Origin of the sequence: Brevundimonas sp. TSRC1-1 (assembly GCF_049898245.1) — a bacterium.
Classification (GTDB): Bacteria; Pseudomonadota; Alphaproteobacteria; order Caulobacterales; family Caulobacteraceae; genus Brevundimonas; species Brevundimonas mediterranea_A.
On record NZ_JAFCXI010000003.1, the window covers coordinates 166,529 to 221,406 of the forward strand.

The window sequence follows — 54,878 nt, forward strand, 5'->3', positions numbered from 1 at the left end:
CGCCCCCCCGTCTTGGTCTCGCCCGGCGACAGCCGCAGCGCAGCGCCGACGCCCAGGGCCTCGCCCACGCGCGCGCAGGCGGTCTTGTCGACCAGGGCGTGCAGGCTGGACGAGAGCTGACCCTCATTGGCGGTGGGATAGTCCCGCGACAGCTTCTCGGCCACCAGCAGACCCAGCACCCGGTCCCCCAGAAACTCCAGCCGCTCGTTGTCGCGCGGACCGTGCACGCCGACCGGCGCGCCCTCCCCCACGCTGGCGTGGGTCAGGGCGCGTTCCAGCAAGGCCGCATCCCTAAAGGCATGACCAATGCGTGTCTGAAGCGCCGCGACCGCCTCGGCCCGTAAATTGGCCATCAGTGCAGGACGTTGAAGAACCGGTCGAGCCGCACGTTGAACCAGCTGACGGGGTTCCACAGCGACGATCCGGGCTTCCACGAGAACAGGATGATCTGCGCCTTGCCGACCAGGTTCTCGGCCGGGACCATGCCCACGCCGCTGGACTGTTCGACACGGCTGTCGATCGAGTTGTCGCGGTTGTCGCCCATCATGAAGTAGTGGCCGACCGGCACCTCATAGACCGGGGTGTCGTCCAGGTCGTTGCCGGGGCCGAAGTCCTGGGTCATGAAGCTCTTGCCTTCCGGCAGGGTCTCGCGGACCTCGGCGATCGGGTGCGCGCCGAAGATGTCGTCGATCTCACCCTGGCTGACGACGACGTCCTGAACCGGCTTGTCGTTGATATACAGCTTGTTGGCGATCATCTGGATGCGGTCGCCCGGCAGGCCGATCACTCGCTTGATGAAGTCGGTCTTGTCGTCACGCGGCAGCTTGAACACCACGATATCGCCGCGCTTGGGCGCCGAACCCATGATGCGGCCGTCGAACAGCGGCGGGCTGAACGGGATCGAGTGTTTCGAATAGCCGTAGGACCATTTCGACACGACGATATAGTCGCCTTCGTACAGGTTCGGCTCCATCGAGGCCGACGGGATGGTGAAGGGCTGGAACAGGAAGATCCGCAGCACCATGGCGATCAGCAGGGCGAAGAAGATCGTCTTGACGATCTCGACCGTTTCGTCGCCGGCGCTCTGTTCGCCCTTGGCCTTCTTGGCAGGCTTGCGCGCATAGACCGGAGTCGTCGGCTCGTCCTCGAACGGCGCATCCCCCTTGTCGCTCCAGACCGGGCGCTTTTCGGCGGCGGGATCCTTCACCGCCTCCACAGGCGCATCGGCCTCGGACGCGGCGAAGACTTCCTCCGGCGTGGCGTCAGTCGCGTTGGTCTGGGCAGCATCGGCGTCGTGCGGCTTCTGGTCTTCGCTCATGCGATCAAGCATCCCCTTGCCGCGTCTGCGCGGTCGTCTCGTGACGGGTATATCGCGATTACGACAGCGGCAAGGCTTCGATCACCACGAAGGCGAGTGCATAGGGGTGTTCATCGCTGAGGGTCAGGTGAATCCTCGCCTCATGACCCGCCGGCGTCAGTCGCGCCAGATGGTCGGCGGCGTGGCCCGTCAGGGCCAGGGTCGGCTGGCCGGAGCGCAGATTCACCACCCCCATGTCGCGCCAGTAGACATCGGCTCTCATCCCGGTGCCCAGGGCCTTGGCGCAGGCCTCCTTGGCGGCGAACCGCTTGGCGTAACTCCAGGCGGGATCAGGCTTGCGGTCCGATCGCGTCCGCTCCAGATCGGTGAAACAGCGCTGTTTGAACCGCTCGCCGAACCGATCCAGCGAGGCCTGGATTCTCCGAATATCGGACAGGTCCGCCCCGACGCCCAGGATCACAGGGCGGCGTCCATCGCCGCCCGCATGCGGCGGATGGCGGAATCCAGGCCGACGAAGATGGATTCGCCGATCAGGAAATGGCCGATGTTCAGCTCGCGAACTTCGGGGATCGCCAGCATGCGCGGCGCCGTGTCGTAGTCCAGCCCATGGCCGGCATGGACCTCAAGCCCCAGGATGTCGGCCTGGGCGGCGGCGGCGGCGATCCGTTCGAACTCGACCTCCCGCTCGCCGGGATCGGTCAGCAGGCAGTAGCGGCCCGTGTGGAACTCCACCACTTGGGCGCCGACGGCGGCGGCGGCCTCGACCTGGTCTTCCGACGGCTCAATGAACAGGGACACCCGGATGCCCGCCTCGGCCAGGGCCTGGGCCACCGGCGCGATCCGCGCCTCGTGCCCCGCGACGGCCAGACCGCCCTCGGTCGTGACCTCCTCGCGCCGTTCGGGCACCAGACAGGCGGCGTGGGGCCGATGGCGCAGGGCGATGGCCAGCATCTCCTCCGTCACCGCCATCTCGAAATTCAGCGGCTTGCCCGCCCGGGCGCACAGGGCGCTCAGAACATCGATGTCGGCGTCGGTGATATGGCGACGGTCCTCGCGCAGATGGGCGGTGATTCCGTCGGCGCCGGCGGCCAGCGCCGCCTCAGCGGCACGGGCCGGATCAGGATGCGTCCCGCCCCGCGCGTTCCGCACGGTGGCGACATGATCGATGTTGACGCCCAGCCTGACCCGTTCGCGCATCTCAGCTCCTCGCCAAACCGAACATCACTTCGAAAGTCTGCGGCTGCCCGGATCTTCGACCGGCAAAGCCGCCAGTTCCGGCGGCAGGGCGTCGGCCGGATAGGCCGGCACTTCCAGCGAGGCCAGGGCGATCAGGGGCACGCCCACATCCGCCTTGCCGCCCGACCGATCCACGATACAGGCGGCCGCGACCACTTCGCCCCCCGCAGCCTGGATGGCGGCGATGCATTCGCGCGACGACAGGCCCGTGGTGACGATGTCCTCGACCATCACCACCTTCTGCCCCGGCTCGACCGAGAACCCGCGCCGCAGCTTGAACTGCCCGCCTTCCCGCTCGACATACATCGACGGCACGCCCAGGTGACGCGCGGTCTCATATCCGGGGATAATCCCGCCCACGGCCGGCGAAATGGCGACATCCACGGGCCCCACGGTCGCGACGATCTTGTCGGCCAGCGCCTTGCACAGGCGTTCGCAGCGGTCGGTCTGCATGAAGACCAGGTTCTTCTGCAGGAAGACCGGGCTGTGCAGGCCGGACGACAGGACGAAATGGCCTTCGCGCAGGGCGCCGGCGTCACGGAATTCGTTGAGGACGTCTTGGGTGTTCATGGCGCGGTCTTAGCGCCTGGAAGCGTCGTGTCAAAGGCTCAGCCTCGACCGCGATCGACGTTGTCGACGGATGGATTGGCCCGCAGCGCCGCCATGAGCATGGTCGCGTGTTTGGCGTCCTCGACCTCGACGTCGATGGTCACATCGAAGAAGTCCTGTTGGCGGTAGGCCATCGACAGGTTGATGATATTGCCGCCCGCCTCGCCGATCAGGGTCGTCACCTGCCCCAGCACCCCCGGCGCGTTGCGAATGGTCGCGTTCAGACGAACCGCCGCAACGGCGTCTGTCTCGGCCTGGGGCGTCCATTGCAGGTCGTGCCAGACCGAGTCGTCATCGGCGAAGGCCGCCAGGGACTGGCAGTCGATCGTATGGACCGTCAGGCCGATCTCCGGCTCCAGGATGCCGACGATCCGATCACCCGGCACCGGGGTGCAGCACTGACCGAAATGGACGCTGACGCCCGGCGTCAGTCCGCCACCGCGCACGAACAGACGGGCGGTGTCGCTTTCGATCCGTTGTTTCTCGGGTCCGGCCTTCAGCCGCCCCTTCATGGCGGGGAACAGGGTCTCCGCCACCGTCGTCGGCGACAGTCGGCCGCGACCCAGGCTTTCGAACACATCATCATCGCCGGCGACCGCCAGGGTCTCCAGAATCGGCTTCAGCGACACCTCGGCCAGAGTCTTGTCTATTCGGGCCAGGGTCTGCTGCAGGGCGATCCGGCCCAGTTTGACGAACTCCTCGCGTTCCGAAGTCCGGATGTGGCGGCGGATGGCTGAACGGGCCCGGCCCGTGACCGTCAGGCTGCGCCAGTCGGCGGGCACTTCGCGTTTGGCCCCGCGGATGATCTCGATCACGTCGCCGTTCTGAAGCGGCGTCCGCATCGGCTTCAGTTCGCCATTGACCTTGACCCCCACGGCCGTGTCCCCGACCTCGGTGTGGACGGCGTAGGCGAAGTCCAGCGGCATGCCGCCGCGCGGCAGGGTCACCAGCCGCCCCTTGGGCGTGAAGACGAACACCTGGTCCAGGTACATTTCGAGCTTGGCGTGCTCGACCCAATCTTCGCCGCCCTCGCCGTGCTCGATCACCTGAACGAGATGGCGCAGGTTCTGCAGCGGATCGCGTCCGCCGCCCTTGGCCATGGCCTCGCGGTCGAATCCATAGGACTGGTTCTTGTAGCGCCAATGGGCCGCCACGCCGTCTTCCGCCACGCGATCCATCGCCTCTGTGCGGATTTGCATCTCGATCCGGAGGCCGCGCGGCCCGACCACAGTGGTGTGAAGCGAGCGATAGTTGTTCGACTTGGGCGTCGAGATGAAATCCTTGAACCGCTCCGGCACCATCGGCCATTCGCGATGGATGACGCCCAGGGCGCGGTAGCAGTCGTCTTCCGCTTCAACGATCACGCGGAACCCATAGATGTCCGACAGGGACGAAAACCCGACCGACTTGCGCTGCAGCTTGCGCCAGATCGAATAGGGGGTCTTCTGCCGCCCGAACACATGGGCGCCCACGCCCGCCTCGGACAGAACCCGCTCGACCTCGCCGGACACGCCTTCGATGGCGCGGCCATGCTCCAGCTTCAGCGCCTCCAGCCGCCGTTCGATGGCCGTCTTCGCCGTCGGATTCAGATAGGTGAAGGCCAGTTCTTCCAACTCGGACGCAATCGAGTGGATGCCGATCGACCGTCCCAGCGGGGCATAGACTTCCAGCGTCTCGCGGCTGATCCGTTCGCGCTTCTCCGGCTTGACGTATTGGAGCGTGCGCATGTTGTGCAGACGATCCGCCAGCTTGACCAGCAGCACCCGGACGTCCCGGCTGATGGCCAGGATGAATTTCCGCAGGTTCTCCGCCTGGCGGGTGTGCTCCGCCTGGAGCTCCAGCCGGCTCAGCTTGGTCACGCCCTCGACCAGAACGGCGACCTCTTCGCCGAACATCTGGGCGATGTCGTCGCGCGTCGCCGAGGTGTCCTCGACCACGTCGTGCAGCAGGGCCGTGACGATGGTGGCTGTGTCGAGCTTGTAGTCGGTCAGTATGCCCGCGACCTGGATCGGGTGGGCGAAATAGGGATCGCCCGAGGCCCGCATCTGCGAGCCGTGCATCTTCATCGCATAGACATAGGCGCGGTTCAGCAGCGCTTCGTCGGCGGTAGGGTCATAGGCCTTGACGGCCTCGATCAGTTCGAACTGACGCAGAACGGGCGCACGCTTGGGGGCGGGCTCAGGTTCGGATGCTGTCGAAACAGGTTCGTTTTTGTTTGCAGTTTGGGGCGCCGGCGGAACCGTCTCGGTCCGCGCCGGCAGGATAGTGACGCCAGGGGCTCCCTCGGGCGTCAGTACCGCTCCTCCTGACCGCCGTCGCGGTCGCTTTGCAGCGCGCGGATCAGCTCGGCCTCGGCCATGTTCATGTGTTGCGGTTCGGCCAGCAGGGCGACGGTTTCGGCTTCGTCCTCGGCTTCGGTGCGCTCATCGACGCGTTGCAGCGTGGTGATGATGGTTTCGCGCAGTTCGTCCGGCACGACGGTGTCGTCGGCGATCTCGCGCAGGGCGACGACCGGGTTCTTGTCGTTGTCGCGGTCGATCGTCAGGGCGGCGCCGTTGGCGATGCTGCGGGCGCGGTGGCCGGCCATCAGCACCAGACCAAAGCGGTTCGGTACCTTTTCGATGCAGTCTTCGACGGTGACGCGGGCCATGAAATTCCTCGAACGCGGGGGAGAACCGCGTGAAATACAGATAGGGACTGACTTTTGCAACGCCAGAGCGGCGAAAGTGCGGCCTCAGACCGGATGGGCGTCGCGCCCCACCGTCGCCGAAGCCGCCAGGGCCTGGGCGACCCCGCCGTGGGGATGGACCCAGTCCGGCGCGATCTCCGCAATCGGCCCCATAACGAAGCGGCGCTCGGCCGCGCGGGGGTGCGGCAGGATCAGCCCGTCCAGGTCTCCGCTCAGTCGACCATAGGCGATCAGGTCCAGATCCAGCGTGCGCGGGGCGTTGCGGACCGACCGCTGACGGCCGAAGACATCCTCGATCCGCCCCAGGGCCGCCATCAGCGCGTGGGGATCGTGGCGCGTGGCGACGATGACCACCCCGTTCAGGAACGGCGGGTCCTGCGGATCGGGCCAGGCCATGGACGACCACCAGGATGATCGCGCCACCACATCGACGCCCTCGCTGCGAAAACGCGCCAAGGCGGCCTCCAGCGCCTCGCGGCAGGAGGCCCAGACCCCCTTGTCATTGCAGCCCAGCGCCACGATGACTGCAGCGTCCAGATCGGGCGCGCCGTCGATTCCCACATCGACTGCAGCGTCCGGCAGGGCGCCATTTTCTTCATTTCTTTTGACGGCCTCGACCATGTTTCATTCCACCGACCGCCTGGCGATCTTCATCGACGGCTCGAACCTGTATTCCGCCGCCCGCGCCTTGCAGCACGATATGGACTTCAAGCGGATGCTGGACTGGTTCCGCGAGAAATCCATCCTGACGCGAGCCTATTATTACACGGCGGTGGTCGAGGGCGAAGAGTTCTCGCCGGTGAAGCCCCTGGTGGACTGGCTGGACTACAACGGCTTTTCGGTCGTGACCAAGCCGGTGAAGCGCTTCACCGACGGCCAGGGCCACAGCCGGATCAAGGGAAATATGGATATCGAGATCGCGGTGGACATGCTGGAACTGGCCCCCCGCCTGGATCACGCCGTGCTGTTTTCCGGCGACGGGGACTTTCGGCGACTGGTGCAAGCGGTGCAGGCGCAAGGCGTGCGCGTCACTGTCGTCTCGACCCAGAAGACCCAGCCGCCGCATATCGCCGACGAACTGCGTCGCCAGGCCGACGCCTTCCTTGATCTGAACGACCTGATGGCCGAGTTCGGCCGCCCCAAGACCGGCGCCGGTCAATGAGCCTGAGACCCGAGCCCCCCCGCGACTGCCCCCTGTGTCCGCGCCTGGTCGAGTATCGCCAGGAGAACGCCCGCCAGAACCCCGACTGGTGGAACGGCCCCGCCCCGTCCTTCGGCGATCCCAACGCCCGGCTGCTGGTCGCGGGTCTCGCGCCGGGCCGCACCGGCGCCAATCGCACGGGGCGGCCTTTCACCGGCGATCACGCCGGCTGGCTGCTGTACGACACCCTGAAAAAGGCCGGCTTCGCCCAGGGCCACTATGATCCGGACGGCGACGACGACCTGACGCTGGTGGACTGCATGATCACCAACGCGGTCCGCTGCGCCCCGCCCGGCAACAAGCCGCTGCCGATCGAAGAGACGACCTGCCGCCCCTTCCTGATCGACCGCCTGGCCTTGCTGCCCAATCTGAAGGTCATCGTGACCCTGGGCGACGTCTCTCGCCGCAACATCCTCAAGGCGTTCGGCCGGCCGGCCTCGGCCATGCCGGCCGGCCATGGCGCAGAGGGCGAGGCCGGCGGATACGTCATCCTGAACTCGTATCACTGCTCCCGATTGAACACGAACACCGGCCGGCTGACCCCGGCCATGTTCGAGGCGGTGTTTGATCGGGCGCGCGAGATCATCGCCCGCTAACCCTCTACTGTTGCGTGCGTGTCGCACGACTCTGCCATGCTGAAATAAGGCGGAACAGAGGCGAGCGTTCGGCGTTCGTCTCCCAGCGGGAGGCTGGACGATGCGACGCACTGACGGATTATTCACGCGACGCGAGCGCAGGATCGCGATCCTGGCCGCGATCCTCGTGATTGTGATCACGGGCCTGGCCCTGATCACAGGCGGCCTTTTCCATCCGTCCACAGGGACCGGAGGCGCGGGCGGCTATGGTTTCGCTGATCTGCCGGGCGTCACGGACGCCCGGCCGCTGGGGTAGTGTTCGGACCTCAGCCCTTGTCGCGCATCAGACGGGCCTTGTCGCGCTGCCAGTCCCGTTCGGCCGAGGCCTCGCGCTTGTCGTGCAGCTTCTTGCCCTTGGCCAGGGCGATCTCCAGCTTCGCCTTGCCCGCGTCGTTCAGATACAGCTTCAGCGGAATGATCGTCTGACCGTCGCGCTGCACCGCCCCTATCAACCGGTCGATCTGCTTCCTGTGCAGCAGCAGTTTACGTGGTCGGCGCGGCTCGTGATTGAAGCGGTTGGCCTGCTTGTACGGCGGGATGTCGGCGTTGATCAGGACGATCTCGCGCCCCTCCACCGCCGCATAGCTTTCGGCGATATTGGCCCGTCCGTCCCGCAGCGCCTTGATCTCTGTGCCGAGCAGTTGAATACCCGCCTCGATATTGTCCTCAAGGAAATAGTCGAACCGCGCGCGGCGGTTCTCGGCGATGACCTTGGACTTCGACTGCGGCTGCGGCGCCATCAGACGACGCCCGCATCCGCCATGGCGCGGTCGATCAGCGGCTTGACCCCTTCCGAAGTCGGCGACAACGGCAGCCGCGCCTCCTCGCTGCACAGGCCCAACCGGGCCAGGGCGTATTTGGTCGGAGCCGGAGAATTGTCGAGGAACAGCGCCTTGCACAGGCCGATCAGTCGATTCTGCCAGTCGCGGGCGGTGGCGTAGTCGCCGGCCGCCGCCGCATTGTGCAGGGCGACCATGGCCTCGGGCGCGACATTGGACGCCACCGAGATCAGTCCGACCCCGCCACAGGCGTGATAACCCAGATAGCTGGAATCATCGCCCGAGATCAGGTCGAATTGGCCGTCGATATTGGCGCGCATCCAGCTGACCCGGCTCATGTCGCCGGTGGCGTCCTTGACGCCGACGATGTTCGGATGGGCCGCCAGCCGCGCTACCGTCTCATTGGCCAGATCGACTCCCGTACGCGACGGGACGTTGTAGAGCAGGATCGGCAGCTGAACGGCGTCAGCGATAGCCTCGAAATGCGCCGCCATGCCCGCCTGCGAGGGGCGGATATAATAGGGGGTGACGATCAACGCCCCATCCGCACCCACCGCCTTGGCGTGCCGGGTCAGGTCGATGGCTTCCTTGGTGTAGGGCGATCCGGTTCCAGCGATGACGCTGACGCGCCCCGCCACCAGCCGCACGCATAGGTCGATCACATGCTTGTGCTCGTCCAGGTCCATGCTGGCGCCCTCGCCCGTCGTGCCGACGGGCACCAGGCCGTCGACGCCTGCGGCGATCTGTCTTTCGATGAGCGTGGCGAATGCGGCTTCGTCCACGTTTCCGTCATGAAGTGGTGTGATCAGGGCGGTGATCACGCCCTTGAACAAGGGGGCGGTCATGGGACTAGCTAGCCTGCGTGGGGAGGGGCGATGGACGGATGTCCAGAACCTCTGTCTTGAGAGCGCGGGACGTTAGGTCGCCAGCGGCCTCGCCGCAACCGGGATGAATGAGAACAGGAAATATCATGATCGCGACCAGTCTGGCTGCGGCCCTCGCCGTCATCGCCCCGACCCCGCAGGACGCCCTTCCCGGCCAACCTGTTCCCTATTCCGCCGTTTCACAATCCGTGCCGGGTTACAGCCCCACCTATCAGGGCCGCGTGCTCGATGACCAGGACACGGCCCTGTTCCGTCAGGGCCTGGCGGCGGCGCGGGCGCGCGACATCCCCGGCGCCCAGGCTGCGATCTCGCAGATGCGCGACCCCACGGCGCGCAAGCTGATCGAGTGGGCCCTGATCGACACTTCGGGCGAACAACTCTCCTACGCCGAACTCGCCCAGGCCCAGACGGCCTTGAAGGGCTGGCCGCGCGCCGAATCACGTCGCGCCGCCGCAGAATCGGTTCTGGACCGCGTCGGCGCCACGCCGGACGCCGTCATGGCCCTCTTCTCCGACCACCCGCCCGAAACCGTACAAGGCGCCATCGCCAACGCCTCGGCGCTCGAACAGCGCGGGCGTCACCGCGAGGCCCGCGCCCTGATTCGCGACTGGTGGCGGACCCGATCCTTCGACGCCGAGCCGCAATCGCGCATCCTCGCGCGCTGGGGCGGCGAACTGACCCCGGCCGATCACGAGGCGCGGCTGAACATGCTGTTGCTCGGTCCGCACGGCCCGGCGACGCGCGCCATGCTCGATCTTGTCTCGCAGGAACAGGCGGCCGTCGCCAATGCGGTCATGAGCCTGCGCACCGCCTACAGCCCGGACGCCGTGGTCGCCGCCCTGACGCCCGCCCAGGCCGCCGATCCGGCGGTGACGCTGGAACGGGTGCGCATCCTGCGCTCTCAGAACCGCCAGTCGGAAGCCTTCCCCCTGCTGGCCAACCTGCCGCCCGCCCCGGCTCATACCGCAGGCGACAACACCCTGTGGACCGAGCGCCGCAACTATTACCTCGACGCCCTGCAACAGGGGAATTGGCGCGCCGCCTATGACGCCATGAACGGCCACGGCTTCACCTCCGGCGACCGGATGGTGGACGCGGAGTTCTTCGCCGGCTGGGTCGCCCTGACCAAGCTGAACCAGCCTGAGATCGCCGCGCGGCATTTCGAGGCCCTGCGCACCGCCTCCTCCACCCCGATCACCCAGGGTCGGGCCTATTACTGGCTGGGCCGGGCCGCCGAGGCGCGGGGCGAGCGCGACGCCGCACTCGGCTATTACCGCAACGGCGCCCAGCATTGGCAGACCTTCTACGGCCAACTGGCGGCCGAGAAAGCCGGGATGACCACCCTGACCCTGCCCGGCGAACCGGCCCCGACCCAGGCCGACATCGCCCGGTTCGAATCCAACGAGCTCGTCCGCGCCACGCGAATCCTGGGCGAGACCGGCGAGACCAGCCTGCTGCGGGTCTTCGCCTATCAGCTCGACAACGACCTGCCGACCATCGAGGATCTGGCCCTGCTGATGGACCTGACCCGCAGCTATGGCGAAGGCTTCACCGCCATGATGGTCGGCCGCGCCGCCAGCCAGCGCGGCTTCGTCCTGCCCGAACGCATGTACCCCGTGCGCGTCCCGCCCCAGGTCGCCGGCGCCGCGCCGCTGGAATTCACCCAGGCCATCACCCGCCAGGAATCCAGCTTCGACCCGCGCGCCCGCTCCGGCGCCGATGCGCGCGGCATGATGCAGTTCCTGCCCGCCACGGGTTCGGGCGTCGCCCGTCGCCTGGGCATGGGCTTCTCGGCCGAGCAGCTGTGGGATCCGGACTACAACATGACCCTGGGCAGCTATCACCTGGGCGAGCTGATGGCGGCCAACAACGGCTCCATGCTGCTGGCGACGGTCGGCTACAACGCCGGCCCGGCGCGGCCGAACCAGTGGATCGCCCGCTGTGGCGACCCGCGCGGCGATTCCAATGCGGCCATCGACTTCATCGAATGCGCGCCCTTCACCGAGACGCGCAACTATATGATGCGGGTGATGGAGAATATGGCCGTCTACAAGGCCCGGCTGAACGGGGGATCGGCCCCGCTGACGACCTCGGCCGACATTGCGCGCGGCGCGGCCGCCGGTCCCCGTCCCTACGCCGCCTACTGAGCCCGGCGGGCCGCCAGCAGCGGCCCGTCCGGCCCCTCGATCCAGGTCCCGTCCAGGCCGAAGACCTGGCGCAACACGGGTTGCGCCAGGGCGTCCAGGGGCGCGGCGTCGGCGACGATGCGTCCGCCGTCCAGCACGACCACCCGGTCCGCAAAAGCGGCGGCCAGGGTCAGATCGTGCAGGCTGACCAGCACCCCGGCGGCGGCTCTAGACCGCGCCCGCAGTTGTTCCAGCACCAGCCGCTGAGCGTCCGGGTCCAGACCCGCCGTCGGCTCGTCGGCCAGCAGAAGCGGCGCATCGACCACCAGAGCCCGCGCCAGCAGAACCCGCGCCCGCTCGCCGCCCGACATTTCGGCCACCCCTCGATCCGCCAGATGGCCCGCCCCGACGGCCAGCAGCGCTTCCTTGGCCCGATCCAGAGCCGCCTCTCCCGCCAGGAAGGGCGCGCCCAGGGCGGCCACCTCAACCGCAGGCAGATTCCAGGCGATCCGCCGCTCCTGCGGCAGATAGGACAGGCGTTCGGCTCTCTGGCGCGGCGATAGACGACCGATGTCGTCGTCGCCCAGTCGCACCTCGCCGCTCTCTGCCGCCAGCAGTCCCGCCGCCGCCCGGATCACGCTGCTCTTGCCCGCCCCGTTCGGGCCGCACAGGGCCACGACCTCGCCGGCCGAGACGGTCAGGCTGACCCCATCCAGCACCTGCTCACGCCCGATCCTGGCCCGGACGGCGTTCAACGACAACAGGCTCACAGCCGCCACTCCCGCGCCGCCCGCCAGGCGATCAGGGCGAACAAGGGTGCGCCGATCAGGGCGGTGAACACCCCCAGCTTCAGTTCCTGATCCGTGGGCGTCAGCCGGGCCAGAAGATCGGCCGCCACCAGCATCAGCCCCCCCGCCAGGGCCGAGGGCGCCAGGATCCGCCCCGGATCGCCCCGCACCGCAGCCCGCACCAGATGGGGCGCCGCCAGACCGACGAAGCCGATCACGCCCGCCACGGCCACCGCCGCCCCCGTCGCCACCGCCGCCGCGACCAGAGCCAAGGCGCGAACCCACCCCATGGACAGACCCGACGCGGCCGCCGCCTCGTCGCCCAGGGTCAGCATCCGCAGCCCTCCCGCCGACAGGCCGGCGAAGACCGCCGCGACGACCACCGCGGGCGTGACCCAGGCTACATCGACCCAGCTCCGGTTCTGCACCGACCCCAGCAGCCAGGACATGACCTCGGCCTGGGCGATGGGCGACGGCGACAGGTTGAAGATCAGCGCGGTGGCCGCCCCGGCGAAACTGGACAGGGCCACGCCGAACAGGATCAGAGCCTCCGGCGCCCGCATCAGGCCCGAGGCGACGATCAGCAGACCGCCCGCCGCCGCCGCCCCCAACAGGGCGGACATCTCGACCACGCCCGCCACCCCGGCGCCGCCCAGGACAATGGCCAGGGCCGCCCCCAGGGCCGCTGTCGCCGACACGCCCAGAACGCCGGGATCCGCCAGCGGATTGCGCAACAATCCCTGCATTACAGCCCCGGCCAGACCGAGTGCGGCGCCGACCGCCAGGGCGCAGGCCGCGCGCGGCGCGCGCACCTGCCACAGGACCACCCATGGGCCGGACGACGGATCGCTGAAGGCCGCCGCATACTGGGCGGCGTCAAAGGGCGTCTCGCCGATCAGCACGGCGGCCGCCAGGGCCGCGAGGATGACCAGTCCCAGGATCAGGCAAAGCCTCAACATCCGGCTCATGGCCGCCCTCTCGCCATCATCTCGACCCCGTCGGCCGCGAACCAGGCCGGACAGGTCAGCACCGCCGCCGGCAGTTTCGCCGCCGTCCGTCCCTGGGCCGCGCGCCGCACCACCGGATGCCGCCCCGCCCCGCGCCAGTCGGCCCGCAACTGATCGAAGAAGCCCAGCACGAACCGGATCGGCGGCTCCATCGCGATCCGCTCGACGCTGATGGCGCCGAACCCCGGCGCGGCCGTCAGATTGCGAAACCCGGCGGCCCGGATCATCGCATCCATCAGGGTGCCGGGTCCGGAGGTGAACCCGCCCGAGGTCAGATAGACCGCGCCCGGCCGGGGGCGGTCCGGCGCCGCCGCCCGGTCAAGTTTGGCCTGCATGGCCCGTTCCAGCCGTGCGCCGCGTTCCACCTGGCCCAATTCCCGGGCCGCCGTGCGGATATTGGCCCGGACCCCGTCCATATCGGTCGCGTCCGCGATGGTGACCACCGTGACGCCCCGTGTTTGCAGAAAGTTCAGCAGCCTGGGCTCCCCGCCCCAGTAGCGCACGACCACATCCGGCCTGAACCCCACGGCCGCCTCCAGCGTCGGCCGCAGACGCCTGTGGCCCGCCGCTTCGCGCCTCAACCAGGCGTCGGGATCGTCGGCGCGCGGCGACAGGGCCAGATCGGCGTCCGGCGCCAGGGCCAGCACGTACTGGTCGGCGCACTGGTCCAGGGCCATGACCCGCAACGGACGCGCCTGCGCGCCCTGGGCGACGGCCATGGCCGCGACCGCCGCCGCCAGCCCCCAAGCACGGTTCACGATTTCAGCAGGCCGGAAAAGACGGCGTCCAGGGTGGTCTTCACCAACACCTCGCGCTCCGCCCAAGGGAAATAGGGTTTGGTGATCATCAGGGAGACGACGCCATGGGCCGAGGCCCAGATCGATTGGGCGATCGTGCGGGGATCCCCTTCCATCCGCCCTGCGGCCACGGTTTCACCGACCAGGGTCTCGAAGGCCGCGAAGACCCCCGCACCCAGTTCCTGCGACAGGCTCTGGGCGCCGTCCCGCGCCTCGACGGGGCGGGTCAGATAGATCAGGCGATAGGCGTTCGGATTGGCGAATCCGAAATCGACGTAGACCTCGATCATGCGCCGAAGGCGAACCTCGGGCGGCCCATCGAGGGCGGACAGGGACTCAGCCGCCGAGATCAGCTCACCGAACGCGTGGCGGCAGATTTCCTGCAGGATCGCGCCCTTGTCGGAGAAATGCATATAGAGGGCGGTCGACGACAGGCCGACCTCGTCGGCGATCTTGCGGATCGTCGCCCCTTCATAGCCGTACTCGACGAAGATGCGTTCGGCCGCAGCGAGGATCTCGCCACGCCGTGAATGGCCCTCGCCCTTGGGTTTGCGACTGGAACGCGAGGATGGCGAAACGACGGGCAACGGCGACTCCGGATCTGTCCCGCCCTGAATAGCGACAATCTGTCATCGACGCCAATCGCCGCCTCGAAGAACACGGTTGCGCGAAATGCGTATTTCTAGTTGTGTTACGCCGGGCGCGGGGGCGAACGGACATGACGACGAGGGATGCGGCGCAAACCGGCGCGGCGCGGCGAATGCCGACCTTGGGGCAGGCGATCATGGTCGCGAGCCTGGCGACGGCGCTTGTGGCCGCAGGGATCGTCTGGCCCCGCTCGACGCTTTCGGCGTCGTTCATCGGGATTCAGATGGGCTTCGTCGCCTCGGCCCTGTGGCGCGCGGCCCTGGTCATCGCCAGTCTTCGTCCTACCCCGTCGTCGCCCAAACCCTCCCGGTGGCCGCGGTACACAATTCTGGCCGCCCTTCATGACGAGGCGGCCGTCGTGCCCCAGCTTATCCAGCGCCTGTCGAAAATCGACTATCCGCGGCGTCAGCTCGAAGGTTTTCTCGTGCTGGAAGCCCATGATCAGGCCACCATAAATGCGGCCAAGGCCGCGCGCCGGCCGAGCTGGCTTCGGATCCTCGTGGTCCCGCCGGGCGCTCCGCAGACCAAACCCCGCGCGCTGAACCACGCCCTGGCTTTCGCGACAGGCGAGCTCCTGACCATCTATGACGCCGAGGACGAACCGGATCCCGGCCAGTTGCGCGAGGCGGCCTCACGTTTCGCCGATCAGCCGCAATTGGGTTGCCTTCAGGCCCCCCTGCGGATTCGCCGGCGCAACGCCGAACTCTCGACCTTCCTCGACCGCCAGTTCGCCTTCGAATACGCCGCCCTGTTCGAAGTCAATCTTCCCGGCATGGCGAAGCTGAACCTGCCTTTTCCTCTGGGGGGCACCAGCAATCACCTGCGAACCGCCGCCCTTCGTCGGGTCGGGGGCTGGGACGCCTACAACGTCACGGAAGACGCCGATCTGGGCTTCAAGCTCTGGTCCGCGGGATGGCGGCTGGGGGTGCTCGAAAGCCCGACCTGGGAAGCCCCGCCGGGAGCGCTGGAACGCTGGCTGCCGCAACGCACCCGTTGGCTGAAAGGCTATATGCAGACCTGGGGCGTCCACACGCGTGCGCCTCGGGCCCTGGGCCAGCGCGGCCAGCTGTCGCTGGCCATGACGCTGGGCGCCGCCATCGTCTCGGCGGCTTCCCACGCGCCCACCCTGGCCTGGCTCATTGCGGCCCTCATGGTCGCCCTCAACATCGGCATGGCTCCAGTCGTGCCTTTGGCCTCCTTCGCCGTCCTGGCCGTGGGCGTCATCGCCGCCTGGATGGGCTGTGCGGTGGGCGCAAAACGGGCCGGGCAGGACTACAGGCTGACCGACATGTTGGCCGCGCCTGCCTACTGGTCCCTGCTCAGCCTGGCCTTCATCCATGCCCTTTGGCGGCTGATCGTCGCCCCCTATGCATGGGACAAGACGGCCCACGACGCCGAGATCGACGCCGAATGCACGTCCGTGATGACGGTGGACGCTGGACGCGAGGCCGCCTGACCGCCTATCAGCCGCACAATGGCGCCCCTGCTCTCCCCCACCCCCGAAACCCTCGTGACCCGCGGCTGGTCCGACTACGCCCTGTTGGACAGCGGCGACGGCAAGAAGCTGGAGCGCTACGGCCGCTACACCGTGGTCCGCCCCGAGCCCCAGTGTTTCTGGTCCCCGCGCGATCCGACCGCCTTTGACAAGGCCACGGCCACCTTCGATCCTCAGCAGGAGGAGGAAGACTCCGGCCGCTGGAAGTTCGACCAGCACGGCCCCGTCGACGCCTTCCCCCTGAAATGGCGCGACGTGAAATTCACCGGCCGCTTCACCCCCTTCCGCCACCTCGCCTTCTTCCCGGAGCAGGCCGCGAACTGGGAATGGCTGGACAACCGCGTGCGCAGCTTCTCGCGCGAAGCCGGCAGAGCGCCCAAAATCCTGAACCTCTTCGGCTACACCGGTGTCGCCAGCCTTGCGGCCGCCGCCGCTGGGGCCGAGGTCACCCACGTCGACGCCTCGAAGAAATCGGTCGCCTACGCCCGCGAAAACGCCGAACAGTCCGGCCTGTCCCAGCACCCGATCCGCTGGATCGTCGAAGACGCCCGCAAATATGTCGCCCGCGAGGTCCGTCGCGGCTCCAAGTACGACGGCATAATTCTCGACCCTCCGAAATACGGGCGCGGCCCGACCGGCGAGGTCTGGCGCCTGTTCGAGGACATGCCGCTACTGCTGAAGGACTGCGCCGCCCTGCTGGCCGACGACGCCGACTTTCTGCTGCTGAACGCCTATGCCGCCCGCGTCTCGGGCCTGTCCCTGGCCCATCTGATGGCCGAGGCGACCCATGATCGCGGCGGCCGCATCGACTGGGGCGAACTGGCCCTGTCAGAAGACGGCCCGGGCGCCCGCGCCATCGGCCTGTCCTTCTTCGCGCGGTGGAGCCGATGAGCGCCCGAGACGAATATCGCGTCATCACCTCCCTGACGAACGACACGATCAAGAGCGTCCGCGCCCTCCACATGCGCAAGGAACGCGACCAGACCGGCGCCTTCCTGGCCGAAGGTCTGAAGTTCATCGGCGAGGCCCTGGACCTGGGTCGCGCGCCGCGCATGCTGCTGGTCGGCGAGGAGGCCCGCCCCCACCCCCTGCTGGACCGGGCCAAGGCCGAGACGCGCAAGGCCGGCGGCGACATCATCATCGTCACCCACGCCATCCTCGAAAAGATCAGCCGCCGCGACAATCCCCAGACCGTGCTGGGCGTGTTCGACCAGGCCTATGCCCCGCTGGACAGCCTGGATCCGGCCTCGGCGCCCTGCTGGGTGGCCCTGGAGCAGGTGCGCGATCCCGGCAATCTGGGCACCATCATCCGCACCGCCGACGCGGCCGGATGCGGCGGCGTCATCCTGATCGGCGACTGCGTCGATCCCTATTCGGTCGAGGCCGTGCGCGCGACCATGGGCTCGGTCTTCGCCGTCTCGATCACCAGGACCGACCCCGAGGCCTTCCTGGCCTGGCGCAAGACCTGGCCCGGCAGCGTCGTCGGCACCCGCCTGGACGCGACCGTCAGCCACCGCTCTGCGGTGATGCAGAAACCGTCGCTGATCCTGATGGGCAATGAACAGGCGGGCCTGACCGACCAACTGGCCGCCGCCTGCGACGTCAACGTCAAGATCCCGATGCGCGGCCGGGCCGACAGCCTGAACCTGGCCATCGCCACCGGCATCATGGTCTACGCCGCCACGGACGAGGCTTAAAGCTCGGTCTCCGGCCTGACCCGTCCCATGCCCCACAGGGCCAGGATGGTCACCACCGCCGACAGGGCCAGATAACCGCCCACCGCCGCCAGCCCATAGGTCTGCGCCAGCCAGGTCGCCAGATAGGGCGCCAGCGACGCCCCGACGATGCCCGCCAGATTGAAGGCCATGGACGCCCCCGTATAGCGGACCGTCGTCGGGAAGGGCCGCGCCATCGCTGCGCCGATGGGGCCATAGGTGCAGCCCATCAGCCCGAACCCCAGGGCGAAGAAGATCAGCAGTCCGGTCAGACCGGCGCCGAACAGGGGCGCGAACAGGGCGCCGAACAGGCCGATGCCCACCGAAGACGCGATCAACACCCGGACCTGCCCGTATTTGTCCGCCAGCAGGGCCGTCACCGGTATGAACGCCGCAAAGAACAGCACCCCGATCAACTGGATCGGCAGGATGTCCGCCCGCTCATATCCCATGCCCGTCGTGGCCCAGCCCAGGGCGAAGACGGTCATCAGATAGAAGAGCGAGAAGGTCGTGACCCCGCTGAACGTCCCCAGAAACAGCGCCCTCTTGTGATGAGCGAACAGGGTGACGGCCGGCGCCTTGACCCGCTCGTTGCGATCCACCGCCTTCTGGAACTCGGGCGTCTCGGTGATCTTCAACCGCACCCAGAGACCGACGAACACCAGGATGGCGCTGGCCAGGAAGGGGATGCGCCACCCCCAGGCCTCGAACTGGGTCTCGCTCATGGTCGAGGTCAGGACGATGAATGAGGCGGTCGACAGGATGAATCCGATCGGCGCGCCCAACTGCGGGAACATGCCGAACCAGGCCTTCTTGCCTGGCGGGGCGTTCTCGGTGGCCAACAGCACCGCCCCGCCCCATTCGCCGCCCAGACCCAGTCCCTGTCCGAACCGGCACAGGGCCAGCAACAGGGGCGCGATGATCCCGACCGCCGCATGGGTCGGCAGCAGGCCGATGGCCACGGTCGACAGGCCCATGGTCATCAGGGCCGCCACCAGCGTCGCCTTGCGCCCGACCCGGTCCCCGAAATGCCCGAAGGCCAGGGCGCCGACCGGCCGCGCGAAGAAGGCGATGGAGAAGGTGGCGAAGGACGACAGCATGGCCGTCGTCGGATCGGCGCCGGGGAAGAACAGGCGTGGAAACACCAGCACCGCCGCCGTGGCGTAGATGTAGAAGTCATAGAATTCGATCGTGGTGCCGATCAGGCTGGCGAAAAGAACCCGCCCCTTCCGGGCGGTCGGCGAAACAATCTTTGCGTCAGACACGGTGAAATCCTGCTTGGGAGCAAAGCCAATGCTTTGCCCGTCCCGCGCGGTCAAGTCCGGCGCTCAGGTCCCGCGCGGCTTGACCCGGTTGGTGGGCTGGGCCTCGGCCGGGTTCTCGGGCCAGGGATGGCGCGGATAACGGCCCCGCATGTCCGACCGCACCGCCGCCCAGGACCCGGCCCAGAACCCCGGCAGGTCCTTCGTCACCTGAACGGGTCGCCGCGCCGGGGACAGCAGCGACAGGGTCAGGGGAACCCGTCCGCCGCCGACGGTCGGATGGGTGACGACGCCGAACAGCTCCTGCACGCGGATCTCCACGCGCGGCCCGCCTTCGGCGCCATAGTCGATCGCCGCCGACCCCAGGGGCGTATCCAGCCGACTGGGCGCCAGCTCATCCAGCTTGCGCTGCAGATCCCAGGGAACCAGCCCCCGCAGCGCCTCGGCCAATCGACCGTCGCTGATCGTCTCCAGCGACTTCGCCCCCTCCAACACCGGCCACAGCCAGTCCGCCCGCGCCTCCAGCAGAGCGGCGTCCGAAACATCCGGCCAGCCAGCATCCAACCCGTGCAAAAAGGCCAGCCGCGCCCGCAAACCCGTGGCCTGTTCGCCCCAACGCAGGGCGCCCAGCCCCTCGGCCTCGATCTCGGCGCGCAGGGCCGCCGTCATGGTCTTGGCGTCGGGCGCCCCGATCACCTTTTCATCCAGCATCAGGGCGCCGATGCGGCGCGCGCGTCGGATCACCATCCGGCCGGACGGCGCCTTGACCAGCCGATCCTCAATCTCGATCAACCGACCCAGGTCGGCCTCGATCCGCGTCCCGTCCAGCGCCGCCGCCAGCCGCACCCGGTCACGCGCCTCGCCGCCGCCCCCACCCGCTGACAGCTCCGCCACCGCCAGCCAGGATTCGCGCGCCAGATGATCGGTCGCGTCCAGCGCCGCCCCGCGCCCGCTGGCCAGCAACAGTTCGCCCGTCTTGCCGCGCGCCTTGGCGATGCGTTCGGGAAAGGCCTCGGCCAGCAACAGGCCCGGCTCGACCGTCTCGCCCTTGCCGCCGCCCGCCGCCTTCGCCCACCGGTCGGCCAGTTTCAGCGCATCCCGCGCCCGGGGCGACCGATCCCGTTCCAGCCCGACCAGACGATCCGCCAGGTCCACGCCCGAGCCGCCCAGCCCCGGCTCGCTCAGCACCGCCGCGATCCGCGCCCCGGTCATGGCGTCCCCGGCGTCCGAGGCCACGGCGACCATATGGGCCAGCCGCGGCGACAGCGGGATGCGCGTCAGACGTCGTCCATGATCCGACAGGCCGCCTTCGGCGTCCAGCGCCCCCAGACGGCTCAACACCTTGCGCGCCTCCGCCATGGCCCCGGCCGGGGGCGGATCCAGCAGGGCCAGCCCCTCGACCGACCGCGCACCCCACCGCGCCAGATCCAGCGCCAGACCGGTCAGGTCCGCCTCCTGGATCTCCGGCCGTTGGTGCGGGACCAGGCCCCGCGTCTGTTCCTCGTCCCACAGGCGATAGCAGACGCCCGGTTCGGTCCGCCCGGCCCGGCCCCGCCTCTGTTCGGCCGACGACCGGCTGACCCGCACCGTGGCCAAACGCGTCAGGCCGCTGGACGGCTCGAACCGGGGCACGCGCGACAGACCGCCGTCCAGCACCACCCGCACCCCGTCGATGGTCAGACTGGTCTCCGCCACCGAGGTCGCCAGCACCAGCTTGCGCCGCCCCGCCGCCGCCGGCTCAATGGCCCGATCCTGCTCCGCCCGGTCCAGCCCGCCGTACAGCGGAACCACATCGACGTTCGGCAGTCGCAGCCGCTCGCTGACGAGCCGCGCGACCCGGTGAATCTCGCCCTGCCCCGGCAGGAAGGCCAGCACCGAGCCGGTCTCTTCGCCCAGCGCCGTCAGACACCCCCGCGCCATCGCCTCTTCGAACCGTTCGGCCGGATTGCGCCCCAGATAGCGGGTCTCGACCGGATAGGCCCGCCCCTCCGCCTCGATCACCGGCGCGCCGTCCAGCAGTCTCGACACCCCCGCCACGTCCAGCGTCGCCGACATGACCAGCAGCCGCAGGTCCTCCCGCAGCACCCCTTGCGTCTCCCGCGCCAGGGCCAGCCCCAGGTCGGCGTCCAGGCTGCGCTCGTGGAATTCGTCGAACAGGACGGCGCCCACCCCCTCCAGACCGGGGTCGTCCAGGATCATCCGGGTGAAGACGCCCTCGGTGATCACCTCGATCCGCGTCTTCGGTCCGATCCGGCTTTGCAGCCGGGTGCGATAGCCGACGGTCCCGCCCGCCGTCTCCCCAAGGGTGCTGGCCATCCGGTCCGCCGCCGCCCGTGCGGCGATACGGCGCGGCTCCAGCACCAGGATTCTCCCGCCGCCCAGCCAGGCCTGATCCAGCAGCGCCAGGGGCACGACCGTCGTCTTGCCGGCGCCCGGCGGCGCGGCCAGCACCGCCGTATTTCCGGCCGCAAGGACGGCTTTCAGGGGTTCGAGAACAGCGTGGATCGGCAACATCACCCGCCTCTAACCCGATGCGCCCCCGATGCGCCACCGATGCGCCGTGATCACGAAAGCGTCGTGAGGGCTTTACCGCCTCGTCATGCGCGTTGCGCGCCATTCGATCCGCCGCTAGCGTCCGCCCAACGCGGCCGAGGGGCCGCTGTAAACGTGGGGGTATTCTATGTGGCGCGTTAAGTCGCTCGACGCGATTCTGGCCACGGCCGAGAAGAAATCGCTTCATCGGTCGCTCGGACCTGTTCAACTGACCTTGCTGGGCATCGGCGCCATCATCGGCACCGGCATCTTCGTCCTGACGGCCGCGGCCTCGCAGAAGGCCGGCCCGGGCATGATGGTCAGCTTCGTCATCGCCGGCGCCGTCTGCGCCGTCGCGGCGCTCTGCTATTCGGAACTGGCCGCCATGGCCCCGGTGTCCGGCTCGGCCTATACCTATACCTACGCCGTCATGGGCGAGCTTCTGGCCTGGTGCGTGGGCTGGGCCCTGATCCTGGAATACGCCGTGGCGGCTGCGGCCGTCTCGGTCGGCTGGTCGGGCTATGTCCTCGGACTGATAGAACAGGGGCTCGGGTTCGATTTCCCTGACCTCCTATCCGCCGGACCGACCTGGGCCATGAACGGCTTCATTCCGATGCCCGACTTTTCGGCGGGGATCGTCAACATCCCGGCCATCGTCGTGGCCCTGCTGGTCACCGGCCTGCTGATGCTGGGCACGACGGAATCAGCCCGGGTCAACGCGGTCCTGGTCCTGATCAAGGTCGCCGCCCTGACCGTCTTCATCGTCATCACCCTGCCGGTGATCAAGACGGCCAACCTGTCGCCCTTCGCCCCCAACGGGCTGTTCGGCGCGTCTTCCGGCATGGGAATCGTCGGCGCCGCCGCCTCGATCTTCTTCGCCTATGTCGGCTTCGACGCCGTCTCGACGGCGGCTGAAGAGACCAAGAACCCGCAACGCAACGTACCGATCGGTCTGATCGGCTCGCTGGCCATCTGCACGGTCTTCTATCTTCTGGTCGCGCTTGGTGCGGCAGGCGCCATCGGCGCACAGCCGGTGCTCGGCGCCGCCGGCGAGGCCGTCCAACCCGGTTCGCCCGCCTTCGTCGCCGCCTGCGCCCTGCCGGCCAACGCCGAAGCCCTGGTCTGCTCCAACGAGGCCCTGGCCCACGTCCTGCGCGTGATCGGTCATCCCCAGATCGGCAACGCCCTCGGCACCGCCGCCCTGCTGGCCCTCCCCTCGGTCATCCTGATGATGATCTACGGCCAGACCCGTATCTTCTTCGTCATGGCGCGCGACGGCCTGCTTCCAGAAGGCCTGACCAAGATGCACCCCAAGTGGAAGACGCCCTATATCGTCACCGCCTTCACAGGCATCGCCGTGGCCATCGGCGCCGCCCTGTTCCCGGTCGGCAAACTGGCGGACATCTCGAACTCCGGCACCCTGTTCGCCTTCTTCATGGTGTCGATCGCGGTGCTGATCTTGCGGGTCAAGGAACCGAACCGCAAACGTCCGTTCCGGACGCCGCTGATCTGGCTCTTCGCGCCCCTGTCCGCCTTCGGTTGCGCCTTCCTGTTCTGGAACCTGCCGCACGACGCCAAGATGGTGCTGCCGATCTGGGGCGGCTTCGGCCTGTTGATCTATTTCCTGTATGGCTATCGCAAGAGCCACCTGGGCCGTGGCCTGATCGAGGTCCACGAGACCGACAGCGACCTGCCGCCGCCGCCTGTCCCGCCGATCAGCTGAGACACGCGCTGATGTCCTCAGGCAGGCCAACCAAAACGGCCATAAGTCCTGAGGGCGACCAGCCCAAAACCGGCCTCAAGTAGGCCCGCGAGGGCGATAGGCCAAAACAAGAAAAGGCCCCGGAGCGATCCGGGGCCTTTTTGCTTTGGTGCGGATGAGAGGACTCGAACCTCCACGCCTTGCGGCGCTGGAACCTAAATCCAGTGCGTCTACCAGTTCCGCCACATCCGCCTGGGCAGGTCGTGGGCTCTAGAGGGCCGGACGTCGCCTGACAAGAGCCTCCAGCGGCCTTCAGCGGCGGCCGGCGACCAGTTCGTTGCGGATCGTCCGGCCTAGGGGATCGCGGGCCTGCCAGCTTTGACCGATGTCGGCCTCGACCATGCGGCTACAGAAGCGTGGCAGGATCTGGCGTGGCCTGAACCCGGTCAAACAGATCTTGTCGCCCTCCCGGCTCCAGCGCGCGCTCAACTGACGCCCGTCCGAGAACTGGGACACATAGCGGCCGTCCGGCTCGAAAAAATGTTTCACCCACTGGCCGTTGGGATAGTGAGACACGATGGTGTTGCCAAAGGCCTCCGCCATATCGGCCCGCGCCGGGGCCGTAGAGGCGACGACGACGCCCAGCGCCAGGCCGCAACCGATCAGGACCGTCCGCATCATCCCCTCCGCGTCTTTCCGACCAGATATTACCGATCGTTAAGACTTTGCAAGCCGGAGGGTTCCGGACGGTCCGTCCGTCGGATCAGACGTTGCCGCGGCGGCTCGATTCAAACAGGAACCAGACGCGCTTCTCGCTCTCGTCGATCCAGTTCTCCAGCAGGCTGGCGGTCGCCACGTCGTTGTGCTCGTCGCAAAGATCGTGGACCTCGCGCATACGCCCGACCAGGTCGTTGTTGTCGTCCCGCAGTTCGGCCAGCATGTCGAGCGCATCCACGAACTCGGCGTCATTGTCGAGAACGCGCGATTCGCGGGCGATCTGACCGACGGAGCGCAGAGTGGTCCCGCCGATCTTGCGCGCCCGTTCGGCGATCAGATCGGTCATGGCCAGGATCTCGGCCGATTGTTCGTCCAGCATCAGGTGATAGTCGCGGAAATGCGGGCCGGACACGTGCCAGTGGAAATTCTTGGTCTTGATATAGAGAGCGAAGACATCCGCCAGCAGGGTCGTCAGAGCGGCGGAAATATCCCGCGTCGCGGCCTCCGACAGGCTGGTGGGGGTTTTCAACGGCGCCAGACGTTTCTCGTGGGCGGTGGCCATGGTCATTCTCCTCAGCTGAAGCACCGCTTAGCTAGGGAGCGTGAGGTCCCAGCGAAAGTCCCGGCGCCCTTCATTTTTACCGTTGCGTACATTGTCCGTATACCACTGTTCGCTACAGTCGAAATCTTGCGACTTCAGACACGACCCCGGACTGGGTCCAGATCCCGGCTCAGATCGTCATGAGATACAATATTTGCAGTCGCACCTGGGACCAGGGCGAGCGGCCCGTCCACCTTACCTCCATATCGCAGGGCCAATACAGCATCAACAACGACCCGGACGCGGTGATCACGACGGTCCTCGGCTCGTGTGTCGCAGCCTGTATTCGCGATCCCAAGCGAGGCGTGGGCGGCATGAACCATTTCGTTCTCCCCGAATCTCCGACGCCGCTTTCGGAACAGGACGACCCGTCGCGCTATGGCTCCTACCTCATGCAGCGTCTGGTCGATGGCCTGCTGGAAGCCGGAGCCAATCCCCACCGTCTCGAAGCCATGGTGTTCGGCGGCGCCAGTCCCGGCGATTCGTTCTACAATGTGGGGGCGCACAATGTGGCCTTCGCCGAGGGTTTCCTCGCTGACCGGGGCATAGCGATCGTCGATTCGATCTGCGGCGGGCGTTCCGGATGCAAGGTGGAATACTGGCCGGCGTCCGGCAAACTGATCCATACGCCTTTGGGGAAATACGGAAAGGCCTGAGCCGCCGCTCACAAGCTTCGCCGAGCTCTGCCCTAGCAGGAGCTGCCCCCTAATCCTGAACTAGCGGTGAGAGGAGCGCGTACACTCCGCTTAAATCCTTCAGGGCGGTGGCTGGGGAACTAGGACTCGAACCTAGAATGACGGTACCAAAAACCGGAGTGTTACCATTACACCATTCCCCAGCAGGTCCGGCGACCGCAGCGCTCTCGCGCGGCGGAGGCGGTCAGATAGGCCAAACCGTTTTCGGATGCAACACCCTCTTTCAGGACTATTTTCGCCCCGTGCGAAGAAGGTCGAAATGGATGCTTGCGGGGTCCGAAACCCATGGCTATAAGCCGCGTCCTCACTTCGGGGCGACGCCGCCAGGCCAGCCCCCACGGTCGGAGTGTGGCTCAGCCTGGTAGAGCACTGCGTTCGGGACGCAGGGGTCGGAGGTTCGAATCCTCTCACTCCGACCATCTTCTCTTTTGACATCGACGGCAGGACGGCGGGTTTCAGACCCGCCTCCCCCCGCGCGGCCAGACATCAGTCGTCGTTCGCCGCCGACTCGCGGGCCTTGCGCGCCACTTCGTTCAGATGCGCCCCCACCGACTCGATCGGCCGCCGGCCTAGGGCGCTGCGCCGCGCCAGCAGGTCGGGCGAGCCGGCGTCGTAATCCGCCATCAGGGCGCGCACGAACCCCCCGCCCTGCACCTCGGCCAGCACCTGGTCCATCGCCGCGCGCGAGGCGGCGTTGATGATGCGCGGCCCGGTCAGATAGGCCCCGTACTCCGCCGTATTGGAAATCTTGGCGAAGGCGCCGGCTATGCCGCGTTCGTACATCAGGTCGGTGACCAGCTTGGCCTCGTAGAAACATTCGAACCAGGCCACCTCGGGCGGATAGCCGGCCTCGACCAGTTTCATGAAGGCCGAATCGATCAGTTCGGCGATCCCGCCGCACAGCACCACCTGTTCGCCGAACAGATCGCTCTCGCACTCGTCCCTCATCGTCGTCTCGAGGATGCCCTTGCGCCCGCACCCCAGGGCGGCCGCATAGGACAGGCCCAGGGCGTGGGCGCCGCCCGTGGCGTCCTGATGCACCCCGAACAGGCAGAAGACCCCCTCCCCGGCCTCGTACAGGTCGCGGATGCGCGGCCCGATCCCCTTGGGCGAGGCCAGGATCACGTCCAGGTCGGCGCGCGGCTCCACCAGGCCGAACCGCACCGACAGGCCGTGAGCGAAGACCAGGGCCGCCCCTGGCCGCACGTTCGGCGCCAGTTCGTCGCGCCACAGGTCGCGGTGCGCCTCGTCCGAGGTCATGACGGCGACCACATCCGCGCCCGCCGCCGCTTCGCCCGCGGTCATCACGGCGAATCCGTCGGCCTTGGCCCGTTCCCGCGTCTTCGACCCGGCCTTCAGGCCCACCACGATGTCGGTCACGCCCGAATCGCGCAGGTTCAGCGCATGGGTCCGCCCCTGGCTGCCGTAGCCGATCATGGCCACGCGCTTGCCGCGAATGATCGAAAGGTCGCAGTCGCGGTCATGGAAGACGGGCAACGGATTGGCTAAGATCTGTGTCATGACCGCCTTCATAGCCCCATCCGACGTCGTCGCCTTCTGGAAAGCGGCCGGTCCCGACAAGTGGTTCGCCAAGGACGAGGCTTTCGACGCCGCGTTTCGCACGCGGGGCCATGATCTGCACCTGTCCGCCGCCCGGCGCGAGCGCGACGACTGGATCGAGACGGCGGAGACCGCCCTCGCCCTGCTGATCCTGCTCGATCAGTATCCGAGGAACAGTTTCCGCGGCACGGCGCACCAGTTCGCCACCGATCCTCTGGCCCTGATGTTCGCGAACCAGGCCGTGGCGCGCGGCCACCATCTCCGGGTCGCGCCGGAACTGAAGAACTTCCTCCTCCTCCCCTTCGAACATTCCGAACGGCTTGAGGATCAGGACCGCTACATGGCCCTGGTCGCCGGCGACGCCGAGCTCGAGAAATGGGGCCGCCTCCACCGCGACATCATCGTCCGCTTCGGCCGCTTCCCCCACCGCAACCCCGCCCTGGGCCGCGCCACCACGCCCGAGGAACAGGCCTTCCTCGACCAAGGCGGCTTCGGCGGCTGAACGGCCAGACCCTCTCCCACCATCGGAAAAGGAACCTCCTCTCTTTCGTCATTCCGGGCGAAGCGCAGCGGAGACCCGGAACCCAGCGGCGCCGAAGGCGAAATCCATCCGCCGCAAAATGTTCGAAGATCGAGCACGCGACAGGTTCGCGCTCGCGCGCGCCGCTGGGTTCCGGGTCTTCGGGCCAAGCGGCCCTTCGCCCGGAATGACGAAAGAGTAGGGGTTGCGCCCACAATGACGCTGGTCTGAATCGAACGATTTCAACGCCCTAAAAGATTCTCACCCCAACTTCCCCGCCATACCCGCCGGCGCCCGTATCATCCTCTCATCCCCGCCGATGGGGAGGGCGTCGGATCCAGCGCCCTGACGGCGGCGGGGCTGTGGTCGAGCGATGAAGCCGGCGGGAAGGAGACCGCCGGGGTCCTTAGGGGCGGCGATGGATGCCGTCTCCTGCTCGCCGCACGCTTAGGAAAGCGGACCGCTGTCGATCCTTGTCGGCATGTCCGCCCCGGCGAAGCCGTCGCAAGACGGCCCGCCGATCCGGCAAGGCTCGAAGAATAGGGCCGCCAGCCGGAGCGCGTGTGGAAAACGGCCTCTCGGGACGACGCCTGCGCCGAAACGGTAAAAACATATCCACTCCGGGCGCAGTCCCGGCGTCCCGAGCCCTCCCCGAACTTCGCTGGTCCGCCGCGAAGACAGAGCCAATTCACCCGAGCCCCGGAAGGAGCCTCCGATGCGCCCTCGCCGTCCGTCCAGCGCCCGCCATGACGACGCCTTCGTCTATACGCTTCAGCGACATCGGCTGGAGCTGATCGCCTCGGGCGAGGCCGAACCCCTGACGGAGCGCGAACGCCTGTTCCTGCGGCAGGTCAAGGCCCGTCGCCGTCCGGCCTATGCCGACTATATCGTCCCCGGCCCGCTTCTCCGGGCCGAGACCGGCGCCCTCAGACGGGCGCGGGAGGCGCGGGAGGCGAGCGCCCGCTCGACCGACGCTCCCGAACCTGAAGACCTCAGCCCGGCTTTCTGAAGCGATAGACGAATTGATCGGTCTTGCCGCGAATGGCGACGTCGAAGACGTTCAGGCTGTGGTCGTCGGCCGGATTGGCCACGGCCGCGCTCTCGCCCTCAAAGACGAAGCCCGCCGCCTCGACCTCGCGCTTCAGATAATCGCCCTCGATCCGGTGCAGGGTCTGGACCGCCGAGATCCCGGTCCCCGCCGCCGCCTGGTGGTCGATCAGGATATAGCGCCCCCCGGGCTTCAGGGCCGCGAACACGGCCGCGTTCATCCGGGCCACATCGGTGTTGAAACCGGGGATATGGAAGTCGTGATATTCCTGGCTCATGAAGACCATGTCCAACGGCTGGTCATAGGTCATGGCGTCCAGCAGGCCGTTGACCCGCGTCACATTGGGATAGGCGGCGACCAGGGCGTCGGCCATCGGGTTCTCCCGCGCCATGGTCCGCTCGGGCACGAAGGCGTAGACCCGGCCCGTCGGCCCGACCACGTCCGAGAACAAGCGGGTGAAATAGCCTGCGCCGGGGCGCACATCGGCCACCTTGTCGCCCGGCGCGAGCTGGGCGAAGGCCAGGATCTCGGCCGGATGACGCAGGGGATCGCGCGCCACTTCTTCGGCCGGGCGTTTCGGATCGGCGACCGCGTCCGTATAAAGCGAGACATAGGCCGGGGCGGCCAGAGGCGCGCTGTCCACGACCACCGTCCGCTCGCCGCCCTCCGACGCGATGATGATGCAGCCGGACAGCCCCGCCGCCAGGGCCAGAACCGCCGCGCCCGCCGCCAATCTCTTCATCATCACCGTCTCCCTGATTTCGTTGCGATAGGCTCGCATTTCGTCGCTCCGCGCAAGCCGGTATCACGCGCGAAACGATCTGACGCATCACGCGATTTGCGCCTCCGCCCCGGCGGCGCTAGTCCGTCGCCAGGTTTTCAAGGTCATCCGTCCATGCTTCCCTACCAACCCGCCCCCTTCCCGCTCGCCCGTCCCCGGCGTCTGCGCGCCAGCCCCTGGGTGCGTCGTCTGGTCGCCGAGACCGTCCTGACCCCGGCCGACCTGATCTGGCCCCTTATCGTCCACGACGGCGCCGAGGACCGCGTGCCGGTCGCCTCCATGCCCGGCGTCTTCCGCCTGTCGCCCAAGGAAGCCGCAAAGGCGGCGGTTGAGGCGCGCGACCTGGGCATTCCGATGCTGGCCCTGTTCCCGAACGTGGACGGCGCCATCAAGGACGCGGTCGGCACGGGGGCGACCGATCCCGACGGCCTGATCCCCGACTGCATCAAGGCCATCAAGGACGCCGCGCCGGAGATCGGGGTCATGACCGACGTCGCTTTGGACTGCTACACCGACCACGGCCACGACGGGGTGCTGGAAGGCGACCGGATCATCAACGACGCCTCGCTGGATCGGCTGGCCGAACAGGCCTTCATCCACGCCCACGCCGGCGCCGACGTGGTCGCCCCGTCGGACATGATGGACGGCCGCATCCAGGCGGTGCGCGAGGCGCTGGAGGCCAACGGCTTCCACGACACCCTGATCCTGTCCTATGCGGCCAAGTTCGCCTCGGCCTTCTACGGCCCTTACCGCGACGCCGTAGGCTCCTCGACTGCGCTGAGGGGCGACAAGAAGACCTATCAGATGGACTACGCCAACTCGGACGAGGCCCTGAAGGAGGTCGCCATGGACCTGTCGGAAGGCGCCGACGCGGTCATGGTCAAGCCGGGCATGCCCTATCTCGACATCGTGCGCCGGGTATCCGAAACCTTCCGCGTCCCGACCTTCGCCTATCAGGTGTCGGGCGAATACGCGATGATGCAGGCCTCCATCGCCAACGGCTGGCTGGATCACGACCGCGCCGTTCTGGAGACCCTGCACGGGTTCAAGCGGGCCGGTTGCGCGGGCGTCCTGACCTATTTCGCGCCCCAGGCCGCGCGGCTGCTGGGCTGATGCGGTCTGAGGTCCAGATCCGCGAGGCGACCCCGGCCGACATGGCGGCGATCACCGCCATCTATGCCGAAAGCGTCGCCAACGGACGCGGCACCTTCGAGCTGGAGCCGCCGGACGAGATCGAGATGACGGCCCGCTTCGCCGCCGTCCAGGCCCTGGGCCTGCCCCGGCTGGTCGCCGAGATCGACGGCGCCGTGGTCGGCTACGCCTACGCCGGCCCGTTCCGCACCCGCCAGGCCTATCGCTACATGGTCGAGGACTCGATCTATGTCGCCCCCGAGGCCCGCGGCCGCGGCGTCGCCGGCGCCCTGCTGGACGCCTTGATCGTCGCTTGCGAAGCCCTGGGCCTGCGCCAGATGGTCGCCGTGATCGGCGATTCCGACAACGCCGGCTCCATCGCCCTGCACCGCGCACGCGGCTTCGCCGACGCCGGGGTCTTCAAGGCGGCCGGCTGGAAACATGACGACTGGCGCGACGTCGTCTTCATGCAGCGCGAACTGGGCGCCGGCGGGCAGACGCCGCCGGACGCCCCGGGCCTGCCGCTGGTCGACAAGAAGCCGGCGCGATGATCCATTGCCGCGCTCCGCGCCCGCCCCTATCCTGACGCGGTGAAGATCGTCTCGTCCCTTCTGCTGCTGATCGGCGCCCTGGCGGTGCTGACCCTGGGCGCCCTCGGCGTCTCGGCAGGACCGGCCATGGCCGAGGCGCCCTGCCACGAAACGAGCGCCGAGGCCCGCCCCGACGCCCGTCACGCCGCGCCGGACCAGACGCCCGCTCACCAGAACAAGGCGATGAAGGCCATGGCCTGCTGCGCCGCTTGCGTCACGGCGCCGGCGCTGGAGCCCGTTTCCCGTCCCGGCCCGACCGTCGCCCCGGCCCGCCTCACCGCCCCCCAGATCGACTTCCCCGCCGGCCGCCTGCTCTCGCCCGAACCCGGCCCGCCCCGCCTCCTGATCGCCTGAGCCCTGCGCCGTTCGCGGCGCCTTCAGTCACGATCAATCAAGGAGGCCTTCATGGCTCCCCATACGCTCGCCGGCGCCCTCGCCGGCGTCTCCCTGCTCGCCCTCGCCCATGCCGCGACGGCGCAGGACCATGCCCACCACCAGGCGGCGCCGGCCGCCGATCCTCACGCCGGCCACGACATGGCCGACATGCCGGCCGCGTCTCACGCCACGGCACACGCCATGACCAGCCCCTACGGCCCTTGGCCCATGAGCCGGGACGCCTCGGGCACCAGCTGGCAGCCCGACTCCGGCGAACACGCCGGCATCCACACCGTGCGGGGCGACTGGACGGTCATGACTCACGCCCTGCTGAACCTGACCTACGATACCCAGTCCGGGTCCCGCGGCGGCGACAAGACCTTCGTCTCGGGCATGCTGATGAGCACGGCTCGCCGCGACTTCGACGACGGTTCGACCCTGAACCTGCGCGCCATGCTCAGCCCCGACCCCCTGATGGGCAAGTCCGGCTACCCCCTGCTGCTGGCGGCCGGCGAAACGGCGAACGGCGTCGATCCCCTGGTCGACCGCCAGCACCCGCACGACTTCTTCATGGAGCTGTCGGCCAGCTATTCGAAGCGCCTGTCGGAAAAGGACAGCCTCTACGGCTACATCGGCCTGCCCGGCGAGCCCGCCTTCGGCCCGCCCGCCTTCATGCACCGTATGAGCGCCATGGACAGTCCCGAGGCGCCCATCACCCACCACTGGCTGGACTCGACCCATATCGTCTTCGGCGTCACCACCCTGGGCTGGGCCCACGACCGCTTCAAGATCGAGACCTCGGCCTTCAAGGGGCGCGAACCGGACGAGGAACGCTGGGGCATAGACTCGCCCAAACTGGACAGCTGGTCGGTGCGCGGCTCGTGGAATCCGACGGTCGACTGGTCCTTCCAGGCCTCCTACGCCGACGTCTCGGCCCCGGAACAGCTGGAGCCCGACGAGGACGAGACCAAATGGTCGGCCAGCGCGATCCATACCCGCCGCCTGGGCGAGACCGGCTGGTGGTCCTCGACCCTGGCCTGGGGGCGCAAGACCAACAGTCACGACGAGTCGAAAGACGGCTGGCTGCTGGAATCCGCCGTCCATCCGAACGACCGCTGGACCGTCTTCGCCCGCGCCGAACGGATCGAGACCGACGAACTGGTCCCCGGCGACCACGGCGGCCACGGCCCCCTCTACACGGTCGGAAAAGCGTCGCTGGGCGCCGTCCGTGACTGGCGGATCGCGCCCCGCGTCCGCTTGGGCCTTGGCGCCCTCTATGCAGTGAACCGCGTGCCGGACGCGCTGGAGCCGATCTACGGCGGCGATCCGGACGGCGGAATGATCTTCATGCGCCTGAAGATCGACTGACGGCTCAGGCCCGTCCGGTTTCGGCCGGGCGGGCCGACGACGGCGTCCCCATGTGCCGCACGGCCTCGTAGCCGAGCGCGACTGCAGACACGGCGATCACGAGCCCCCCTGCGATCAGCAGCAGGCGAAAATGCCGGTGCAGGTGATAGAGCAACTCGCCGATCATCGATCGTTCGTGTCCCGTCAGGTCGTGCCAATTCGATCCGTTCAGGACAGTTTACTGCAAAAGGCGGACCCATAGTAATCGCAGGTCCGTGAACACGGTTTGATCCCAGGCCTTGATCAGACCAGCCGGCTCTGCACCACGGCCGCCTCGATGAAGCTGGCGAACAGCGGGTGCGGCGCGAACGGTCGGCTCTTCAGTTCGGGGTGATACTGGACGCCGATGAACCAGGGATGGTCCGGCCGCTCCACCGTCTCGGGCAGAACCCCGTCCGGCGACAGTCCGGCGAAGACCAGGCCGGCCTTCTGCTCGATCGCCTCGCGATAGTTGATATTGACCTCGTAGCGGTGGCGGTGTCGTTCGCTGATGGCGGTGGAACCGTAGATCTCGGCGATCTTGGAGCCTTCGGCCAGGGTCGAATCATAGGCGCCCAGCCGCATGGTGCCGCCCAGGTCGCCGCCCTGCTGGCGCAGGACGCGCTGATTGCCTTGCGTCCATTCGGTCATCAGGCCCACGACCGGCTCGGCGGTCGGACCGAACTCCGTGGACGAGGCCTTGGGATAGCCGGCCAGGTTCCGCGCCGCCTCGATCACAGCCATCTGCATGCCGAAACAGATGCCGAAATAGGGAATGTTGCGCTCGCGGGCGAACCGCGCCGCCTCGATCTTGCCTTCCGAGCCCCGCTCGCCGAAGCCGCCCGGCACCAGAACGGCGTGGGCGCCCTGCAGCCGCTCCTCGCAGGCCTCCGGGTCGCCCTCGAAGGTGTCGGCCTCGACCCAGTCGATATTGACCTTGACGTTGTTGGCGACCCCGCCGTGGTGCAGGGCCTCGATCAGGGACTTATAGGCGTCCTTCAGAACCGTGTACTTGCCGACCACCGCGATGGTGACCTCGCCGTCCGGGTGCAGACGGCGGCGCGCGATCTCCTGCCAGCGCGTCAGGTCGGGTTCCGGCGCATCCTCTATGCCGAAATGGGCCAGGACTTCGCGGTCCAGGCCTTCGCGATGGTAGTCCAGCGGGACGGCGTAGATGTCGGCCGAGTCCATCGCCTGGATCACGCCGCTTTCGCGCACATTGCAGAACAGGCCGATCTTGCGCTTTTCCTCGGGCGGGATCGGGAATTCACAGCGGCACAGCAGGATGTCCGGCTGGATGCCGATGGAGCGCAGTTCCTTGACCGAGTGCTGGGTCGGCTTGGTCTTCATCTCGCCGGCCGTCTTGATGAAAGGCAGCAGGGTCAGATGGACGAAGCAGGACCGGCCGCGCGGCAGATCCTGGCCCAGTTGGCGGATGGCCTCGAAGAAGGGCAGCCCCTCGATGTCGCCGACCGTCCCGCCGATCTCGACCAGGACGAAGTCCACATCCTCGCCGTCGTCGGTCAGGGCCGGGGTCAGGCAGAAGGACTTGATCTGGTCGGTGACGTGCGGAATCACCTGGACGGTCGCGCCCAGATAGTCGCCGCGGCGCTCCTTCTCCAGGATGGTCGAATAGATCCGGCCGGTGGTGATATTGTCGGACTTGGCCGCCGACACCCCGGTGAACCGCTCGTAGTGACCCAGGTCCAGGTCGGTCTCGGCGCCGTCGTCGGTCACGAAGACCTCGCCGTGCTGGTACGGGCTCATCGTGCCCGGATCGACGTTCAGATAGGGATCGAGCTTGCGAAGCCGGACCTTGTAGCCGCGCGCTTGCAAAAGAGCGCCGAGAGCGGCGGAGGCGAGGCCTTTTCCTAGCGAGGAAACCACGCCGCCGGTGATGAACACATAGCGAGCCATGGGCGGACACCTTACTCCATGATTCGCGAACGACGCATGGGCCGCCGCGAATCGAACTGTTGATCAAAAGAAGAAAGCGCGCCCTGCGGCGCGCTTTCGGAAGTCGGGTCGGTCGCCTGCCCGTTACTGGGCGGGCTGCTGGGCCGGAGCGGACGCCGGCGACCGGGCCGCCGAGGCGGACGGCAGGCTGGCTTCCAGATCGTCCAGCGACGGCGCGGTCGGCTGGGCGGGCGCGGCCGGCTGCTGTTGCTGGGCCGGTTGTTGCGTCTGGGTCTGCGGCGTCGTGGCCAGAGAGCCCACGGCGTCGGCGTCGATCACCGAGACCGAGGCGCGGTCCATATTGCCGACGACCGTCAGGATGATGGTCAGGCCGAACAGCAGGGCCGCCAGCACCCAGGTGATCTTGGTGAGCAGATTGCCGGCGCCCCGCGCCGTCATGAAGCCCGAAGGACCGCCGCCCATGCCCAGGGCGCCGCCCTCGGACCGCTGCAGCAGCACGACGCCCGTCAGGGAGACGGCGACCAGGATGATGGCGACGAGCAGGATGGTCTGGAGCATGGCGTCATTCATGTGGGCGCGGAGCTGCGCCGATCAAGCGGCGGCCTCTATCACCGAAGCCGCCGGGGGGCAAACCGGAAGCGGCCCGTCAGGCGGCGTGGACGATCTTCAGGAAATCATCGGCCTTCAGCGAGGCGCCCCCGACCAGGGCGCCGCCCACTTCGGGCACAGCCAGAATCTCGGCCGCATTGTCAGGTTTGACCGAGCCGCCGTACAGGATGGGCGCGCGGCGGGCGGGCTCGCCCAGGCGCTGGATCATGGCGGTCCGTATGGCGGCGTGAACCTCCGCGATCTGTTCCAGAGTGGGCGTCAGGCCCGTGCCGATGGCCCACACCGGCTCATAGGCGACTGCAAAGTCACGCTCGGACAAACCGTCCGGCAGGGAGCCTGCGATCTGGGCGCTGACGACGGCGACCGCCTGGCCCGCTTCATGTTGCTCCAGGGTCTCGCCGACGCAGACGATCGGCTCCAGACCGGCCGCCATGGCCGCCTCGACCTTGGCGGCGACGTCTGCGTCTGTTTCCCCGAAGGCCGCCCGTCGCTCGGAATGGCCCAGAATCACCAGGGTGGCGCCGGCGTCCGCCAGCATGTCCGCCGACACCGACCCCGTGAAGGCGCCCGACGCCTTTTCGTGGCAATCCTGCCCCCCCACTTCGACCGCGCTGTCCGCCAGGACGCGGCGCAGGCGATCCGTCAGGGTGGCGGGCGGGCACAGGGCGATGCGGCATGCGGGCGGCGCCCCCGCCAGGCCTTCCTTCAAAGCCAGGGCCTCGGATACGTCTGCGGAGACGCCGTGCATTTTCCAGTTGCCGACGATCAACTTCACGGATTGTTTCATGCCCCCTGTCTAGGGGCCTCAAACCGGCAAGCCAAGAGGGGGCGCCGCAATCTGGCCATCACGCTGTCCTTGCGGGGGCGCGCCTGCCCCGACTATACGCCGCAGTGACGCCAACGTCGGCAAGTCTACGGGTCTTCGAATGATCACCGCCTTCCGCGCCTTCTCGCGCTCCAAGTGGGCCGCCGCCCTGCTCGTCCTGATCGCCATCAGTTTCGTGATCGTGGGCGCGCGGATGGACGTCTTCGCCAACCTGGGCCCGAAACATGTGATCGACGCAGGCGACCGTTCGATGAACGAGGCCGAGTTCAGCGCCGCCTTCGGGCGTGTGCGCGAAAACATCCAGCAGCAGGCCGGTCGTCCCGTGACCAACGAGGACCTGATCGCGGAAAACATCCATACCCGCTTCCTGGACAGCCAGACCGAACAGCTCGGCTTCCTGAACTGGGCCTGGAAAGCGGGCATCCGCCCCGGCAAGGAGCTGATCGTCAAGCAGATCCGCCAGATCCCCGCCTTCTTCAACTCGGTCACGGGCCAGTTCGATCAGCAGGCCTATGAGAGCGCCCTGGCGCAACAGAACCTGACCCCCGCCATGCTGGAGCAGGACCTGCGCGACCAGTATGCGACGGAGCATTTCGGCGCCGCCATCTTCGCCGGCGCCCGTGCGCCGCGCATCTACGGCGCCCTGCTGGCCGGCGCCGCCTTCGAGACCCGCGACGGTCGCTGGTTCGAGGTCACGCCCGCCATGGCCGGCGAAATCCCCGCCCCGACCGACGCCCAACTGAACGCCTTCATTCAGGAAAACGCCGCACGTCTGCGCGCGCCGGAGTTCCGCATGGTGTCCGTCGTCCTGTTCACGCCGGACCCGGGCGCCGCCCCCGTCGTGTCGGATGAGCGTATCCGCGAACGTTTCGAGTTCAAGAAGGACAGCCTGGGCAAGCCCGAGACCCGCACCTTCGTGACCCTGACCGCGCCCAGCCGCGACGTCGCCCAGAAGATCGCCGCCGCCTTGCGCGCCGGCCAGTCGCCCGCCGATGTCGGCCGCGCCAACAGCATCCAGCCGGCGAACTTCAACGCCACGCCCCGCGCCGCCGTCGGCGACGCGGCCACCGCCGCCGCCGTGTTCGGCCTGCAGGTCAACCAGGTCTCTGACCCGGTTCAGGCCGGCGTCGGCTTCGCCGTCGCCAAGGTCACCGCCATCCAGCCCGGTCAGCCCGCCACCCTGGAAAACTCGCGCGACCAGATCGTCGCGGAACTGCGCGCCGAGGACGTCAAGGGCCAGACCTACGCCAAGGTCGAGAAGTACGAAGCCGCCCGCACCGCCGGCAAGAACCTGGCCGACGCCGCCCGCGAGGCCGGCGGCCGTGTCATCGACCTGCCCCCCTTCACCAAGGACGGCAAACTGCCCAACGGCCAGGCCCTGAACGCCCCCCCGCAAGTCTTTGAGACTGCCTGGAGCCTGACCAAGGGCGGTGAAAGCGACGTGATCGACGCCGGCCAGGGCCAGTATTTCGCCGTCCGTGTGAACGACATCCGGCCCTCGGCCCTGCCGACCCTGGCCGAAGTCCGCGCGCCCCTGGCCGCCCAGTGGACCCAGCGCGAAATCTCGCGCCGTCTCGCCGCCAAGGCTGAAGAGCTGGCGAGCCGCGTCCGCCAGGGCCAGGACATCGCCGCCGTGGCCCGCTCGGTCAACGCGCCCCTGACCGTCCGCACCGGCGTGGTCCGCGACCAGGCCACCCAGGAATCGCTGGGCCAGGGCGTGCTCCAGGGCCTGTTCGGTCAGGCCAAGGGCCAGGTCTTCTCCCAACCGGGCGAAGGCGGTTATCTGGTCGGCCGCGTCGATGGCGTCCACGCCGCCAATCCGGCCGTCGCCGGTCCTCTGGCCGAACAGGCCCGTCCGCGCATCACCCAGGAACTGGTCCAGGCCATGGTCCAGACCGAGATGACCGCCGGCGCCCAGCGCTCCAAGGCCAAGAACGACGTCACTCTGGCGCGTCAGGCCCTGGGCCTGTCCGCCGAGCCGACCGCTCCCGCCGCACCGGCGCAATGACCACGGCCGGCCAAGACGCCTCGGGTTTCAACGGGGCCGACTACGACGCCTTCGCCGCCGGCCTTTCGGCCGGTCGGCCGCAGGTGCTGGTCCGGCGCGTCATCGACGATCTGGAGACGCCGGTTTCGGCCTATCTGAAACTGGGTCGCCATCGCCCCTACGCCTGTCTGCTGGAATCCGTCGAAGGCGGCGCCGTGAAGGGCCGCTATTCGATCCTGACGCTGGACCCGGACGTGGTCTGGCGTTGCCGGGCGAACGCGGCGGAACTGGCGCGCGGCCCGGCGGTGGTCGAGGGGCGGTTCATCGCCGAGCCCCTGCCCACGCTTCAGTCCCTGCGCGCCCTGATCGCCGCGTCGAAGTTCGACCTGCCGCAGGACCTGCCGCCCATGGCCGCCGGTCTGTTCGGCGTCTTCGGCTATGACATGGTGCGCCTGCTCGAGCCGCTGGGCGAGCCCAATCCGGATCCGCTGGATCTGCCGGACGCCGTGCTCACCCGTCCGTCCCTGGTCGCCATCTTCGATTCCGTCGGGCAGGAGATCATCCTGGTCTCGGCCGCCTATCCCGACGCCGGCGCCGCGCCGCGTGAAGCGTTCGACGCCGCCGTCGCCCGGCTGGACGCCTTCGAGACGGGCCTGCGCGCCCCCCTGCCGGTGCGCGCCGCGCCGCAGCCGACGCCCGCCCCGACCTTCGCCTCGCCCGTGGACGAGGCCGGGTTCGGCGAGATGGTGGCCAAGGCCAAGGACTATATCGCCGCGGGCGACATCTTCCAGGTCGTGCTCAGCCACCGCTTCTCGGCCCCCTGGACCGAAGATCCCTTCGCCTTCTACCGCTCGCTGCGTCGCCAGAACCCGTCGCCCTATCTCTTCTATCTGAACTTCGAAGGCTTCCAGCTGGCCGGCTCCAGCCCGGAGATCCTGGTTCGGCTGAAGGACGGCCAGGTCACCATCCGCCCGCTGGCCGGCACCCGCATGCGCGGCGCGACGCCCGAGGCCGACAAGGCGCTGGAGGTCGAACTGCTCGCTGATCCCAAGGAACGGGCCGAACATCTAATGCTGCTGGACCTGGGCCGCAACGACGTCGGCCGCGTCGCGGCGCCGGGCACGGTCGAAGTGACCGAGAGCTTCGTCGTCGAACGCTACAGCCAGGTCATGCACATCGTCTCCAATGTGCGCGGCAAGGCCGATCCGAAACTGGACGCCGTCGACACCCTGCTCGCGGCGCTTCCCGCCGGCACCCTGTCGGGCGCGCCCAAGGTGCGGGCCATGGAAGTGATCGACGAGCTGGAAAGCGAAAAACGCGGCGTCGGCTACGGCGGCGGTGTCGGTTATATTTCGGCGGGCGGCGAGGCGGACATCTGCATCACCCTGCGCACCGCCCTGTTCGCCGATGATCAGATCTTCGTCCAGGCCGGCGCCGGCGTGGTCGCCGACAGCGATCCTGCGGCCGAATACGCCGAGACCCGGCACAAGGCCCGCGCCCCCATGCGGGCCGCCGACGACGCCTGGCGCTTCCGCACCGGCAATCGCTAGAGCATGATCGTTTCGGACGGAACCGCGTAGCGGTTCCGGCAGAAGCGTGAATCATGCTCTAGCTTCAATCTGGAGCCTGATTCACGGCATCAGCGGAATCGCGAAGCGATTCCTCCTCAGCCGATCAGGCTCTAAGGCCCGTAGGTCGCCGGGGGTTGGTCAAAGCGGACGCCCGGCCCCAACACCACCACCCCGGCCATGACCACGGCCGCCGTCGCGGCCAGGGCGGCGGCGCCGAGGGCCGCATAGGGGCTGATCGGCTTGGGTTCGACCACGACCAGCTTCGCCTTGGCGGCGGCGATCTTTTCGGCGATGTCTTTTTCGGCGCTGAGTTTCACACCCCCATCTGCCCCCGCCAATGTTAAGATGCGCTTTAACGCCGCGCACGCTTGGCGCGGCGGCTTGTCACGCCTAGAAGCCAGATCATGATCCTCGTCGTCGATAACTACGACAGCTTTACCTACAACCTCGTCCACTACCTCGCGGAGTTGGGCGCGCCGACCCATGTGGTGCGCAACGACGACCTGACGGCGGACGAGGCCTGGGCGCTGAACCCCGCCGCCGTCCTGCTGTCCCCCGGCCCCTGTGCCCCGGATCAGGCCGGCATCTGCCTGCCGCTGATCGAGAGCGCCCCGGCCTCCATGCCCATCCTCGGCGTCTGCCTGGGCCACCAGGCCATCGGCCAGGCCTTCGGCGGCGACGTGATCCGCGCCAAGACCCTGATGCACGGGAAGACCTCGCCGATCCTGCATGACGGCAAGAGCGTCTTCGCCGGCCTGCCCTCGCCCTTCACCGCCACCCGCTATCATTCCCTGGCCGTGAAGCGCGAAACCCTGCCCGACTGCCTCGAAGTGACCGCCTGGACCGCCGACGGCGAGATCATGGGGCTCCAGCACCGCAGCCGCCCGATCCATGGCGTCCAGTTCCACCCGGAATCCATCGCCACCGAACACGGCCACGACATGCTGGCCAACTTCCTCGAGATCGCCGGCGTGAAGCGCCTCGCGGCCGCCTGATCGTGGCGGCCTGATCATGGCTGACGGGTTCAAGCCGATCCTCGCCCGCCTGGTCGAGGGCCACCCCCTGACGTCCGAGCAGGCGCACGACTTCTTCGCCGCCTGCCTGCGCGGCGAGCCGACCCCGTCCCAGGTCGCCGCCGCCGTCACCGCCCTGCGGATTCGGGGCGAGACGGTCGATGAGATTGCGGCTTTCGCCCAGGCCATGCGCGACGCCGCCCTGACGCTGGACCATCCGTACGAGGTGATCGACACCTGCGGCACCGGCGGCGACGGCCAGCACACCTACAACATCTCCACCGCCGCCGCCCTGGTCCTGGCCGGCGCGGGCCTGAAGGTCGCCAAGCACGGCAACCGGGCCATCTCCTCGAAATCCGGCTCCTCCGACGTCCTGTCGATCCTGGGCGTCAATCTGGCGGCCAGCCCGGATCAGCAGCGCAAGGCGCTGGACGAGGCCGGAATCTGCTTCCTGTTCGCCCCCGCCTATCACGGCGCCATGCGCCACGTCGGGCCGGTGCGCGCCGAGATCGGTTTCCGCACCGTCTTCAACCTGCTCGGCCCCCTGTCCAACCCGGCCCAGGCGAAACGCCAGGTCATGGGCGTCTATGACCCCCGCCTGCTCGAGCCCCTGGTCGAGGTCCTGGGCCGGCTGGGCGCGACCCGCGCCTGGACGGTCCATGGCCAGGGCCTGGACGAGCTGGCCACCTCCGGCCCGACGGAAGTGGCGGAATGGAAGGACGGCGCCGTCCGCCGCTTCCAGGTCACGCCCGAGGACGCCGGCCTGCCGCGCGCCTCCATCGACGCCATCCGCGGCGGCGACGGCGAAGAGAACGCCGCGGCCCTGCGCGCCCTGCTGGCGGGTCAGACCGGCCCCTATCGCGACATCGTCCTGCTGAACGCCGCCGCCGCCCTCGTGGTGTCGGATCGGGCGACCGACCTCGCGGAAGGGGCCGCCCTCGCCGCCGCCGCCATTGACGACGGCCGGGCCGCCCAGGCGCTGGAGCGTCTGGCCCGCATCACCTCCACGCCGCTGGATACCGAAGACAACACATGACCGACGTCCTGGACCGCATCGCCGCCTACAAGCGCGAGGATGTCGCCGCCCGCAAGGCCGCGACCACCCAGGACGCCATCGAGGCCCTGGCCCGGGCCGCCTCGGCCCCGCGCGGCTTCCGCGCCGCCCTCGACCGGACCGTCGAAGAAACCGGCCGCCCCGCCCTGATCGCCGAGATCAAGAAGGCCAGCCCCTCCAAAGGCCTGATCCGTCCCGATTTCGACCCGACCGCCCTGGCCATCGCCTACGAGGCTGGCGGCGCATCCTGCCTGTCGGTCCTGACCGACGGCCCCAGCTTCCAGGGCGACGACGCCTATCTGGGCCAGGCCCGCACCGCCACGGCCCTGCCCTGCCTGCGCAAGGACTTCCTGGTCGATCCCTGGCAGGTGGCCGAAAGCCGCGCTCTGGGCGCCGACTGTATCCTGATCATCCTGGCCATGATCGACGATCGGCTGGCCGCCGAATTGCTGGCCGAGGCCGAACGATTCGGCATGGACGCCCTGATCGAAACCCACGACGAGGCCGAAATGGCCCGCGCCTGCGCCCTCGGCGGAGACTTGGTCGGGGTCAACAACCGCTCGCTGCGGACGTTCGAGGTCGATCTGGAGGTGACCGAGCGCCTGTCCATGCTCAGCCCCGTCCGCGCCCTGCTGGTCGCCGAGAGCGGCATCTTCACGCCCGAGGACGTCGATCGCGTCTCCGCCGCCCACGCCCAGGCCATTCTGGTCGGCGAAAGCCTGATGCGGCAGGCCGACGTCGAGGCCGCGACCCGCAAGCTGCTGGCCGCCTGATTCAGCCCGACGCGCGTGGTGAAGCGACGCCGTTAAGTTGACATTAGGAAGGAACACTTACAGAACATCGCCAATGTTCACGGCCCGTTCCGATTCGAGGAAAGGGCTCATGAGGGCCTGGCGATGCTCACGCGCAAGCAGCACGAATTGCTGATGTTCATCCACGAACGGATTCAGGAGACCGGCGTCTCCCCCTCGTTCGACGAGATGAAGGAGGCGCTGGATCTGGCGTCCAAGTCGGGCATTCACCGGCTGATCACGGCGCTGGAGGAACGCGGCTTCATCCGCCGCCTCGCCCACCGCGCCCGCGCCCTGGAAGTGACCAAACTGCCTGAACAGGCCACCGCCGGCGCCCCGCGCGGCCGGGCCGGGTTCAAGCCCGACGTCATCGAAGGCGGCGGCGGCGCGCCACGCCCCGCTGCGGCCTCAGCCGCCAACGACACCCGCGAACTGCCCCTGCTGGGCAAGATCGCCGCCGGCACCCCCATCGCAGCGATCCAGCACGAGCAGGAGCGGCTGTCGGTGCCCGAATCCATGCTGGGCAAGGGCGATCATTACCTCCTCGAGATCGAGGGCGATTCGATGATCGAGGCCGGCATCCTGAACGGCGATCTGGTGGTCATCCGTCGCGGCGACACGGCCAACAACGGCGAGATCGTCGTGGCCCTGGTCGAGGGCGAAGAGGCCACGCTGAAACGCCTGCGTCGCAAGGGCGGCTCCATCGCCCTGGAGCCCGCCAACCGCAACTACGAGACCCGCATCTTCGGTCCCGACCAGGTCGAGGTCCAGGGCAAGCTGGTCGGCCTCATGCGCCGCTATCACTGAGGTCCGGATCCGGCTGACGCGCCCAGGGGCGATCCCCGCGCACGTCGGCCGTCCACACCGCCTTCCAGCGGTCCGCTCCGTCGCGCCACAGCTCCACCGCCCCGCCGCGCGTGAAATCGACGCCGTCGAGCACGAGACGGCCGTCGCATGAGGCCGGCAGGGCGACGACCGCAGCCCGCACGCTGACGACGGACGCCGCCCGACACAGGTCGGCCATCTGATCCGTGTCGGGCGCGTCCCGCCCCCACCACAGGGCGACCGGCCCGGCTTCCGGCGTCTCCGGCCGACAGGAAGATCGCTCGCACGTCCAGCCCGCCTCCGGCCGATCCGCCGTCGTCAGGCCCCGCCGCCGCGACCACAGATCAACGGCGAAGGCGCGCACGCCGGGCCGGATCACGACCGCCTGGGCTTGGTGATGAAAGGCGGCGTTGGTCCCGCCGTCCCCGATCCAGAGATCCGGCGTCGGCGCACGCGGCCAGACCAGCACCGCCGCCGCCAGCGGCAGGCCCAGCCACCTCAGCCGCCCCTGCCACAGACAGACGAACAACACCCCCAGAAAGGCGATGGGCAGAACATAGTCCGGCGCGCTGGCCACTGTCCGCACCGCCCCCGGCAGACGGGCGGTCCAGCCCCCGATCGCCAGCATCAGATCGACGCCCCACCCCGCCACGGCCAGGAAAGGCCCGCCAAGGCCCAGGGGCTCCAACGCCGCTCCCAGAGCCAGAGCCGGCATCAGGACGAAATCCGCGACCGGCGCCGTGCCCAGATTGGCCAGAAGCCCGTACATGGCCGTGCGGTTGAAATGCTGCATGGCGAACGGCCCGGTCGCCAGTCCCGCCACGACGCTGGCCGCCACCGCCGCCGTCAACCAGCCGCCGAACCTCTGCGCCGCCACGATCGGCCAGGGCGCCGAAATCTCTCGCATCCGCTGCGGCCAGACCTCGACCAGGGCCACCAGGGCCGCCGTGGCCGCAAAGGACATCTGAAAGCCCGGCGTGACGATGGCCTCGGGCTGGATGGCCAACACCACAAAGGCCGCCACAGCCAGGCCATGCATCGTCACCGCCTGCCGATCCAGCAGTATGGCCAGAAAGGCGATGGAGGCCGTGATCGCGGCCCGCTCGGCCGGCGGCGGCGCGCCCGACACGACCAGATAGGCGCCGACCGCCGTCAGTCCGGCGAGGGCCGCGACCTTCTTGCCGGGAACCCGCAACGCCAGCCACGGCCAGGCCGCCACGCCCAGTCGGGCCGCGAAAAAGACGAAGCCGCCGACGATGGCCATGTGCAGGCCCGACACCGACAGAATGTGCGCCAGGCCCGAATCCCGCATCACGTCCATGTCCTCCTGGCTGATCCAGGTCTCATGGCTGGTGGTCATGGCCGCCGCGATCCCGCCCGTCCGTTCGCCCAGCCGCGCCACGATCCTTTCGGCCAGGGCGTAGCGGGCGCTGTTCACCGCCATTTCCAGGCGCAGCCGCCACGGCGCCGACGGCAGGTCGAGCCGTCGCGTCTCCCCCAGGGCGAAGGCGATCCCGCCCATGCCCTGGAAAAAGGCGTTGCGGCCGAAGTCATAGGCGCCGGGGCTGGCCGGCGCGGGCGGCGGATTGAGAATGGCGAACAGACGGACCGCTTCGCCGGGCCGCGGCGGGTCGCCCCGCACCGTGGCCCTGAGCCGCACCGGCGTCCGGTCCGGCGCCAGCCCCCGAATCCAGACCGGCGCGACCACGATCCTCGCCCCTCTTTCGCCGGGGCTGTCCACATCCACCACCCAGGCCTCGATCACCGTCGCTTCACCCAGGGCTGGAGCGATGGGCGCCGCCACCATCTCCGTGCGAATCTTGGCCGCCGCCAGCCCGCCGGCCAGACAGGCCAGCATCATCAGCGGCCAGGTCAGGCGCCGCGCCCATCCCCGCCGTCGCGCCGCCAGCCAGCCCGCGCCGGAGACGATCGCCCCGAGCAGCAGCGGCCACAAGGCCGGCTCCGACCGCAGGGCGAAATAGATCGCCCCGCCTCCGCCAAAGGCCACCGGCGCCCACAGCCGCCATCTCAGCCTCTGCGCCGCAGCCTCGTCCTCCAACCAGGCCCGCAATCGCGCGCCGGGGGTAGGCTTTGTCGTCTCGGGGCGTATAAGGGCCTCGCTTACGGACCCTTCCCCCATGACCTCACCTTCCTCGACTGTCGTCACGCGCTTCGCCCCCTCGCCGACAGGCTATCTGCATATCGGCGGGGCGAGAACCGCCTTGTTCAACTGGCTGTACGCCAAACGACACGCAGGGCGTTTCCTGATCCGGGTCGAGGACACGGACCGCGAGCGGTCCACCGACGAGGCCGTCAAGGCCATCTTCGACGGGCTGAGCTGGTTGGAGCTGTTCGCCGACGAGGAACCGGTTTTCCAGTACAGCCGCGCCGACCGCCACCGCGAGGTGGTGGACCAGTTGCTTGAGACCGGCCACGCCTATCGCGATTTCACCACGGCCGAGGAAACCGGCCGACTGCGGGACGCCGCCAAGGCCGAACGGCGCGCCTTCGAATCGCCGTGGCGCGACCGCGCGCCGACCGTCGACGACCTGGCCCTGCCTCACGTCGTGCGTTTTCGCCGCCCCCAGTCCACGACCGTCACCGTGGCGGACGAGGTCCAGGGCGCGGTCAGTTGGTCGACGAACGACCTCGACGACCTGGTCCTTCTGCGCTCCGACGGCGCGCCCACCTATAATCTAGCGGTCGTCGTGGACGACCACGACATGGGCGTGACCCATGTCATCCGCGGCGACGACCACCTGAACAACGCCGCGCGCCAGAGCCTGATCTACGACGCCCTGGGCTGGACCCGGCCGACCTTCGCCCACATCCCGCTGATTCACGGCCCCGACGGCGCCAAACTGTCGAAGCGCCACGGCGCCCAGGCGGTTCATGAATACGCCGAAATGGGCTATCTGCCCGAGGCCATGCGCAACTATCTGGCCCGGCTGGGCTGGGCCCATGGCGACGACGAACTGTTCAGCGACGCCCAGGCGGTGGAATGGTTCGACCTGGCCGGCATCGGCAAGGCCCCGGCCCGGCTCGATTTCGACAAGCTGGCCCACGTCAATTCCCACTGGCTGCGTCTCGCGGCGGACGAACGCCTCGCCAAGCTGACCCTGGATGTCCACCTGCAACGCGGTCGCGTCATCGCCGAAGACGACGAGGCCAGGCTCCAACGCGCCATGCCCTTCATCAAAGACCGCGCCAAGACCGTGCTGGACCTGGCCGACCAGACTGAATTCGTGCTGAAGAGCCGCCCCCTCGCGCTGGATGACAAGGCGCGCGTCCTGCTCTCGGGCGAAACCCTGGACCGCCTCGGCCGTCTGCGGGACCGGCTGACGCTGTTCCAGTCCTGGGATGTCTTCGCCCTGGAAGCCGAGCTCAAGAGCTTCGCCGAATCCGAAGAGGTCGGCTTCGGCAAGATCGGTCCGCCGGTGCGAACGGCCCTTACCGCAGGGTCAACTTCACCCGATATCGCACGAACTTTGTCCGCTCTTGGGCGCGACGAAAGTCTCGGGCGCTTGGATGATGCGCTGCAACAGACTAAGTGATCACCCACAACCAAAAAAGCGGCCGACGCCTCCCCGCGCCTGGACGTGTGATGCAAAGGGGCATTCATGACTGAACAAGCCAAAACCGCCGGCTCGGCGACCCTGTCCTTCGAGGGCAAGACCATCGAGCTTCCGGTCCTTTCGGGCTCCACCGGCCCGGATGTCATCGATATCCGCAAGATGTACGCGGGTACGGGCGCCTTCACCTTCGACCCGGGCTTCACCTCCACCGCCGCGTGCGAGTCAGCCCTGACCTATATCGACGGCGACGCCGGCGTGCTTCTGCACCGCGGCTACCCGATCGACCAGTTGGCGTCGAAGTCGAACTTCGTGGAGGTCTGCCACCTGCTGCTGCACGGCGAACTGCCGACCGCGGCGCAGTACGAAAAGTTCGAAAACAGCATCACCATGCACACGATGCTGCACGCCCAGTTCGACCGCTTCTTCGAGGGCTTCCGCCGCGACGCCCATCCCATGGCGATCATGGTCGGCACCGTGGGGGCCCTGTCGGCCTTCTATCATGACAGCCTGGACATCCATGATCCGGTCCAGCGCGACATCTCGGCCATCCGCCTGATCGCCAAGATGCCGACCATCGCGGCCCGCGCCTACAAGTACCACGTCGGCCAGCCGTTCATCTCGCCGCGCAACGACCTGTCCTACGCCGAGAACTTCCTGCGCATGTGCTTCGCCGTGCCGGCCGAGGACTATAACGTCGATCCGGCCCTGGTTCGCGCCATGGACCGCATCTTCACCCTGCACGCCGACCACGAGCAGAACGCCTCGACCTCGACCGTCCGCCTGGCCGGTTCGTCGGGCGCGAACCCGTTCGCCTGTATCGCCGCCGGCATCGCCTGCCTGTGGGGCCCGTCGCACGGCGGCGCCAATGAAGAGGCGCTCAACATGCTCAAGGAAATCGGCACGCCCGACAAGATTCCCGAGTTCATCCAGGGCGTGAAGGACCGCAAGTACAAGCTGATGGGCTTCGGCCACCGCGTGTACAAGAACTACGACCCGCGCGCCAAGGTCATGCAACAGTCGGCCTATGAAGTCCTGGCCGCCACGGGTCGCGAGAATGATCCGCTGTTCCTGGTCGCCAAGGAGCTGGAGAAGGTCGCCCTGTCGGACGAATACTTCACCTCGCGCAAGCTGTTCCCGAACGTCGACTTCTATTCGGGCATCACCCTGTCGGCCATGGGCTTCCCCACCACCATGTTCACCGTCCTGTTCGCCCTGGCCCGCACCGTGGGCTGGATCGCCCAGTGGCAGGAAATGATGGCGGATCCGTCGCAGAAGATCGGCCGTCCGCGCCAGCTCTACACGGGCCCGACCCAACGCGATTACGTGGCGATCGACCAGCGCGGCTGATCGACAGCCACAGGCCTGAAATGCAAGACGCCGGGGAGACATCCCCGGCGTTTTTGTTTGGGGGCGGCCGCCCCGAGATCAGCCGCCCCGCTTGGCTTCAATGACTTGCAAGACCGCGTCAGCGGCCAGGGCCGACGGATCCGGGCCGCCGCGGCCCATCAGATCCAGCGCCGCGGTCTGACGCCGCGCCTGATCGGCCGCCGCCTCATGGTCGGCCAGAAGCCGTTGGACCGCAGGTGCCAGGATATCCGGCGATGCTTCGTTCTGGATGAACTCGGGCGCGATGCGCTCGTCGGCGGCGATATTGAACAGGGTGATGTGTTTCGCCGTCACCACCCGCTTCATCAGCTCATAGCTGAGCGCGCCGATCCGATAGGCGACGACCATCGGCGTTCCGGCCAGCGCCAGTTCCGTCGAGACCGTTCCGCTTGTGGCCAGGGCGGCCGTCGCGGCCCGCATGGCGTCATATTTCTCGGCCTCATCGACCAGATGGACCCGAAACGGCCAGGCGGCGACGCGGCTGGTGACATCCTTGGCCACGGTGCCCGCAGCCACCACGGCCACAGCCAGGCCAGGATCGGCGGCCTTCAACCTGCGGATCGTCGCCTCATAGACGGGCGTCAGGCGCGCGATCTCGGCGGGCCGACTGCCCGGCAGGATCAGCAGCAGTTTTGCATCGGCGGCGATTCCCCGCCGTGCGCGGAAGGCGGCGCCGTCCGCGCTGTCCATATCCACATGCAGGGCCGAAGAGCCGACGACCGTCGTGGGCAGGCCCGCACGCTCGAACCAGGGCGCATCGAAGCTGTACAGCGCCAGCAGGTGATCCACGGCGCCCGCCAGGGTCTTGGCCCGACTGGGGCGCGACGCCCAGACCTGGGGGCCGACATATTTGATCAGCGGCACGTCCGGCCGGGCGGCGCGGATCGCCTCGGCCACCCGGATGGTGAAGCCCCAGCTGTCGATCAGCACCACCGCGTCCGGCTGTTCGCGCGCGGCCAGGGCCGCCGTCTCCCGAACCCGGCGCCGGACCATGCCATAGGCGCGCAGGCCCTCGATCCAGCCCAGGATCGACAGCTCGGCGATATCGAACGGACTGACGACGCCCTCCGCCGCCATGCGGGGCCCGCCGACGCCGACGAAACTCACCGTGTCGCCAAGCCGCTTCCGGAGCGCCTGGGCCAGGCCGGCGCCTAGCGCATCGCCTGAGGCCTCGGCCGCCACCAGCATGATCTTCAACGGACGGCTCATCGGTCTTCACCCCAGACGAACAGACCCAGCCAGTCCGCAGCCGCCACTATAGCCGGACGGTCGATCAGGATCAGCCGCCCGGTCACGCCGGCGATGCCCGCCAGGCCCGCCGCCGCCGCCAGCTCGACCGTGCGCGGCCCGATCACCGGCATGTCCACACGCAGGTCCTGGATCGGCTTGGGCGCCTTGCCCAGCGCCCCCTTGGGGGCTGACGCCGAACCGCGGAGATCGGCCGGCAGGCCCGCCACCCGGTGCAACATGGCGTCTGTGCCCTCCTGGGCCTCGACCGCCAGCACCAGACCGTCGCAGACGACCGCGCCCTGACCGATGTCCAGTTCGCCCGACTTTTCGGCGACATGCAGCGCCTTCTTCAGATCGGCGATCTGGTCGGGCGTCGGCGAAACCGCGCCCAAGGCCCCCGACGCCAGGGTTTCGCCGCCCAGGACGTCATCGGCGCCTTCCACCGCAAACCCTTCGGCCTCGAACACCGACAGGATCTTGCGCAACAGGGCGTCGTCGCCCTGGGTCGCCGCTGCGACGATCCCCGGCAGCAGGGTCGCGCCCTTGAAGTCCGGCTTCAGGCTCTTGAAATCGGGTCGGTTGACGATGCCGGCCAGACAGACGGTCGTGCAGGCCTCGGCCTTCAGCGCCTTCAGTATGGCTCCGATCTGAGCCATGCCGAACTCGGCGCCCGGCCAGCGGGTCAGATGGGGGTCGGCGAACCCGGCCAGACGGATGATGAAGACCGGCCGTCCCTCGGCGTCGCACCGCGCCGCCACGGCCGCCGGCAGGTCGCCGCCGCCGGCGATCAGGCCCAGCTTTCCGGAAGGGCTCATTCCGCGTTCGGCAGACACAGCGGACGCCGCCCGCCGTCGCGGATGAAGGCGATGATCTCCATGATCTCGGGCAGGTCGGCATAGGCCTGGGCCACGCCCTCGATCCGGCCGGCGAACTCGCCCTGCCCCTCGAACAGGTCGCGATAGGCCGCCAGCAGACGGCGCACCTGATCCTTGCCATAGCCTTTGCGCTTCAGCCCGATCAGGTTCAGCCCGCGCAGCCGCGCATGATTGCCCCAGGCCGAGCCATAGGGGATGACGTCGCGGGTCACGGCGGCCAGACCGCCGATGATCGCCCCCTGCCCCACACGGCCGTTCTGGTGGACGGCGCACAGCCCCCCCAGGAAGACCTTGTCGCCGATATGAGCATGACCACCCAGGGTGGCGTTATTGGCCATGACCAGATTGCTGCCGACCACGCAGTCGTGACCGATATGGGCGCCTGTCATGAACAGGTTGTTGGAGCCGACGACGGTCACGCCCGTCCCCTGGGGCGTGCCCCGGTTGAAGGTGCAGTGCTCGCGGATCAGGTTGTTCTCGCCGATCTCCAGCCGCACCGGCTCGCCCTTATAGCCGTTGTGCTGCGGGTCGCCGCCGATGACGGCGAACGGATGGATCGTCGTTCCCGCCCCGACGGTCGTATCCTGCTGAACCACCACATGGCTGACCAGACGCACGCCCTCGCCCAGGACCACGTTCGGCCCGACGGTGCACCAGGGCCCGACCTCGACCCCGTCGATCAGGGTCGCCGTGGCGTCGATCAGGGCGGTGGGGTGGATGGTCATCAGGCGGCGGGCTCTGTCGCTGGAGTGGGCACGGTCACGACCATGGCCATGAATTCGGCCTCGGCGGCCAGTTTTCCGTCGATGAAGGTCTCGCCGCGGAACTTGTAGGCGTCGCCGCGCGCCTTGATCACCTTGACCTCCATGCGCAGCTGGTCGCCCGGCCGCGCCGGTTTGCGGAAGCGCACGCCGTCGATGGACATGAACATGATGACCTTGTCGGCCACGGCCACGTCCAGGGTCTTGGACATCAGCAGGGCGCCCGTCTGGGCCATGGCCTCGACGATCAGCACGCCGGGCATGACCGGATCGATCGGGAAATGCCCCTGGAAGAAGGGCTCGTTATGGCTGACGTTCTTGACGCCGACGATGGAGGTCCGGGGCACGAAGGCCTCGGCCTTGTCCACCAGCAGGAAGGGGTAACGGTGCGGCAGCCGCCGCATCACCTCGGCGTAATCGATCTTGCCGTCTTCGCTCATCCCTATGATTCCTTCGGGGCCTTCTTTGAAGAGGCCTGTTTGGCGAGCCAGATGGTTTCGCGCAAGAACTGTCGGATCGGACGGGCCGGATAACCGGACCAGGTCTCGCCCGCCGGAATGTTCGCCAGCACTCCGGCGCCGGCCGCGACCCGCGCGCCTTCGCCGATGGTGATGTGGTCGCCGATCCCCGCCTTGCCGCCGAAGATGACGTTGTCGCCGCTGGTCACGGAGCCGGAAATCCCGGTGTTGGCGGCCATCAGATTGTTGCGGCCGATGACGCAGTTGTGGCCCACCATGACCAGATTATCGATCTTGGTGTTTTCGCCGATGACCGTGTCGTCATAGGCGCCGCGATCGATGCACGAGTTGGCGCCGACCGTCACCCCGTCCTGCAGGATGACGCGGCCCAGCTGGGGAATATCCATGGCGCCGGCGGCCGTGCCGGTGGCGCCGAAGCCCGCCTCGCCGATCCGCGCCCCGGCGTACAGTTTCACCCGGTCGCCGATCAGGGCGAAGCCGACGGTGACGTTCGAACCGATGACGCAGTCGCGGCCGATCTGAACGCCCGGACCGATCACGGTGTTGGCGCAGATGCGCGTGCCCCGGCCGATGCGGACGCCTTCGCCCAGCACGACGCCCGGCTCGATGACGACGCTGTCGTCCTCGGCCGCCTCGGAGGCCTGGATAGCCCGGTCCAGCGTCACCGGACGGTGCAGCAAGGCCGAGGCCATGGCCCAGGACGCCTGGGGCGTGCGAGAGACGATGACGGCGGCTTCAGCGGGCGCCGACGCCACGGCCTCGGCCGGCACGATCACACAACCCGCTCGGGTCCCCGCCAGCGCCACGACGAATTTGCGATCGCCCAGAAACGCGATCGCGCCCCCGTCCGCAGAGGACAGGGGCGCGACCGAGGCGATGGTCCGGTCCCCGCCCCTCTCGACCTCGCCCCCGATCTGGGCCGCCAGTTCGGCGACGGTCAGAGGAGACAGGGTTTGAAAGAAGCGGGTGTCGGGCATGTCGAACTTAGTTGGCGGCGGCCGGCTGTTGCGACTGCTGGGCCGGGACGGCCATACGGTTGAACGAGAGGGTCGGCAGGGCAGTGTTCAGGCGCTGGATCGCCGTATCGGTCAGATCCATGGCCGGGTTCATCATGAAGACGCTCTCGCGGTCCAGCAGCAGGCCGCAGCCCTTCTCCTGGTACAGGGCGGTCAGGATCGGCGACACGGCCTCGGTGATGGCCTGGCGTTGCATGGCCAGGGTGTAGCGCAGTTCGTTTTCGCGCGTGCCTTCCAGCTGTTGCGCTTCCTGGGCGCGCTGCTGCAGGGCCTGACGGCGCTGTTGCAGTTGGTCGGCCGGCAGGCTGGCGCCCGAGGTCTGAAGCTGCTGGGCTTCGGTCTGAAGCGCGGTGGCGTAGGGCTGGAGTTCGCCCTGAACTTCCTGCGCCAGTTGCTGCATGCGCGCCTCGACGGCCTGGCCGGCGGCCGACTGGGCCAGCAGACGGGCGTTGTAATAGACGCAGACGCCCGGGATGACCGGACCGGGGTTGGCGGGCGCAGCGGCCTGTTGGGCCGAGGCGGCGGTGGCGACCAGGGTGGCGGCGGCCGTGGCGGCGATGATCAGAGCTTTCATGGGACTTCCTCGTGCGTGCGCTTTTGCGTCGCGGGCTTAGAACTGGGTGGAGGTCGAGAAGCGGAAGGATTCCGTCTTGTCGTAGTCTTCCTTGGACAGGACCTTGGAGATGTCGAACCGGATGGGGCCCATCGGCGATTTCCAGTGAATGCTGACGCCGGCCGACGCGCGCAGAGACAACTCATCGGCGATATTGGTGTTGACCGTGCCGGTCGTTGTCAACTTGTAGCGATCATCCAGCACGCCCAGGGTGCCGACGTCGGCGAACAGCGAGGTCTTGATGCCGTACTGCTCGGGCAGATAGTTCGGCAGGGTCAGTTCAACAGTGCCGATGGCGTAGAAGTTGCCGCCCAGGGCGTCGGTCGTCCGCAGGTCGCGCGGCCCCATCCCGGCGGTCTCGAAGCCGCGGAAGCTGTTGCCGCCCTTGAAGAAGCGGTCGTTGATCCGGATCGGATCGCCGTTCCAGCCGCTGACATAGCCGGTGGAGCCCTGGACGCTGACGACCCAGCGCGGCGAGAAGCCATAGTACCAGGCTGCGTCGGCTTCGGTCTTCACATAGTTCACGTCGCCGCCGAGACCGGCCAGGTCCTGACGCAGCGAGCCCGACCAGCCGCGCGTCGGGCGAACCGGGTCGTTGGTGTAGTTCATCTGAAGCGTGTAGCCGACGGACGAGTTGATATAGCTGCCGACCTGGTCGCACAGGGCCGAAGAGCCGCTGCCGGTCGCGTTGCAGTAGCCGGTCGGGACGATGATCTCGTCCGATTTCAGGAAGTAGCGGGTGCTGAGCAGCATATTGCCGTTCAACGGATAGGACAGGCGCAGGCCGCCGCCGGTCGAACGATAGTCGTAGGACGAATATTTGCTCAGGTCATATCGCGAGTGGAACAGATCCCAGCCCGCCCGAAGGTCGCGGCCTAGGAACTTGGGCTCGGTGAAGCGGAAATCGACCTGCTGACGCAGCGAGCCCCATTCAAGACGCGCGACGACGTTCTGGCCGCGCCCGCGGAAGTTCCGCTCGGAAATGCCAAGGTTGACCGTGAAGGAGTCGACCGAGCTGAAGCCTGCGCCGACGGACAGTTCCCCGGTCGGCTGTTCCTGGACGTTGACGTTGATGACCGAACGGTCGGGCGCGCTGCCGCGCGTTTCCTCGATCGTCACATCCTTGAAGAAGCCGAGCGCGCGCAGATTGTTGCGCGAGCGCTCCATCAGGGCGCGGTTGAAGGCGTCGCCTTCGGTCAGCATCAATTCGCGGCGGATGACCGGGTCGATGGTGCGGGTGTTTCCGACCACATTGATGCGGTCGATATAGACGCGCTGCCCCTCGGACACATTGAAGGTCACGTCCACCGTGTCGGTGTCGGGATTGGCGCGATAGGTCGGATTGATCTCGACGAAGGCGTAACCGGCCGAACCGGCGGCGAAGGTCAGGGCGTCGACCGCCTGTTCGATCTTGTCGCTCTCGTAGAGCTGGCCTTCGCGGATCGGCACAAGCGCCTTGAGGAATTCGGCGTTGAGGCGGTCATTCTGGGTGATGACGTCGACCTTGCCGAAGTTGTACTTGT

The 54,878-nt window shown here is 68.1% G+C and carries 56 protein-coding genes and 3 tRNA genes (2 of these 59 running past the window's edge); 24 read left to right on the forward strand and 35 right to left on the reverse strand.

All coding sequences use genetic code 11. The annotated features are described in order from the left end of the window. The 8 genes from rnc to folK all read right to left on the reverse strand — a co-directional run. On the reverse strand, positions 1-353 hold the 5' end (the start) of the coding sequence (rnc, locus tag ACP7CK_RS10715) for a ribonuclease III (protein WP_008260468.1). 358 nt of this gene lie to the left of the window's left edge; only the first 353 of its 711 coding nucleotides appear in the window; it begins with the start codon at positions 351-353; its stop codon lies off the left edge, out of view. After that, entirely contained in the window at positions 353-1,318 is a 966-nt protein-coding gene (lepB, locus tag ACP7CK_RS10720) for a signal peptidase I (protein WP_230307628.1), read from the reverse strand. The genes rnc and lepB overlap by 1 nt, the downstream gene beginning before the upstream one ends. 58 nt (positions 1,319-1,376) lie before the next feature. Next, positions 1,377-1,778: a holo-ACP synthase gene (gene acpS / locus ACP7CK_RS10725; protein WP_154726192.1), complete on the reverse strand. Its 402-nt coding sequence runs from the start codon at positions 1,776-1,778 to the stop codon at positions 1,377-1,379. After that, positions 1,775-2,515: a pyridoxine 5'-phosphate synthase gene (locus ACP7CK_RS10730; RefSeq protein ID WP_008264343.1), complete on the reverse strand. Its 741-nt coding sequence runs from the start codon at positions 2,513-2,515 to the stop codon at positions 1,775-1,777. The genes acpS and ACP7CK_RS10730 overlap by 4 nt, the downstream gene beginning before the upstream one ends. 24 nt (positions 2,516-2,539) lie before the next feature. Continuing rightward, a complete protein-coding gene (gene pyrE, locus ACP7CK_RS10735) occupies positions 2,540-3,124 on the reverse strand; it encodes an orotate phosphoribosyltransferase (RefSeq protein WP_008264313.1) in 585 nt (194 codons plus the stop codon). A gap of 38 nt (positions 3,125-3,162) precedes the next feature. Continuing rightward, a complete protein-coding gene (locus ACP7CK_RS10740; protein WP_426026350.1) occupies positions 3,163-5,316 on the reverse strand; it encodes a RelA/SpoT family protein in 2,154 nt (717 codons plus the stop codon). Between the two features lie 137 nt (positions 5,317-5,453). Further along, positions 5,454-5,813, reverse strand: a complete 360-nt coding sequence (rpoZ, locus tag ACP7CK_RS10745) for a DNA-directed RNA polymerase subunit omega (protein WP_008259724.1) — start codon at positions 5,811-5,813, stop codon at positions 5,454-5,456. Positions 5,814-5,897: 84 nt separating this feature from the next. Beyond that, a complete protein-coding gene (folK, locus tag ACP7CK_RS10750) occupies positions 5,898-6,473 on the reverse strand; it encodes a 2-amino-4-hydroxy-6-hydroxymethyldihydropteridine diphosphokinase (RefSeq protein WP_426025991.1) in 576 nt (191 codons plus the stop codon). Between folK and ACP7CK_RS10755 the strand changes: the two genes are divergently transcribed. The 3 genes from ACP7CK_RS10755 to ACP7CK_RS10765 all read left to right on the forward strand — a co-directional run bounded on the left by ACP7CK_RS10755 (position 6,472) and on the right by ACP7CK_RS10765 (position 7,944). Further along, positions 6,472-7,014 (forward strand): NYN domain-containing protein, encoded by a 543-nt coding sequence (locus tag ACP7CK_RS10755; RefSeq protein WP_154726187.1) that lies wholly within the window; start codon positions 6,472-6,474, stop codon positions 7,012-7,014. The two genes, folK and ACP7CK_RS10755, sit on opposite strands and share 2 nt — an antisense overlap. Further along, positions 7,011-7,649: a uracil-DNA glycosylase gene (locus ACP7CK_RS10760; protein ID WP_426025992.1), complete on the forward strand. Its 639-nt coding sequence runs from the start codon at positions 7,011-7,013 to the stop codon at positions 7,647-7,649. The genes ACP7CK_RS10755 and ACP7CK_RS10760 overlap by 4 nt, the downstream gene beginning before the upstream one ends. Positions 7,650-7,749: 100 nt before the next feature. After that, positions 7,750-7,944: a hypothetical protein gene (locus ACP7CK_RS10765; RefSeq protein ID WP_426025993.1), complete on the forward strand. Its 195-nt coding sequence runs from the start codon at positions 7,750-7,752 to the stop codon at positions 7,942-7,944. Between the two features lie 10 nt (positions 7,945-7,954). Here the strand turns inward: ACP7CK_RS10765 and smpB are convergent, their stop codons facing one another. Together smpB and dapA are read right to left on the reverse strand one after the other, a co-directional pair. Next, positions 7,955-8,428 (reverse strand): SsrA-binding protein SmpB, encoded by a 474-nt coding sequence (smpB, locus tag ACP7CK_RS10770; protein ID WP_008259266.1) that lies wholly within the window; start codon positions 8,426-8,428, stop codon positions 7,955-7,957. Further along, complete coding sequence (gene dapA / locus ACP7CK_RS10775) at positions 8,428-9,312, reverse strand: 4-hydroxy-tetrahydrodipicolinate synthase (RefSeq protein ID WP_008260157.1); 885 nt, start codon at positions 9,310-9,312, stop codon at positions 8,428-8,430. Before dapA ends, smpB begins: the two co-directional genes overlap by 1 nt. A gap of 125 nt (positions 9,313-9,437) precedes the next feature. On the opposite strand from dapA, the gene ACP7CK_RS10780 reads away from it, so the two are divergent. Continuing rightward, complete coding sequence (locus tag ACP7CK_RS10780; RefSeq protein ID WP_426025994.1) at positions 9,438-11,498, forward strand: transglycosylase SLT domain-containing protein; 2,061 nt, start codon at positions 9,438-9,440, stop codon at positions 11,496-11,498. Here ACP7CK_RS10780 and ACP7CK_RS10785 read toward each other — a convergent pair. From ACP7CK_RS10785 to ACP7CK_RS10800, 4 genes are read right to left on the reverse strand one after another with little or no spacing between them, the layout of a single operon-like run. Continuing rightward, on the reverse strand, positions 11,492-12,247 hold the full coding sequence (locus ACP7CK_RS10785; protein ID WP_426025995.1) for an ABC transporter ATP-binding protein: 756 nt from the start codon (positions 12,245-12,247) through the stop codon (positions 11,492-11,494). The two genes, ACP7CK_RS10780 and ACP7CK_RS10785, sit on opposite strands and share 7 nt — an antisense overlap. Next, positions 12,244-13,233: a FecCD family ABC transporter permease gene (locus ACP7CK_RS10790; protein WP_426025996.1), complete on the reverse strand. Its 990-nt coding sequence runs from the start codon at positions 13,231-13,233 to the stop codon at positions 12,244-12,246. Before ACP7CK_RS10790 ends, ACP7CK_RS10785 begins: the two co-directional genes overlap by 4 nt. After that, on the reverse strand, positions 13,230-14,030 hold the full coding sequence (locus ACP7CK_RS10795) for an ABC transporter substrate-binding protein (protein ID WP_426025997.1): 801 nt from the start codon (positions 14,028-14,030) through the stop codon (positions 13,230-13,232). Before ACP7CK_RS10795 ends, ACP7CK_RS10790 begins: the two co-directional genes overlap by 4 nt. Then, positions 14,027-14,656 carry a TetR/AcrR family transcriptional regulator gene (locus ACP7CK_RS10800; protein ID WP_292148429.1) on the reverse strand — a complete coding sequence of 210 codons (630 nt, stop codon included), beginning with the start codon at positions 14,654-14,656 and terminating at the stop codon, positions 14,027-14,029. The genes ACP7CK_RS10795 and ACP7CK_RS10800 overlap by 4 nt, the downstream gene beginning before the upstream one ends. 131 nt (positions 14,657-14,787) lie before the next feature. Between ACP7CK_RS10800 and ACP7CK_RS10805 the strand changes: the two genes are divergently transcribed. The 3 genes from ACP7CK_RS10805 to ACP7CK_RS10815 are packed head-to-tail and all read left to right on the forward strand — an operon-like array spanning position 14,788 to position 17,909. Continuing rightward, positions 14,788-16,173 carry a glycosyltransferase family 2 protein gene (locus tag ACP7CK_RS10805; protein ID WP_426025998.1) on the forward strand — a complete coding sequence of 462 codons (1,386 nt, stop codon included), beginning with the start codon at positions 14,788-14,790 and terminating at the stop codon, positions 16,171-16,173. Between the two features lie 18 nt (positions 16,174-16,191). Next, complete coding sequence (locus ACP7CK_RS10810) at positions 16,192-17,103, forward strand: class I SAM-dependent methyltransferase (protein WP_426025999.1); 912 nt, start codon at positions 16,192-16,194, stop codon at positions 17,101-17,103. Continuing rightward, positions 17,100-17,909, forward strand: a complete 810-nt coding sequence (locus ACP7CK_RS10815) for a TrmH family RNA methyltransferase (RefSeq protein ID WP_426026000.1) — start codon at positions 17,100-17,102, stop codon at positions 17,907-17,909. The genes ACP7CK_RS10810 and ACP7CK_RS10815 overlap by 4 nt, the downstream gene beginning before the upstream one ends. Here the strand turns inward: ACP7CK_RS10815 and ACP7CK_RS10820 are convergent. Both ACP7CK_RS10820 and hrpB read right to left on the reverse strand, forming a co-directional pair. After that, positions 17,906-19,192, reverse strand: coding sequence for an MFS transporter (locus tag ACP7CK_RS10820; protein ID WP_426026001.1), 1,287 nt, complete (start codon positions 19,190-19,192; stop codon positions 17,906-17,908). The genes ACP7CK_RS10815 and ACP7CK_RS10820 overlap by 4 nt on opposite strands. Positions 19,193-19,255: 63 nt before the next feature. Next, entirely contained in the window at positions 19,256-21,703 is a 2,448-nt protein-coding gene (gene hrpB / locus ACP7CK_RS10825; protein WP_426026002.1) for an ATP-dependent helicase HrpB, read from the reverse strand. Positions 21,704-21,869: 166 nt separating this feature from the next. Here hrpB and ACP7CK_RS10830 point away from each other — a divergent pair, with 166 nt between their 5' ends. Next, the gene (locus ACP7CK_RS10830) at positions 21,870-23,444 is read left to right on the forward strand and encodes an amino acid permease (protein WP_154727009.1); all 1,575 of its coding nucleotides are present in this window, start codon (positions 21,870-21,872) and stop codon (positions 23,442-23,444) included. A gap of 146 nt (positions 23,445-23,590) precedes the next feature. On the opposite strand, the gene ACP7CK_RS10835 is transcribed toward ACP7CK_RS10830, so the two are convergent. The 3 genes from ACP7CK_RS10835 to ACP7CK_RS10845 form a co-directional block, all read right to left on the reverse strand. Further along, positions 23,591-23,675 (reverse strand) — tRNA-Leu (locus ACP7CK_RS10835). Between the two features lie 60 nt (positions 23,676-23,735). After that, a complete protein-coding gene (locus ACP7CK_RS10840; RefSeq protein ID WP_008258840.1) occupies positions 23,736-24,104 on the reverse strand; it encodes a hypothetical protein in 369 nt (122 codons plus the stop codon). Between the two features lie 82 nt (positions 24,105-24,186). Beyond that, complete coding sequence (locus tag ACP7CK_RS10845; RefSeq protein WP_197019716.1) at positions 24,187-24,702, reverse strand: Dps family protein; 516 nt, start codon at positions 24,700-24,702, stop codon at positions 24,187-24,189. A gap of 179 nt (positions 24,703-24,881) precedes the next feature. Between ACP7CK_RS10845 and ACP7CK_RS10850 the strand changes: the two genes are divergently transcribed. Beyond that, positions 24,882-25,397, forward strand: a complete 516-nt coding sequence (locus ACP7CK_RS10850) for a chemotaxis protein CheD (protein WP_426026003.1) — start codon at positions 24,882-24,884, stop codon at positions 25,395-25,397. Positions 25,398-25,505: 108 nt separating this feature from the next. Here ACP7CK_RS10850 and ACP7CK_RS10855 read toward each other — a convergent pair. Next, a tRNA-Gln gene (locus tag ACP7CK_RS10855) sits at positions 25,506-25,579 on the reverse strand. Between the two features lie 199 nt (positions 25,580-25,778). Here ACP7CK_RS10855 and ACP7CK_RS10860 point away from each other — a divergent pair. Next, positions 25,779-25,855, forward strand: a tRNA-Pro gene (locus tag ACP7CK_RS10860). Between the two features lie 67 nt (positions 25,856-25,922). Here the strand turns inward: ACP7CK_RS10860 and ilvC are convergent. After that, complete coding sequence (gene ilvC, locus ACP7CK_RS10865) at positions 25,923-26,957, reverse strand: ketol-acid reductoisomerase (protein WP_426026004.1); 1,035 nt, start codon at positions 26,955-26,957, stop codon at positions 25,923-25,925. Here ilvC and ACP7CK_RS10870 point away from each other — a divergent pair. Together ACP7CK_RS10870 and ACP7CK_RS10875 are read left to right on the forward strand one after the other, a co-directional pair. Continuing rightward, the gene (locus ACP7CK_RS10870; RefSeq protein WP_426026005.1) at positions 26,956-27,498 is read left to right on the forward strand and encodes a DUF924 family protein; all 543 of its coding nucleotides are present in this window, start codon (positions 26,956-26,958) and stop codon (positions 27,496-27,498) included. The genes ilvC and ACP7CK_RS10870 overlap by 2 nt on opposite strands. Before the next feature lie 733 nt (positions 27,499-28,231). Then, positions 28,232-28,525 carry a hypothetical protein gene (locus ACP7CK_RS10875; protein WP_008260443.1) on the forward strand — a complete coding sequence of 98 codons (294 nt, stop codon included), beginning with the start codon at positions 28,232-28,234 and terminating at the stop codon, positions 28,523-28,525. Here ACP7CK_RS10875 and ACP7CK_RS10880 read toward each other — a convergent pair. Further along, positions 28,509-29,309, reverse strand: coding sequence for a class I SAM-dependent methyltransferase (locus ACP7CK_RS10880; protein ID WP_198004280.1), 801 nt, complete (start codon positions 29,307-29,309; stop codon positions 28,509-28,511). The two genes, ACP7CK_RS10875 and ACP7CK_RS10880, sit on opposite strands and share 17 nt — an antisense overlap. Positions 29,310-29,459: 150 nt before the next feature. Between ACP7CK_RS10880 and hemB the strand changes: the two genes are divergently transcribed. From hemB to ACP7CK_RS10900, 4 genes are read left to right on the forward strand one after another with little or no spacing between them, the layout of a single operon-like run. Beyond that, entirely contained in the window at positions 29,460-30,458 is a 999-nt protein-coding gene (gene hemB, locus ACP7CK_RS10885) for a porphobilinogen synthase (protein ID WP_426026006.1), read from the forward strand. Continuing rightward, positions 30,458-31,027 (forward strand): GNAT family N-acetyltransferase, encoded by a 570-nt coding sequence (locus tag ACP7CK_RS10890; protein ID WP_008264134.1) that lies wholly within the window; start codon positions 30,458-30,460, stop codon positions 31,025-31,027. Before hemB ends, ACP7CK_RS10890 begins: the two co-directional genes overlap by 1 nt. A 39-nt stretch (positions 31,028-31,066) precedes the next feature. After that, entirely contained in the window at positions 31,067-31,420 is a 354-nt protein-coding gene (locus tag ACP7CK_RS10895; RefSeq protein ID WP_426026007.1) for a hypothetical protein, read from the forward strand. A 51-nt stretch (positions 31,421-31,471) separates the two neighbouring features. Further along, positions 31,472-32,809 (forward strand): hypothetical protein, encoded by a 1,338-nt coding sequence (locus tag ACP7CK_RS10900; RefSeq protein WP_426026008.1) that lies wholly within the window; start codon positions 31,472-31,474, stop codon positions 32,807-32,809. A 4-nt stretch (positions 32,810-32,813) separates the two neighbouring features. Here the strand turns inward: ACP7CK_RS10900 and ACP7CK_RS10905 are convergent, their stop codons facing one another. From ACP7CK_RS10905 to tpiA, 4 genes are all read right to left on the reverse strand, one after another. Next, positions 32,814-32,975 carry a hypothetical protein gene (locus ACP7CK_RS10905; protein WP_008258848.1) on the reverse strand — a complete coding sequence of 54 codons (162 nt, stop codon included), beginning with the start codon at positions 32,973-32,975 and terminating at the stop codon, positions 32,814-32,816. Between the two features lie 116 nt (positions 32,976-33,091). After that, a complete protein-coding gene (locus ACP7CK_RS10910) occupies positions 33,092-34,744 on the reverse strand; it encodes a CTP synthase (RefSeq protein WP_292148965.1) in 1,653 nt (550 codons plus the stop codon). Between the two features lie 123 nt (positions 34,745-34,867). Beyond that, entirely contained in the window at positions 34,868-35,314 is a 447-nt protein-coding gene (gene secG, locus ACP7CK_RS10915; RefSeq protein ID WP_008262390.1) for a preprotein translocase subunit SecG, read from the reverse strand. A gap of 76 nt (positions 35,315-35,390) precedes the next feature. Continuing rightward, positions 35,391-36,140 (reverse strand): triose-phosphate isomerase, encoded by a 750-nt coding sequence (tpiA, locus tag ACP7CK_RS10920; protein ID WP_426026009.1) that lies wholly within the window; start codon positions 36,138-36,140, stop codon positions 35,391-35,393. Positions 36,141-36,279: 139 nt separating this feature from the next. On the opposite strand from tpiA, the gene ACP7CK_RS10925 reads away from it, so the two are divergent. Together ACP7CK_RS10925 and trpE are read left to right on the forward strand one after the other, a co-directional pair. Next, on the forward strand, positions 36,280-38,187 hold the full coding sequence (locus tag ACP7CK_RS10925; RefSeq protein WP_426026010.1) for a peptidyl-prolyl cis-trans isomerase: 1,908 nt from the start codon (positions 36,280-36,282) through the stop codon (positions 38,185-38,187). After that, positions 38,184-39,716, forward strand: a complete 1,533-nt coding sequence (gene trpE, locus ACP7CK_RS10930) for an anthranilate synthase component I (RefSeq protein WP_426026011.1) — start codon at positions 38,184-38,186, stop codon at positions 39,714-39,716. Before ACP7CK_RS10925 ends, trpE begins: the two co-directional genes overlap by 4 nt. Positions 39,717-39,847: 131 nt before the next feature. Here the strand turns inward: trpE and ACP7CK_RS10935 are convergent, their stop codons facing one another. Beyond that, positions 39,848-40,054: a peptidoglycan-binding protein gene (locus tag ACP7CK_RS10935; protein ID WP_426026012.1), complete on the reverse strand. Its 207-nt coding sequence runs from the start codon at positions 40,052-40,054 to the stop codon at positions 39,848-39,850. An 87-nt stretch (positions 40,055-40,141) separates the two neighbouring features. On the opposite strand from ACP7CK_RS10935, the gene ACP7CK_RS10940 reads away from it, so the two are divergent. From ACP7CK_RS10940 to lexA, 4 genes are all read left to right on the forward strand, one after another. Continuing rightward, positions 40,142-40,732 (forward strand): anthranilate synthase component II, encoded by a 591-nt coding sequence (locus ACP7CK_RS10940; protein ID WP_008259403.1) that lies wholly within the window; start codon positions 40,142-40,144, stop codon positions 40,730-40,732. Positions 40,733-40,748: 16 nt separating this feature from the next. After that, a complete protein-coding gene (trpD, locus tag ACP7CK_RS10945; RefSeq protein WP_426026013.1) occupies positions 40,749-41,786 on the forward strand; it encodes an anthranilate phosphoribosyltransferase in 1,038 nt (345 codons plus the stop codon). Beyond that, entirely contained in the window at positions 41,783-42,577 is a 795-nt protein-coding gene (gene trpC, locus ACP7CK_RS10950; protein WP_426026014.1) for an indole-3-glycerol phosphate synthase TrpC, read from the forward strand. Before trpD ends, trpC begins: the two co-directional genes overlap by 4 nt. 123 nt (positions 42,578-42,700) lie before the next feature. Then, positions 42,701-43,402, forward strand: coding sequence for a transcriptional repressor LexA (lexA, locus tag ACP7CK_RS10955; protein WP_292148980.1), 702 nt, complete (start codon positions 42,701-42,703; stop codon positions 43,400-43,402). Here lexA and ACP7CK_RS10960 read toward each other — a convergent pair. Continuing rightward, a complete protein-coding gene (locus tag ACP7CK_RS10960) occupies positions 43,383-45,491 on the reverse strand; it encodes a ComEC/Rec2 family competence protein (protein ID WP_426026015.1) in 2,109 nt (702 codons plus the stop codon). The two genes, lexA and ACP7CK_RS10960, sit on opposite strands and share 20 nt — an antisense overlap. Before the next feature lie 67 nt (positions 45,492-45,558). On the opposite strand from ACP7CK_RS10960, the gene gltX reads away from it, so the two are divergent. Beyond that, positions 45,559-46,974 carry a glutamate--tRNA ligase gene (gene gltX / locus ACP7CK_RS10965; RefSeq protein ID WP_426026016.1) on the forward strand — a complete coding sequence of 472 codons (1,416 nt, stop codon included), beginning with the start codon at positions 45,559-45,561 and terminating at the stop codon, positions 46,972-46,974. 66 nt (positions 46,975-47,040) lie between these two features. Beyond that, positions 47,041-48,342 (forward strand): citrate synthase, encoded by a 1,302-nt coding sequence (gene gltA, locus ACP7CK_RS10970; protein WP_008261264.1) that lies wholly within the window; start codon positions 47,041-47,043, stop codon positions 48,340-48,342. A gap of 78 nt (positions 48,343-48,420) precedes the next feature. Here the strand turns inward: gltA and lpxB are convergent, their stop codons facing one another. The 7 genes in view from lpxB to bamA are tightly spaced (at most 36 nt apart) and all read right to left on the reverse strand, a layout consistent with a single transcriptional unit that may run on beyond the window. Further along, the gene (gene lpxB / locus ACP7CK_RS10975; RefSeq protein ID WP_426026017.1) at positions 48,421-49,590 is read right to left on the reverse strand and encodes a lipid-A-disaccharide synthase; all 1,170 of its coding nucleotides are present in this window, start codon (positions 49,588-49,590) and stop codon (positions 48,421-48,423) included. Then, on the reverse strand, positions 49,587-50,426 hold the full coding sequence (gene lpxI / locus ACP7CK_RS10980) for a UDP-2,3-diacylglucosamine diphosphatase (RefSeq protein WP_426026018.1): 840 nt from the start codon (positions 50,424-50,426) through the stop codon (positions 49,587-49,589). Before lpxI ends, lpxB begins: the two co-directional genes overlap by 4 nt. Further along, positions 50,423-51,211 (reverse strand): acyl-ACP--UDP-N-acetylglucosamine O-acyltransferase, encoded by a 789-nt coding sequence (gene lpxA, locus ACP7CK_RS10985; protein ID WP_426026019.1) that lies wholly within the window; start codon positions 51,209-51,211, stop codon positions 50,423-50,425. Before lpxA ends, lpxI begins: the two co-directional genes overlap by 4 nt. Then, entirely contained in the window at positions 51,211-51,687 is a 477-nt protein-coding gene (gene fabZ, locus ACP7CK_RS10990) for a 3-hydroxyacyl-ACP dehydratase FabZ (RefSeq protein ID WP_426026020.1), read from the reverse strand. The genes lpxA and fabZ overlap by 1 nt, the downstream gene beginning before the upstream one ends. A 2-nt stretch (positions 51,688-51,689) precedes the next feature. Then, positions 51,690-52,703: a UDP-3-O-(3-hydroxymyristoyl)glucosamine N-acyltransferase gene (lpxD, locus tag ACP7CK_RS10995; RefSeq protein ID WP_426026021.1), complete on the reverse strand. Its 1,014-nt coding sequence runs from the start codon at positions 52,701-52,703 to the stop codon at positions 51,690-51,692. A gap of 7 nt (positions 52,704-52,710) precedes the next feature. Further along, positions 52,711-53,316: an OmpH family outer membrane protein gene (locus ACP7CK_RS11000; protein ID WP_035307349.1), complete on the reverse strand. Its 606-nt coding sequence runs from the start codon at positions 53,314-53,316 to the stop codon at positions 52,711-52,713. Between the two features lie 36 nt (positions 53,317-53,352). Continuing rightward, positions 53,353-54,878 carry the 3' portion of an outer membrane protein assembly factor BamA gene (gene bamA, locus ACP7CK_RS11005; protein WP_197019730.1) on the reverse strand. It continues 880 nt past the right edge of the window, so 1,526 of the gene's 2,406 nt are visible here — the last part of the coding sequence; its start codon lies off the right edge, out of view; the stop codon is at positions 53,353-53,355.

Coding starts and splice junctions, on each gene's coding strand:
- gltA (WP_008261264.1), top strand. CDS start 47,041: ATGACTGAACAAGCCAAAACCGCCGGCTCGGCGACCCTGTCCTTCGAG.
- ACP7CK_RS10805 (WP_426025998.1), top strand. CDS start 14,788: ATGACGACGAGGGATGCGGCGCAAACCGGCGCGGCGCGGCGAATGCCG.
- ACP7CK_RS10780 (WP_426025994.1), top strand. CDS start 9,438: ATGATCGCGACCAGTCTGGCTGCGGCCCTCGCCGTCATCGCCCCGACC.
- ACP7CK_RS10755 (WP_154726187.1), top strand. CDS start 6,472: ATGTTTCATTCCACCGACCGCCTGGCGATCTTCATCGACGGCTCGAAC.
- ACP7CK_RS10890 (WP_008264134.1), top strand. CDS start 30,458: ATGCGGTCTGAGGTCCAGATCCGCGAGGCGACCCCGGCCGACATGGCG.
- ACP7CK_RS10925 (WP_426026010.1), top strand. CDS start 36,280: ATGATCACCGCCTTCCGCGCCTTCTCGCGCTCCAAGTGGGCCGCCGCC.
- lexA (WP_292148980.1), top strand. CDS start 42,701: ATGCTCACGCGCAAGCAGCACGAATTGCTGATGTTCATCCACGAACGG.
- lpxI (WP_426026018.1), bottom strand. CDS start 50,426: ATGAGCCCTTCCGGAAAGCTGGGCCTGATCGCCGGCGGCGGCGACCTG.
- lpxD (WP_426026021.1), bottom strand. CDS start 52,703: ATGCCCGACACCCGCTTCTTTCAAACCCTGTCTCCTCTGACCGTCGCC.
- rpoZ (WP_008259724.1), bottom strand. CDS start 5,813: ATGGCCCGCGTCACCGTCGAAGACTGCATCGAAAAGGTACCGAACCGC.
- ACP7CK_RS10910 (WP_292148965.1), bottom strand. CDS start 34,744: ATGGCTCGCTATGTGTTCATCACCGGCGGCGTGGTTTCCTCGCTAGGA.
- ACP7CK_RS10900 (WP_426026008.1), top strand. CDS start 31,472: ATGGCTCCCCATACGCTCGCCGGCGCCCTCGCCGGCGTCTCCCTGCTC.
- trpD (WP_426026013.1), top strand. CDS start 40,749: ATGGCTGACGGGTTCAAGCCGATCCTCGCCCGCCTGGTCGAGGGCCAC.
- folK (WP_426025991.1), bottom strand. CDS start 6,473: ATGGTCGAGGCCGTCAAAAGAAATGAAGAAAATGGCGCCCTGCCGGAC.
- pyrE (WP_008264313.1), bottom strand. CDS start 3,124: ATGAACACCCAAGACGTCCTCAACGAATTCCGTGACGCCGGCGCCCTG.
- ACP7CK_RS10815 (WP_426026000.1), top strand. CDS start 17,100: ATGAGCGCCCGAGACGAATATCGCGTCATCACCTCCCTGACGAACGAC.
- lpxB (WP_426026017.1), bottom strand. CDS start 49,590: ATGAGCCGTCCGTTGAAGATCATGCTGGTGGCGGCCGAGGCCTCAGGC.
- ACP7CK_RS10730 (WP_008264343.1), bottom strand. CDS start 2,515: ATGCGCGAACGGGTCAGGCTGGGCGTCAACATCGATCATGTCGCCACC.
- dapA (WP_008260157.1), bottom strand. CDS start 9,312: ATGACCGCCCCCTTGTTCAAGGGCGTGATCACCGCCCTGATCACACCA.
- ACP7CK_RS10880 (WP_198004280.1), bottom strand. CDS start 29,309: ATGATGAAGAGATTGGCGGCGGGCGCGGCGGTTCTGGCCCTGGCGGCG.
- ACP7CK_RS10840 (WP_008258840.1), bottom strand. CDS start 24,104: ATGATGCGGACGGTCCTGATCGGTTGCGGCCTGGCGCTGGGCGTCGTC.
- ACP7CK_RS10790 (WP_426025996.1), bottom strand. CDS start 13,233: ATGAGCCGGATGTTGAGGCTTTGCCTGATCCTGGGACTGGTCATCCTC.
- ACP7CK_RS10850 (WP_426026003.1), top strand. CDS start 24,882: ATGAGATACAATATTTGCAGTCGCACCTGGGACCAGGGCGAGCGGCCC.
- lpxA (WP_426026019.1), bottom strand. CDS start 51,211: ATGACCATCCACCCCACCGCCCTGATCGACGCCACGGCGACCCTGATC.
- ACP7CK_RS10760 (WP_426025992.1), top strand. CDS start 7,011: ATGAGCCTGAGACCCGAGCCCCCCCGCGACTGCCCCCTGTGTCCGCGC.
- ACP7CK_RS10845 (WP_197019716.1), bottom strand. CDS start 24,702: ATGGCCACCGCCCACGAGAAACGTCTGGCGCCGTTGAAAACCCCCACC.
- trpE (WP_426026011.1), top strand. CDS start 38,184: ATGACCACGGCCGGCCAAGACGCCTCGGGTTTCAACGGGGCCGACTAC.
- secG (WP_008262390.1), bottom strand. CDS start 35,314: ATGAATGACGCCATGCTCCAGACCATCCTGCTCGTCGCCATCATCCTG.
- hrpB (WP_426026002.1), bottom strand. CDS start 21,703: ATGTTGCCGATCCACGCTGTTCTCGAACCCCTGAAAGCCGTCCTTGCG.
- ACP7CK_RS11000 (WP_035307349.1), bottom strand. CDS start 53,316: ATGAAAGCTCTGATCATCGCCGCCACGGCCGCCGCCACCCTGGTCGCC.
- lepB (WP_230307628.1), bottom strand. CDS start 1,318: ATGAGCGAAGACCAGAAGCCGCACGACGCCGATGCTGCCCAGACCAAC.
- ACP7CK_RS10765 (WP_426025993.1), top strand. CDS start 7,750: ATGCGACGCACTGACGGATTATTCACGCGACGCGAGCGCAGGATCGCG.
- tpiA (WP_426026009.1), bottom strand. CDS start 36,140: ATGAAACAATCCGTGAAGTTGATCGTCGGCAACTGGAAAATGCACGGC.
- ACP7CK_RS10810 (WP_426025999.1), top strand. CDS start 16,192: ATGGCGCCCCTGCTCTCCCCCACCCCCGAAACCCTCGTGACCCGCGGC.
- ACP7CK_RS10940 (WP_008259403.1), top strand. CDS start 40,142: ATGATCCTCGTCGTCGATAACTACGACAGCTTTACCTACAACCTCGTC.
- ACP7CK_RS10905 (WP_008258848.1), bottom strand. CDS start 32,975: ATGATCGGCGAGTTGCTCTATCACCTGCACCGGCATTTTCGCCTGCTG.
- ACP7CK_RS10875 (WP_008260443.1), top strand. CDS start 28,232: ATGCGCCCTCGCCGTCCGTCCAGCGCCCGCCATGACGACGCCTTCGTC.
- gltX (WP_426026016.1), top strand. CDS start 45,559: ATGACCTCACCTTCCTCGACTGTCGTCACGCGCTTCGCCCCCTCGCCG.
- ACP7CK_RS10830 (WP_154727009.1), top strand. CDS start 21,870: ATGTGGCGCGTTAAGTCGCTCGACGCGATTCTGGCCACGGCCGAGAAG.
- trpC (WP_426026014.1), top strand. CDS start 41,783: ATGACCGACGTCCTGGACCGCATCGCCGCCTACAAGCGCGAGGATGTC.
- ACP7CK_RS10870 (WP_426026005.1), top strand. CDS start 26,956: ATGACCGCCTTCATAGCCCCATCCGACGTCGTCGCCTTCTGGAAAGCG.
- ilvC (WP_426026004.1), bottom strand. CDS start 26,957: ATGACACAGATCTTAGCCAATCCGTTGCCCGTCTTCCATGACCGCGAC.
- smpB (WP_008259266.1), bottom strand. CDS start 8,428: ATGGCGCCGCAGCCGCAGTCGAAGTCCAAGGTCATCGCCGAGAACCGC.
- fabZ (WP_426026020.1), bottom strand. CDS start 51,687: ATGAGCGAAGACGGCAAGATCGATTACGCCGAGGTGATGCGGCGGCTG.
- hemB (WP_426026006.1), top strand. CDS start 29,460: ATGCTTCCCTACCAACCCGCCCCCTTCCCGCTCGCCCGTCCCCGGCGT.